The 45199-nt window shown below is 65.9% G+C and carries 41 protein-coding genes, 1 tRNA gene and 4 pseudogenes; 28 read left to right on the forward strand and 18 right to left on the reverse strand.

Annotated elements, in window-relative coordinates:
• The 6 genes and pseudogenes from C7453_RS17850 to C7453_RS17870 form a co-directional block, all read right to left on the reverse strand.
• A pseudogene (locus tag C7453_RS17850) lies at positions 1-463 on the reverse strand (transposase); the annotation flags it as partial.
• 286 nt (positions 464-749) lie between these two features.
• Positions 750-1361 carry a DUF4291 domain-containing protein gene (locus tag C7453_RS17855; protein ID WP_114729534.1) on the reverse strand — a complete coding sequence of 204 codons (612 nt, stop codon included), beginning with the start codon at positions 1359-1361 and terminating at the stop codon, positions 750-752.
• Between the two features lie 9 nt (positions 1362-1370).
• Complete coding sequence (locus C7453_RS18780; RefSeq protein ID WP_141289111.1) at positions 1371-1892, reverse strand: hypothetical protein; 522 nt, start codon at positions 1890-1892, stop codon at positions 1371-1373.
• Between the two features lie 725 nt (positions 1893-2617).
• A complete protein-coding gene (locus tag C7453_RS17860; protein WP_174788003.1) occupies positions 2618-3775 on the reverse strand; it encodes a GNAT family N-acetyltransferase in 1158 nt (385 codons plus the stop codon).
• A gap of 17 nt (positions 3776-3792) precedes the next feature.
• On the reverse strand, positions 3793-4257 hold the full coding sequence (locus C7453_RS17865) for a RidA family protein (RefSeq protein ID WP_114729536.1): 465 nt from the start codon (positions 4255-4257) through the stop codon (positions 3793-3795).
• Positions 4258-4295: 38 nt separating this feature from the next.
• Entirely contained in the window at positions 4296-5864 is a 1569-nt protein-coding gene (locus C7453_RS17870) for a TSCPD domain-containing protein (RefSeq protein WP_170143282.1), read from the reverse strand.
• Positions 5865-6051: 187 nt separating this feature from the next.
• Here C7453_RS17870 and C7453_RS17875 point away from each other — a divergent pair, with 187 nt between their 5' ends.
• The 7 genes from C7453_RS17875 to C7453_RS17905 all read left to right on the forward strand — a co-directional run bounded on the left by C7453_RS17875 (position 6052) and on the right by C7453_RS17905 (position 11032).
• Positions 6052-6420 (forward strand): NADH-ubiquinone oxidoreductase subunit NDUFA12 family protein, encoded by a 369-nt coding sequence (locus C7453_RS17875; RefSeq protein WP_114729541.1) that lies wholly within the window; start codon positions 6052-6054, stop codon positions 6418-6420.
• Positions 6421-6637: 217 nt separating this feature from the next.
• Entirely contained in the window at positions 6638-7219 is a 582-nt protein-coding gene (mlaD, locus tag C7453_RS17880; RefSeq protein ID WP_114729543.1) for an outer membrane lipid asymmetry maintenance protein MlaD, read from the forward strand.
• On the forward strand, positions 7216-7440 hold the full coding sequence (locus C7453_RS17885; protein ID WP_114729545.1) for a hypothetical protein: 225 nt from the start codon (positions 7216-7218) through the stop codon (positions 7438-7440). Before mlaD ends, C7453_RS17885 begins: the two co-directional genes overlap by 4 nt.
• 8 nt (positions 7441-7448) lie before the next feature.
• Complete coding sequence (locus C7453_RS17890) at positions 7449-8330, forward strand: DUF2155 domain-containing protein (RefSeq protein ID WP_245949148.1); 882 nt, start codon at positions 7449-7451, stop codon at positions 8328-8330.
• 82 nt (positions 8331-8412) lie between these two features.
• On the forward strand, positions 8413-9171 hold the full coding sequence (gene otsB, locus C7453_RS17895; protein WP_114729547.1) for a trehalose-phosphatase: 759 nt from the start codon (positions 8413-8415) through the stop codon (positions 9169-9171).
• Positions 9159-10523 carry an alpha,alpha-trehalose-phosphate synthase (UDP-forming) gene (locus C7453_RS17900; RefSeq protein ID WP_114729549.1) on the forward strand — a complete coding sequence of 455 codons (1365 nt, stop codon included), beginning with the start codon at positions 9159-9161 and terminating at the stop codon, positions 10521-10523. The genes otsB and C7453_RS17900 overlap by 13 nt, the downstream gene beginning before the upstream one ends.
• Complete coding sequence (locus C7453_RS17905; RefSeq protein WP_245949149.1) at positions 10520-11032, forward strand: disulfide bond formation protein B; 513 nt, start codon at positions 10520-10522, stop codon at positions 11030-11032. Before C7453_RS17900 ends, C7453_RS17905 begins: the two co-directional genes overlap by 4 nt.
• On the opposite strand, the gene C7453_RS17910 is transcribed toward C7453_RS17905, so the two are convergent.
• Positions 10986-11162, reverse strand: coding sequence for a DUF1328 domain-containing protein (locus tag C7453_RS17910; protein ID WP_114729551.1), 177 nt, complete (start codon positions 11160-11162; stop codon positions 10986-10988). The two genes, C7453_RS17905 and C7453_RS17910, sit on opposite strands and share 47 nt — an antisense overlap.
• 215 nt (positions 11163-11377) lie before the next feature.
• Here C7453_RS17910 and C7453_RS17915 point away from each other — a divergent pair, with 215 nt between their 5' ends.
• Complete coding sequence (locus C7453_RS17915; protein WP_114729553.1) at positions 11378-13420, forward strand: NAD(+) synthase; 2043 nt, start codon at positions 11378-11380, stop codon at positions 13418-13420.
• Positions 13421-13669: 249 nt separating this feature from the next.
• A complete protein-coding gene (locus C7453_RS17920) occupies positions 13670-15562 on the forward strand; it encodes an N-acyl-D-amino-acid deacylase family protein (protein WP_114729555.1) in 1893 nt (630 codons plus the stop codon).
• 24 nt (positions 15563-15586) lie between these two features.
• On the opposite strand, the gene C7453_RS17925 is transcribed toward C7453_RS17920, so the two are convergent.
• Complete coding sequence (locus tag C7453_RS17925) at positions 15587-18409, reverse strand: glycosyltransferase (protein WP_114729557.1); 2823 nt, start codon at positions 18407-18409, stop codon at positions 15587-15589.
• Between the two features lie 199 nt (positions 18410-18608).
• Between C7453_RS17925 and C7453_RS17930 the strand changes: the two genes are divergently transcribed.
• The gene (locus C7453_RS17930; RefSeq protein WP_114729559.1) at positions 18609-19958 is read left to right on the forward strand and encodes a beta strand repeat-containing protein; all 1350 of its coding nucleotides are present in this window, start codon (positions 18609-18611) and stop codon (positions 19956-19958) included.
• Between the two features lie 9 nt (positions 19959-19967).
• On the forward strand, positions 19968-22691 hold the full coding sequence (locus C7453_RS17935) for a glycosyltransferase (RefSeq protein ID WP_245949150.1): 2724 nt from the start codon (positions 19968-19970) through the stop codon (positions 22689-22691).
• Here C7453_RS17935 and C7453_RS17940 read toward each other — a convergent pair.
• On the reverse strand, positions 22600-23520 hold the full coding sequence (locus C7453_RS17940) for a rhamnan synthesis F family protein (protein WP_114729561.1): 921 nt from the start codon (positions 23518-23520) through the stop codon (positions 22600-22602). The two genes, C7453_RS17935 and C7453_RS17940, sit on opposite strands and share 92 nt — an antisense overlap.
• Before the next feature lie 248 nt (positions 23521-23768).
• Between C7453_RS17940 and C7453_RS17945 the strand changes: the two genes are divergently transcribed.
• Complete coding sequence (locus C7453_RS17945; protein ID WP_114729562.1) at positions 23769-24038, forward strand: HU family DNA-binding protein; 270 nt, start codon at positions 23769-23771, stop codon at positions 24036-24038.
• A gap of 434 nt (positions 24039-24472) precedes the next feature.
• Here the strand turns inward: C7453_RS17945 and C7453_RS17950 are convergent.
• The 5 genes and pseudogenes from C7453_RS17950 to C7453_RS17970 all read right to left on the reverse strand — a co-directional run bounded on the left by C7453_RS17950 (position 24473) and on the right by C7453_RS17970 (position 27225).
• Positions 24473-24547: transfer RNA gene (locus tag C7453_RS17950), tRNA-Gln, on the reverse strand.
• A gap of 76 nt (positions 24548-24623) precedes the next feature.
• Positions 24624-25274, reverse strand: coding sequence for a TetR family transcriptional regulator (locus tag C7453_RS17955; protein WP_114729563.1), 651 nt, complete (start codon positions 25272-25274; stop codon positions 24624-24626).
• Between the two features lie 104 nt (positions 25275-25378).
• Positions 25379-26135: pseudogene (proC, locus tag C7453_RS17960) on the reverse strand (pyrroline-5-carboxylate reductase).
• Between the two features lie 71 nt (positions 26136-26206).
• Positions 26207-26710: a type III secretion system chaperone family protein gene (locus tag C7453_RS17965; RefSeq protein WP_114729564.1), complete on the reverse strand. Its 504-nt coding sequence runs from the start codon at positions 26708-26710 to the stop codon at positions 26207-26209.
• A gap of 191 nt (positions 26711-26901) precedes the next feature.
• Positions 26902-27225, reverse strand: coding sequence for an accessory factor UbiK family protein (locus tag C7453_RS17970; protein ID WP_114729565.1), 324 nt, complete (start codon positions 27223-27225; stop codon positions 26902-26904).
• A gap of 271 nt (positions 27226-27496) precedes the next feature.
• On the opposite strand from C7453_RS17970, the gene rfaD reads away from it, so the two are divergent.
• From rfaD to C7453_RS18040, 14 genes and pseudogenes are all read left to right on the forward strand, one after another.
• Positions 27497-28477, forward strand: coding sequence for an ADP-glyceromanno-heptose 6-epimerase (rfaD, locus tag C7453_RS17975; RefSeq protein WP_114729566.1), 981 nt, complete (start codon positions 27497-27499; stop codon positions 28475-28477).
• Between the two features lie 43 nt (positions 28478-28520).
• Positions 28521-29369, forward strand: coding sequence for a prolipoprotein diacylglyceryl transferase (gene lgt / locus C7453_RS17980; protein WP_114729567.1), 849 nt, complete (start codon positions 28521-28523; stop codon positions 29367-29369).
• Positions 29370-29401: 32 nt separating this feature from the next.
• On the forward strand, positions 29402-30424 hold the full coding sequence (locus tag C7453_RS17985; RefSeq protein ID WP_220791301.1) for a class I SAM-dependent methyltransferase: 1023 nt from the start codon (positions 29402-29404) through the stop codon (positions 30422-30424).
• Complete coding sequence (pgeF, locus tag C7453_RS17990) at positions 30414-31238, forward strand: peptidoglycan editing factor PgeF (RefSeq protein ID WP_114729569.1); 825 nt, start codon at positions 30414-30416, stop codon at positions 31236-31238. The genes C7453_RS17985 and pgeF overlap by 11 nt, the downstream gene beginning before the upstream one ends.
• A complete protein-coding gene (locus C7453_RS17995; protein ID WP_114729570.1) occupies positions 31235-32209 on the forward strand; it encodes a hypothetical protein in 975 nt (324 codons plus the stop codon). Before pgeF ends, C7453_RS17995 begins: the two co-directional genes overlap by 4 nt.
• A gap of 119 nt (positions 32210-32328) precedes the next feature.
• Positions 32329-33309 carry a ribose-phosphate pyrophosphokinase gene (locus C7453_RS18000; protein WP_114729571.1) on the forward strand — a complete coding sequence of 327 codons (981 nt, stop codon included), beginning with the start codon at positions 32329-32331 and terminating at the stop codon, positions 33307-33309.
• 85 nt (positions 33310-33394) lie between these two features.
• On the forward strand, positions 33395-33991 hold the full coding sequence (locus C7453_RS18005) for a histidine phosphatase family protein (protein WP_114729572.1): 597 nt from the start codon (positions 33395-33397) through the stop codon (positions 33989-33991).
• A 110-nt stretch (positions 33992-34101) separates the two neighbouring features.
• Entirely contained in the window at positions 34102-34731 is a 630-nt protein-coding gene (locus C7453_RS18010; RefSeq protein WP_114729573.1) for a 50S ribosomal protein L25/general stress protein Ctc, read from the forward strand.
• Between the two features lie 37 nt (positions 34732-34768).
• Positions 34769-35347 (forward strand): aminoacyl-tRNA hydrolase, encoded by a 579-nt coding sequence (pth, locus tag C7453_RS18015; protein ID WP_114729574.1) that lies wholly within the window; start codon positions 34769-34771, stop codon positions 35345-35347.
• Positions 35347-36441: a redox-regulated ATPase YchF gene (gene ychF, locus C7453_RS18020; protein ID WP_114729575.1), complete on the forward strand. Its 1095-nt coding sequence runs from the start codon at positions 35347-35349 to the stop codon at positions 36439-36441. The genes pth and ychF overlap by 1 nt, the downstream gene beginning before the upstream one ends.
• A gap of 237 nt (positions 36442-36678) precedes the next feature.
• Complete coding sequence (locus C7453_RS18025) at positions 36679-37929, forward strand: glutamate-5-semialdehyde dehydrogenase (RefSeq protein ID WP_245949152.1); 1251 nt, start codon at positions 36679-36681, stop codon at positions 37927-37929.
• Positions 37930-37967: 38 nt separating this feature from the next.
• A pseudogene (locus tag C7453_RS18030) lies at positions 37968-38522 on the forward strand (nicotinate-nucleotide adenylyltransferase); the annotation flags it as partial.
• A 156-nt stretch (positions 38523-38678) separates the two neighbouring features.
• Positions 38679-39140 carry a ribosome silencing factor gene (gene rsfS / locus C7453_RS18035; RefSeq protein ID WP_220791300.1) on the forward strand — a complete coding sequence of 154 codons (462 nt, stop codon included), beginning with the start codon at positions 38679-38681 and terminating at the stop codon, positions 39138-39140.
• Between the two features lie 14 nt (positions 39141-39154).
• A pseudogene (locus C7453_RS18040) lies at positions 39155-39611 on the forward strand (23S rRNA (pseudouridine(1915)-N(3))-methyltransferase RlmH).
• Between the two features lie 220 nt (positions 39612-39831).
• Here the strand turns inward: C7453_RS18040 and C7453_RS18045 are convergent.
• From C7453_RS18045 to C7453_RS18060, 4 genes are all read right to left on the reverse strand, one after another.
• Positions 39832-40575 carry a CHAP domain-containing protein gene (locus tag C7453_RS18045; RefSeq protein ID WP_114729577.1) on the reverse strand — a complete coding sequence of 248 codons (744 nt, stop codon included), beginning with the start codon at positions 40573-40575 and terminating at the stop codon, positions 39832-39834.
• A gap of 314 nt (positions 40576-40889) precedes the next feature.
• Positions 40890-41240 (reverse strand): RidA family protein, encoded by a 351-nt coding sequence (locus C7453_RS18050; RefSeq protein ID WP_114729578.1) that lies wholly within the window; start codon positions 41238-41240, stop codon positions 40890-40892.
• A gap of 71 nt (positions 41241-41311) precedes the next feature.
• On the reverse strand, positions 41312-41944 hold the full coding sequence (locus C7453_RS18055; RefSeq protein ID WP_114729579.1) for a nucleotidyltransferase family protein: 633 nt from the start codon (positions 41942-41944) through the stop codon (positions 41312-41314).
• The gene (locus C7453_RS18060) at positions 41941-43017 is read right to left on the reverse strand and encodes an XdhC family protein (protein ID WP_245949151.1); all 1077 of its coding nucleotides are present in this window, start codon (positions 43015-43017) and stop codon (positions 41941-41943) included. The genes C7453_RS18055 and C7453_RS18060 overlap by 4 nt, the downstream gene beginning before the upstream one ends.
• Positions 43018-43188: 171 nt before the next feature.
• On the opposite strand from C7453_RS18060, the gene C7453_RS18065 reads away from it, so the two are divergent.
• Both C7453_RS18065 and C7453_RS18070 read left to right on the forward strand, forming a co-directional pair.
• Positions 43189-43869, forward strand: coding sequence for an MBL fold metallo-hydrolase (locus tag C7453_RS18065; RefSeq protein ID WP_114729580.1), 681 nt, complete (start codon positions 43189-43191; stop codon positions 43867-43869).
• A 32-nt stretch (positions 43870-43901) separates the two neighbouring features.
• On the forward strand, positions 43902-44417 hold the full coding sequence (locus tag C7453_RS18070; protein ID WP_114729587.1) for a DUF192 domain-containing protein: 516 nt from the start codon (positions 43902-43904) through the stop codon (positions 44415-44417).
• Positions 44418-45199 lie beyond the last annotated feature (782 nt).

The following is a 45199-nucleotide window of genomic DNA, read 5'->3' on the forward strand; positions in this document are numbered from 1 at the left end:
GCGTGTGCCCATCGCCCGTTTCCGGCCGCCACGCTTGCGGACCGACAGCCCCTCTTCGCGATAGAGCCGGAACAGCTTCTTGTGGTTCATCGCCACCCCCTCCCGGTCGAGCCGGATCTGCAGTCGCCGGTAGCCAAATCGCCGTCGCTCCTGAGCCAGTTCGCGCAGCCGCCCGCGCACGGCAGCATCATCCGGGCGGCGTGACGCATAGCGCCAAGTCTTCGGGTCCATACCGATCAGCCGGCTGGCCCGTCGCTGCGAATACTCTTTCTCCCGGATCGCCCAGGTCACGGCCTCCCGCCGCAAACCGGGCGTTTGGCCTGCTGCCGTATTTCGACCGCCAGGTGTAGAACGTCGCATCGCTGATCCCGTGCTTGCGGCACAGATCGGCCGCCGACGCACCCGCCTGATGCTCCTTCAGGACCCCAATAATCTGGTCCTGCGTAAAACGTGATCTCTTCATTGTCTGTCTCCGGTTGGACAGACCTGACTCAAAAACGAGGGCATTCCACGGGCTAGGGTCAATATGCACCGAAAACCGGTTCGGTAGAAATGCTCTGGTTTATTATTTTCACGAACATTTTCACTTTTTTGAATGCATGCGTTTAAATGGGATCTGTTCTAGCTAATGTTATAAAAGTTTCTTTCTATTTCGATTTTTTATGAAATGTGGTGATACTGTATTGATATTCTTGGTTACCAGAAGAGCAACGCAGTACTCGGTTGGAGGCCATGGGTGGGCGTAGACATCAACAGGACATATCATGTTTTTTTAAATAAGGGAGTATATTTCCGGAGTAGGGATAGATTTCTTCGATTGGCAACATTTTTTGCGCGAGTCTGAATTCGGAATTCCTGACGAGTTCGTAGGTTGTCTTCGCCATTTCGGTTATGTCGGTAATTTTCTGAATCCATCTGTCAACGTATAGGGCGGCTGCATCTTTGCCTAGACCGACCTGTATTGAGCGATGATTTTGCGGCTCCGAAAGGAGATTTCTTTCAGGATCCCATTGGATTCGAACTGGGGAAGCCGCTTTCAATGCACGCCATTCGTCCTCACTTATCGAGGGTTCTCGATGAGTGCTGCAACTATGCTCCAAAGCCCAATCGAATCCTTCCCGAGTAATGTCGATCGCGAGAATTCGACTTTGGTCTGGATCTTTGAGTCCCCATCCTGCGCGATACATCATCCAAAGAAAAGAAGGCTTTATCCAAGTCATTCTTTCTCGCTTGAACGGCGGCGAGACAAACCTTCCATTAGCGAGGGCGGAGTCTGCGATCTGGTCATTGTATGCTTGGTATATACGTATGGTCAGAGCGTCAAAGCTTGCACGTATCTGATAGGGTGGAATGTCTGTCATTTTGAAAACTTAACTCTTTATGTTGCAATGAGCATCATGCGGGCGGACGAATATCTGAACATCGGATTCCGTCGCGATGACAAAACTGAGATTTGTATCAGAAAACCCATAGGCTCGAATATCGCATACGTTATGTGTGCTTACGCACGCCGCTCTGCCGTCGGGATAAATCAGATCGACGTCTGGTTCGGGCCAAAGTGCATCCCTTTTACACAACGAAAATCCGTCAGATGTCGTGACAGGAAGATGTCCTCCCCAAATGCCGGCTGTGGGAATTATCTCTCCAACCATGCAACCAAAACCGGACATCTTCAGACGACGGTAATGCTCAACACTTACGAACTCGTCTTGTCCGACAGCAAGCCTTTCTCCAGTAATCGTATCGGTCAGAGTCACCTTGCTCGCGGAATGAATGAGTATGATGTCGCGGCCTTTGGCGTAGCCTACCTGGTAGAGTCCTCCCACCAGGACTGTACCCACCTTGAACCAAGGTTCAGGAAGATTCTGTATCAAATTGTTTTCAATCATCAATATGTTGATTTTATCTTTTGTTCTCTACAATTCAAAGCTCCACGGACCATACGATAGCAATCCACTGTCCCGATCGGCTTACTGCGTATGATTTGCGCTTTGTCCCAAAAGGACGCGATTTGTTTTATGGATCTGGACCGGGTTTCGGCTTTTTCATGTTTTCACCGTGTTGATTGGGCCTGCTGTATATGAACCTCTGGTCATTCACTACGGACACATATGTTGGCGTCGAGAACAGGCGAAAGGATACCGATGCGGTTCCTCTGATATCTGACCAGGGCACTCTCTGCCAGAGATTTGAGCATTGCCTTCGCGATCTTGTCATCGGTCGCAGCCAAGGGAAGCAGGATATTCTTCGATGTCTGGTTCCGGCCAGCCTCCTCCCATAATTCATTCGCTTTTTGATACCGGTATTTACTCCGATGCAGGGAGACTGGCCTTCTTCTTATAAGGACCATTCAAGTTGAACTTTGGGTGTTTGCAGGAGTTTCGTGCCCATACGCCTTAAGGATGCCGGCGCGTAATGCGTTATTTTGCATCGTTCCTTGCGTTAACAGGGCTTTTTTCGGTCCATCACGCTGGAACGTAATTCCATTCAGATTTTCACTTGTCGAAGAGCAGGGCAACGTTGATGTATTCTGGATTTTTCCGCCGATGTCATGTGTTGTCTTAAAACGAATAAAAGTCTTTTTGCTTCTTTTTCTTCAAAAAAAGAAGAGACTTCGTCAGTCCTCGCCCGCAGCGCGATAGGGCGATTGTGCGTCCAGTTCCGCCATTTCTTGCAGCATGGCTTCGCGTTCATGAACCACGAATTCGGCAACCGCGCGGTGCAGGCCGGGGTGGGTGATCCAGTGGGCGGAATAGGTTGGGGTGGGGCGGTAGCCGCGCTGGATCTTGTGCTGGCCCTGCGCCCCGGCTTCGACCCGGCGCAGGCCGTGGGCGATGGCGAAATCGATCGCGCGGTAATAGCAGAGTTCGAAATGCAGGAACGGATAGTCGCCGTCGCAGCCCCAGTTGCGGCCGTAGAGCGTGTCGGTGCCCATCAGGTTGAGTGCGCCCGCCACGGGCGTGCCGTCCCGTTCGGCCAGCATCAGCACCACCCGGTCGCCCAGCCGTTGGGACAGCAGGGGGAAGAATTCGGGCGTGAGGTAGGCGCTGCCCCATTTGCGATCGACGGTGGCGGTGTAGAATCGGTAGAAATGCGCCCAGAGATCGGGCGTGATCGCGCGGCCCTGCAAGGTGCGGAAGGTGAGGCCGCACTGATTGGCGTCCCGCCGCTCGCGCTTCAGGACCTTGCGCTTGCGCGAGGCGAGGGTGGCCAGGAAATCGTCGAAGCTGGCGTAGCCGGCATTGTCCCAGTGGAACTGGACGCCCAGCCGTTGCAGCCAGCCGGCTTCGCCCAGCAGCGTATAGTCGTCCTCGGTGCAGAAGGTGACGTGGACCGAGGAGACGCCCAACTCGGTGGCGGCCTGACGCAGGGCGCCGGCGAGTGCCTGGCGCAGGCCGGGCCGGTCCGCCGCGTCGTCGCGCACCAGCAGGCGTGGGCCCGGCACCGGGGAGAAGGGGACCGCGACCTGCAATTTGGGATAGTAGTCGCCGCCAGCCTGTTCGAACGCGCGAGCCCAGCTCTGGTCGAAGACATATTCGCCGTAGGAATGCGACTTGGCGTACATCGGCGCCGCCGCCAGCAGGCGGCCGGTGGGGTCGCGGATGGCGGCGTGCTGCGGCAGCCAGCCGGTGCGCGGGCCGGTCGATCCGCTGTCTTCCAGCGCCGAGAGAAAGGCGTGGCTGACGAACGGATTGTCCGGGCCGGCGCAGGCATCCCACTCCGTCGCCGGGATGTCGGCGATGGCGGGATGCAGGCTCAGGGTCAGGGCGGTCATGATCGGGCCGCCGCCGGTCAGGCGATCTCGAACAGGCCTTCGACCTCGACAGCGGCGTCGAGCGGCAGGGACGGGACGCCGATGGTGGAGCGGGCGTGCCGCCCGGCCTCGCCGAAGATCGCGACCGCGAGATCGGACGCGCCGTTCATGACCGCGGCATGCTGGGTGAAGCTGGGGACGCAGGAGATGAAGCCGCCCAGACGGACCACGCGGCGGACCCGCGAGAGGTCGCCCACTGCGGCGCGGACCTGGGCGATGACGTTGATCATGGCGTAGCGGGCGGCCTCAACCCCGACTTCGACCGCGACGTCGGCGCCGAGCTTGCCGGTGGCGAACAGCTTGCCGTCGAGCAGAGGCAACTGGCCGGAGACGACCAGCAGAGAGCCGCTGAGGACGCTGGCGACATAGGTGGCGACGGGGGCAGGGGGCACGGGCAGGATGATGCCGTGCCGGTCCAGGCGGGTTTCGGGGGTGTCGGTCATGAACGGGGCTCCTTGTCCGAAACGGGCAGGCGCGGCGCTTAGCCGACCAGGCGAAGTTTGCCGCGCCGGGTGGTATTGTCCCCTTTTGTCTCGGGGAAATCCAGCGGCAGCATCGGAGACGGGGTGTCGGTCAGGTCGTCCTGATGCGGTGCGTCGGGTAGCTTGTGGCCCAGATAGGCATCCGACAAGGCCCTGAACGCATAATCCAGCATGGAGGTCGCATAGGAGGCGACCGGATCGCCCTCCACCGTGCCGGCGGGGCCGAAGCGGGTATAGGCGAAGGCGTCCACGTAATCGTTCAGCGGCGCGCCATATTGCAGGCCGATGCTGACGGCCTGGCCCAGCGCGTCGAGCAGGCCGCGCGTCATCGGCCCCTCGCGGGCCGGAGTGATGGTGACCTCGCCCAGCGAGCCGTCTTCATATTCCGCCGTGCGGAGGAACAGGCGGTGGCCGCCGACGCTGGCCTTCTGCGTGAAGCCGCCATGGCGGGCCGGCAGGTGCCGCCTGACGCCGCGATCCAGCGCCAGCCGGGCGCGCAGGGTGGGCATGGACGAAGGATCCGGGCGGGCGGGCATGCGGTCGACGAAGCCGGCCAGCGCGCGGTGCATCGCCTTGTGGGCCTCGATATCCGGCAGGGGCAGGACGCTTTCGCCCGCCAGGGCGGCGGCGAAGGCGGCCTCGGGCGTCAGGCCGCGTGCCGTCAGGCGGGAAAGGGTGCTGGCGGCCAGCCGGCCGTCCGGCCGGAGCGGCGAGAAGATGGGAGCGAGGCCGCAGGCTTCCACCCCCAGCAGGGCGTCGATCGGGCCGGGCGCGGAAAAGCCGGTTTCGATGCGGGGCAGGGGGGTGTCGGTTTCGACCGCCGCGTCACGCCAGACGGCGCGCGCGGTTTCGGCGAGGCCGGGCACCGTGCTGCGCGCGGGGGGGAGCAGCAGGGTGTCCGCCCCGCATCCCGCATGGGCGACCGAGGTGGCCAGCGACGCCAGGCTACAGGCCACGTCGCGGCCGGCGTCGCTGTCGTAATCCAGCCCCAGCGCCGCCAGGCAGGCATCGAGATTGGTCATCAGCAGGTCGCCGGCGATCGGCGGCGGCTCGGGCGGCGGGGCCTCGGGCCGGGCCTTGCGCCCGCGTGGTGCCGGGGGGGGCGGCGCCAGGTCGGGGAAGGGCAGTTCGCCGTTGCGCAGCGCCGCCTTGCGTTCGGTCACGTCGCGCAGGACCTGGCAGAGCAGGCGCAGGGCGGCGACGAAATCCTCGGCCAGGAAGCCGCTGCCGGGCTGCACGAAGGCCGCCAGATTGACGATGAAGCCCGGCCGCCGGTCGTGCTGGCCGGTCCACAGGGACTCGGTCGGGGCCGCCTGGCGCAGCATCAGCAGGCACGAGAGCGAGCGCGCCTGCGTGGCCAGAGAGCCCACGGCCACGTCGTCTACCCAGCGTGCCGCTTCGGTCGCCAGACGGGCGGCCCCCCGGCCGGACGCGAGGCGCGCCAGGGCTGCCGCCGCCTCGTCATCCCAATCGGCGGGGAGGGTGACGGCGCGGAGAGCGTCGTCCGGGTCCGCGGCGGCCTGCGTGGTACGCATGCGCACGCCGTTCCAGTGGCTTCGGGCTGTCATGGCATTCACTCTAGGCCCGCTTCGTGACGGGGCGGAAGCCGTATATGGTGGGTCCCAGACTATACAGACCACTGTATATTGTGGATATGGGGGATAAGTTCGCGGTTTCCGGATCCCGGAGTTGTGATCGGGCGAGTCCCGCCCCGCCGGGTGGACCGGCTGCCGGAAAGAGGGTTATCCTCGGGGCATGGCAAATCTCGGCACCCGCATCTACACCAGATTCAAGGGTCGGCTGGTCGGCAAGGATGCCGATGGCCGGTGCTACTACGAGGCGCGTACCGCGAATCGTACCGGTGGCGGCCTGACGCGGCATGAGCGCTGGGTCATCTATCACAAGGGCGAGGATGCCTCGGTCGTGCCGCCCGAATGGTGGGGATGGCTGCACCATGTCGATGACGCGCCCATGCCCGAGAGCGCGCGCCAGCCGTGGCAGATCCCGTATCCGGGCAACCGGACCGGGACGGTGGATGCCTATCATCCGCCCGGAAGCGATTATCGCGGTGGCCGTCGTGCGGCCTCGACCAGCGATTACGAAGCCTGGATTCCCGAAGGGTGAAACGGCGGGCGGAACCTGTTAAGGTCCGCCCTGATGCTGCCTGAATGCTGTGGATGCTGAGTCGCGCGCGGCTTGGATCGGCAGCGGCCTGCGTGTGTCTTTGGGGATCGGAGCGGCCTTGCGGGCCGTGTGCCGGGGCCTGGAGGCCGGCGGAGGCTTGTCGGCGGTGGCCGTTTTTACGCAGTCTCCGTGCTGTGAATTGGGGAACAGAGTCAGAATGGTCAGTGCGGTTGCAGGCCGGGTGAGCCGGAGTTCGGCCGAACTCGCCGCCGGGTGCGGGGTTCTTGTACTGCTGGGCGGGCTTCTGGCCCTGGCGGTGGTCGACAAGGGGCGGCGGCATGAAACCGGCTATCGGCTGCATGCATCCTTTGCCCATATCGACGGGTTGTCGGTCGGGTCGGATGTGCGGCTGGCCGGGGTGACGGTGGGGCAGGTGGTCGATGAGCGCGTCGATCCGTCCAGCTTCAAGGCGCAGGTGACCTTTACCGTGCGCCCCGATGTGCAGTTGCCGACCGATAGTGCGGCCATCATCACCAGCGACAGCCTGCTGGGCGGCAAATATGTCGCCCTGTCGCCGGGGGCCGACAATGCGATGCTGAAGCCCGGTGGCGCGATTACCGAGACCCAGGGGGCGATCAGCCTGGAGCAGTTGCTCAGCCGCTTCATCTTCTCGGTGACGGATACGATGACCAAGGCCAACCAGCAGCGCGCGAACCAGGGAACGGCGCCCCAGGGAGCGGCGACTCCGGACAATGGACAGGCCCCGGCAGGGCATACCGGGGGCGGCGACCAGCCATGAGCGGGGCCGCGCTTCCGCCGCCGCCCGCGATCTGGCAGCAGTCCGATGGCACGCCGGTTTCGTGCCAGGACAAGGTCCGGGTGCTGAACGAGAATTATGCCGAGCTTTGCGAGGTCATGCGGGACACGTTCGAGGACGCGGTGCTGATCGGTGTTGACGAGGACGGCATGCGGCGGTTGATCGCGGAGGTCGCGGCCGCGCTGCGAAGCCCGAGATCGTGAGGCGGGACGTGTTGCGTCTGCTCCGCCCGGTGTCGCGCCGGGCGGGGGCCTTGCGTGCGGCGTTGGCCACCGTGCCGGCGCTGGTGGCATGGAGTGGCGGGCCTGGGGGCATGGCTGCCCGGGCCCAGCAGATCGTGGCGCCGCCTGCGATCTATCCCGCCGATACCTGGCAGGGGCGCTCCGTCGCGACCGTGCGGGTGCTGGATACGCTGGATTCCAGCGTACAGGTGTTGACCATTCCGGTGGGGCAGGATGCGACGTTCAGGGCGCTGACGATCCATGTCGGCGCCTGCCGCGACCGGCCGGCGACGCTGACGCCCGATGCGGCGGGATGGCTGGCGGTGCGCGACACACGGCAGGACGGCCCCGGCTTCAACGGATGGATGCTGGCGGGCGAACCTTTTCTGGGCGTTTTTCAGGACCCGATCTACGCCGTGCGCCTTGTGGGCTGCGCGGGCGACATGGTGGCGCCCGTTCCGCCGCCGCTGGCGGGTCTGGCGGCGGCTGCGACGCAGCCGGGCGATCAGCCGGTGCCCGGAACGTCGGATCAGGGCACGCCGTCCGTGCCGGGCCCTTCGGGGCCGCAGGTGCTGACGGTTCCGCCAGCGCCGCCGGCCGGGCAGCCCGCCGCGGCATCCGCCCCGGCGGTGCCCGCCGCGCGTTTCGGCGGGGCGCCGCTCTCCCTGTCGCCGCCTGACGAGGATGCGCCGGTGTCGGGTGCTGCTCCAGCCGGTGCCGCCATGCAGCCGGCGGGGAGGCCCATGCCATTGCCTCCGCCGACGCCTTTTGCAACGGGTAACGCTGCGCCGCCCCGGTCGCCGCCTGCATCGTCCGCTCCGCCGGCATCGCAGGCGCAGCCTGGGCAGCCGCAATCCCTCCTGCCCCCCTGACGGGGGCGGGAAGCAACCTGTCCCGCCGGTGTCGGTCCGGGATGAATGACAAGCCTTCGGTCCCAAGGAGTCCAGAATGCCCATGAGCCCGACGGATTATGCCGGCCCGGCCGGCCGGTTCATGCCGCCCCCAGGCGAGGCGGCCCTGCTGCTGGATTTTGACGGTACGCTGGTCGATATCGCGCCCACGCCGGAATCGGTGGTCGTGTCCCCCGGCCTGCCGGACGTGCTGCGGCGGCTGCGGGCGAAATGCGGCGATGCGCTGGCGGTGATTTCGGGCCGCGCGGTGGATCAGATCGACCATTTCCTCGGCGACGTGCCGTTTGCCGTGGCCGGCGAGCACGGGCTGGCGGTGCGGCATCGTCCGGACGGCCCGATCGTGCATGCCGAACTGCCCGCCATGCCGCCGACCTGGCTGCCGGCCGCCGAGGCCCTGGCGGCGCAGCATCCGGGCGTGCGGATCGAGCGCAAGCCCGCCGGTTTCGTGCTGCATTACCGTGCGGCGCCCGAGATGGCGGATGTGCTGCGCGAAGCCGCGGAATCGTGGGTTGCGTCGACGCACGGGCGCTTCCATGTGCAGACGGCCAAGATGGCGTGGGAAATCCGGCCCCATGGCGTGGACAAGGGCCATGCGGTGGCGGCGCTGATGCAGTCGCCGCCCTTCGCCGGGCGGCATCCGGTCTTCGTCGGCGACGACGTGACGGATGAGGACGGCATCCGCGCGGCCGAGGCGCTGGGTGGGGCGGGGTTCCGTATTCCTCGGGATTTTCCCGATCCGGCCGCCTTTCGGGCCTGGCTGGCGACGCTCGCGGGCGGAGGGGATGATTCATGGGGCGTCTGATCATCGTATCCAACCGGGTGCCTTCGCCCCGTGAGCGTCTGCAGCCGGCCGGCGGCCTGACCGTGGGGCTGAAGGACGCGCTGCGGGGCGGGGAGTCGCTGTGGTTCGGCTGGTCGGGCAATCAGTCCGAATTCGAGGGCGACCCCGCCACGGGCATGGATGAGGTCGATGGCGTGACCTACGCCACGATCGACCTGACGGCACGCCAGCACGAGGGATTCTACCAGAATTTCTCGAACGGCATTTTGTGGCCGCTGTTTCATTACCGTGTCGGGCTGATGAATTATTCCCGTCGCGACTGGCAGACCTATCTGGAGGTCAATGCCATGTTCGCGCGCTGCCTGCGCGCGCTGTTGCAGCCGGACGACGTGATCTGGGTCCATGACTATCATCTGTTTCCGCTGGGCCAGGCATTGCGCGACCTGGGCGTGACGGGGCGGATCGGCTTCTTTCTGCATATTCCCGTGCCGCCCTGGAGCCTGGTGCGCTCGATGCCGGGGGCGAAGCTGCTGCTGGAAGACATGCAGGCCTACGACCTGATCGGGGTGCAGACCGAGGAAGATGCGGACAACCTGAACCACGCCTTCCGCCTGAACGGGCTGACCGAACGGGCGGGGGCTTTTCCGATCGGCATCGATCCGCATGAATTCCGCGAACAGGCCGAGGAGAGCGTGCGGCGCGAGGAGGCCGACCGCCTGCGTGCCAGCCTGCGCGGGACGGCGCTAATCCTTGGCGTGGACCGGCTGGATTATTCCAAGGGCCTGCCGGAACGCTTCAGGGGATACGAGGCGTTCATGGCCCGTTATCCCGAACATCGGGGCAAGGTGTCGTTTCTCCAGGTTGCGCCGGTATCGCGCGGCGACGTGGAGGAATATCGCCAGCTTCGGTGCCAGTTGGACGAGCTGACGGGGCGGATCAACGGTGCCTATGCCGAGTTCGACTGGACGCCGATCCGGTATCTGACGCGACCGGTGGCGCGGGACATCCTGGCCGGGTTCTATCGCATGGCCGACGTGGCGCTGATCACGCCGTTGCGCGACGGGATGAACCTGGTGGCGAAGGAATATGTCGCGGCGCAGGACGCGGCCGACCCCGGTGTGCTGGTGCTGTCGCATTTCGCCGGCGCGGCGCCGGAGATGGACGAGGCGGTGCTGGTCAATCCCTATGACGCCGACGAGATCGCCGATGCGCTGCATCAGGCGCTGACCATGGGGCTGGAGGAGCGCCAGCGGCGCTGGAGCCGTCTGGACGAGGATGTGCGCCGGACCACGGCCGGGTTCTGGGCGCGGGACTTCCTGAAGGCGTTGGACGAGGCGCCCCCGGTCGCGACGCCTCCGCTCGGACCATCATGACGCGGCGGGGTACCGGCATGGGCCGGGGGCCTGGTTTCGTGCTGGCGGTTGCCGGGGCGGTGGCGCTGGGGATTGCGGCCTGGGTCGAATACGGGCTGGGGGACGTGCCGTGCGGGCTGTGCCTGTGGGAACGCTGGCCCTGGCGGGTGCTGGTGGGGCTGGGCCTGCTGGCCGCCCTGCTGCGTGGGCAGGGGGCGCGGGCCATGCTGTGGCTGGCTGTTCCGGTGATGCTGGCGGCCTGCGGGCTTTCGGCCGTTCATGTCGGGGTGGAGCAGGGGTGGTGGCCGAGCCCGCTGCCGGAATGTCGCGCGCCGGTCTTTCATCCCGGCACGTTCGCCGAGCGTCTGGCCGCCATGCCTCTGCGCCCGTCGAAGCCGTGCGACGCGCCGACCTATCTGGTCGGCGCGCTGCCGCTGTCCATGGCCGCGATGGACGGGCTGTACGCGGCCGGTGTGCTGGCGGTTATAGCGTACTGCCTCTCCCGCGGCCGAAAAAGAGGCCGACGATGAACAGCACCAGGAAGATGAAGAACAGGATCTTGCCGATATAGGCGAAATCGGCCGCGAAGCCGCCGAAGCCGAGGGCTGCGGAGATCAGGGCCAGGACGAGGAAGATCAGCGTCCAGCGTAAGAGGTCCATCGGGATATCCTCCGATTCATGTGTCTGGACCGGATGGTCCGTTATGGTTTCAATGGCTGGCTGCCCGTATGGTTGCGTTTTCGTATGAGAATTCGCGGGTTGCGGCCTGTCCTGGCGTTTCGGGGATGGGCTGGTGGCCATGCGTGCCCGGCAGGGTGAAGACAATGGCCAGCTCCGTGTGTCCGGTGCGGCCTTCAGCAGGCGGGTGACTGATCGTGCCGGATTTCCGCTCTCTCTATCGTCAGGGTTTCGCGCGGGTGGCGGGGTGTACGCTGCCGGTGGCGCTGGCCGACCCGGCGGCCAATGTCGCGCGGATGGTGGACATGGCCCGCGCCTGCGACGCCCAGGGCGTGGCGCTGGCGGTTTTTCCCGAACTCGGTGTGTCAGGCTACGCGATCGACGATCTGCGCCAGCAGGACGTGCTGCTCGACGCGGTGGGGAGCGCGCTGGCGACCCTGGCGGAGGCGACCGCCGGGCTGATGCCGGTGGTGGTGGCGGGGGCGCCGCTGCGGCATGGCGACGCGTTGTACAATTGCGCGGTAGTGCTGCATCGCGGGACCGTGCTGGGCGTGGTGCCCAAGAGCTACCTGCCGAATTACCGCGAGTTCTACGAAGCCCGGCATTTCGTTGCCGGGGCCGGGCTGCGCGGCCAGACGATCCATGTGGCGGGGCAGACGGCGCCGTTCGGCACCGACCTGCTGTTCGAGGCGGAGGATCTGCCCGGCTTCGTGGTCGGCGTCGAGATCTGCGAGGATGTGTGGGTGCCGGCACCGCCGAGCACGGATGCGGCGCTGGTGGGGGCGACGGTGATCGCCAACCTGTCGGCCAGCGATATCACGGTGGGCAAGGCCGACCAGCGCGACCTGCTGTGTCGCTCGCAATCGATGCGCGCGCTGTGCGCGTATGTCTATGCGGCGGCGGGTGAGGGGGAGTCGACCACCGACCTGGCCTGGGACGGGCAGGTTTCGATTTATGAAAACGGCGCGCTGCTGGCGGAGACGGAGCGTTTTCCGCAGGGGCCGCACCGGGCGGTGGCGGATGTCGACCTGGACCTGTTGCGGCAGGAACGTGCCCGCATGGGGACGTTCGCCGATTGTCGTGCCATGCGGCAGGGTGGAGAGTGGCGCCGGATCGGCTTTGCGCTGGCGCCGCCGCCTGGCGATCTGGGCCTGTTGCGCCGGATCGAGCGGTTTCCCTTCGTGCCCAGCGACCCGGCGCGGCTGGAGCAGGATTGCTTCGAGGCCTGGACGATCCAGGTGTCCGCCCTGAAGCAGCGCCTGCTGGCGACCGGGGCGCGGAAGATGGTGATCGGGGTGTCCGGCGGGCTGGATTCCACCCAGGCGCTGCTGGTGGCGATCCGTGTTGCCGACGAACTGTGCCTGGGGCGCGATGCGGTGCTGGCCTATACCATGCCCGGTTTCGGGACCAGCCCCGGCACGCAGTCCAACGCCATGGCGCTGATGCAGGCGCTGGGCGTGGCGGCGGCGGAACTGGATATCCGCCCGACCGCGCGGGTGATGCTGGAAGAGATGGGCCACCCCTTTGCCCACGGTGTGCCGCAATATGATGTGACCTTCGAGAACGTGCAGGCGGGACTGCGTACCGATTTCCTGTTCCGGCTGGCCAACCAGCATGGGGGCATCGTGATCGGGACCGGCGATCTGTCGGAACTGGCGCTGGGCTGGTGTACCTATGGCGTCGGCGACCAGATGTCGCACTACAACGTCAATGCCGGGTTGCCCAAGACGCTGATCCAGCATCTGATCCGCTGGGTCGTCGCCTCCCGCCGGGTGGAGGTTGACGCGGCGCGGGTGCTGGAGGCGATTCTGGCAACCGAGATTTCGCCCGAACTGATCCCGGCGGGTGCCGACCTGGCCCTGCAAAGCACCGAGGAGAAGATCGGGCCGTATGCCTTGCAGGATTTCACGCTGTACCATGTGCTGCGGCATGGGTTCCGGCCCTCGCGCATTGCGTATATGGCGGAAATCGCGTGGCGCGATGCGGGGGCGGGTACGTGGCCGCCGGGCTTCCCGGCCGATCGGCGGGTGGCCTACGACCTGCCGGCGATCAGGCACTGGCTGTCGGTTTTCCTGAGCCGTTTCTTCGGATTCAGCCAGTTCAAGCGTTCGGCTGTGCCCAATGGGCCGAAAGTGGTGGCCGGTGGCGCGTTGTCGCCGCGTGGCGACTGGCGGGCGCCGTCGGATGGCAATGCGCGGTTGTGGCTGGAGGAACTGGAACGCAACGTTCCGGCGGCATGATCGGCCTTCGCGCGCGGTGAGGCGAAAAGGGTGTCGGGTTACGATCTGTTCCGAAGATATGCATCGGAAAAGAGATTTATTCTATTTTGACAGAAATGGACCTGAAAGCTGATTGAATTGGAGGGGTTCCGGTTGGAACTTCTTTGATCCTGCGTTGTTATGACCAGATAGTCGGAGCGACGGCGCAGGCTTCTTGTCCAGTGATATCGGGGTCTATTATGTGTCCTTGCTTCGCCTCTGGAGAGGCGTATGGCGGATAGTGTTTATCGCAACGGTATTTTTTTCGATGGGTCTGGAAAAGCGCCGGTCATTGCGGATGTGGCCGTAAAAGACGGCAGGATTGCCGCTATCGGGCAGAATCTTGCGGTGGAGGCCGGGGCCGCCGAGATTGATTGCCGTGGATTGTGGGTGATGCCGGGGTTGCTCGACATCCATACGCATCTTGACCTGGAAGTGGAACTCGCGCCCGAACTGCCGGAAGTGGTGCGGCATGGCACCACCACGGTCGTCATGAGCAATTGCTCGATCGGCGTGACCTATGGCCATCAGCGGCGCGACGGCGAAGACCCGATCGTGGATTGCTTCGCGCGGGTCGAGAACATGCCAAAATCGGTTCTGAAGCGCGTTGCGGATGCCTGTACGTGGACGGATTCGCAGGGGTATCTCGACCATCTGGAGGGTCTGCCGCTCGGCCCCAATGTCGTGCCGATGATTCCGCATTCCATGCTGCGGATCGAGGTCATGGGCCTGGAGGGCTCGGTGAGCGGAGTGCCGTCACCGGACGCACTGGCCCGCATGGAGCAGTTGCTGGAGGCCGGCATGGCGCAGGGCTATGCCGGGTTCTCGACCGATGCGCTGCCGTTTCACTTTCTTGCGAATGCGCCGAACAAGAAGAAGCGGATTCCGACGCAATATGCCGGGTTCCGGGAACTGGCGCGGCTGACGGAGATCGTGCGGCGTCATGGCCGGGTGTGGCAGGCGACGCCGGCCAAGGACAATGTTTTTGCTGCCGTGCGCAGTTTCATGCTGACCAGCGGGCGGCTTTACCGTCGGCCGCTCAGGACGACCGTGCTGGCGGCGCTCGATCTGCAGACCAGCCGGTCGGCCATGCATCTTTGCCTGCTGCTTTCTTCGATTCTCAATTCCCGGCTGCTGAAGGGGGCATTGCGTTTCCAGGCCCTGTCTTCGTCTTTCCGGATCTGGAGTGACGGCGCGATCAACCCCCTGGCGGACGAGATCGCGGCGTTTCGGGCGCTCAACGAACTGGAGCTTGATGATCGGCCGGGGCGGGTGCGGATTCTGAACGATCCTGGCTGGGTCGCCTCCTTCCGGAAAATGTGGTTGGCGGGAAAGGGGAAAGGGTGGTCCATGGCGGGGCTGCGGCGGCGCCTGCGCTGTGAAACGGTGGTTCTGAGCCGGCGGCTGGATGACATGGTCGTTGCGGAATGTCCGCTGGCGCATTGGGTGGGGGAAAGCCTGGAGGCGCCTTATCGCAGGCTTCTGGCCTTTCAGGCGGCCAATGGCCGCTTTCCGCGCGCCCGAGACGCGGAGGCCGCGTTTTTCTTGGGTTTTCCCGATCCGATCGGCGATGATGCGGCTTTTCTGCTGCATCTGCTGCGGGTGTGGGATACCGACCTGCGCTGGGAGACGACCATCGCCAACCGGAATCCGGCCACGCTCAGAAAACTGCTCTTCCACGACCAGACATTGCCGGGATTCAACGACAGTGGCGCGCATCTGGCCAATATCGGTTTCTATGACGGAAATCTGCGGACGCTGAAGGTCGCGCAGTGGGAGGGGTTGGCGCAGGTTTCCCGCGCCGTCCATCGGCTGACGGAGCTTCCGGCCGCGTTTTTCGGCCTGAATGCGGGTGTGGCGCGGGTGGGGGCGCAGGCGGATCTGTGCGTGATCGACCCGGTGGCGCTTGAACGGTGGAACCCGGAGAAGACCTATCATTTTCTCCATCGGAGCCAGCTTGGGTGCCGGCAGGTCGTCAACCGTCCGGTGGGCGTCGTGCGGAATGTGATGATCGGCGGGCGGATCGTGTGGGAGGGGGACGGATACGCCGACGGGTTCGGGGAACGCGCGTATGGGCGTGTCATGCGGGCGAAGGATCATCCGCTGGAGCGGCATTGGTCCTGACGGGTTGCTGGTGGGCATGGCAGCCTATGCCCTGCTTCTTGCATCCGGCGCGGTCAGGCGGATCCAGGGATGGCGGGCGCGCAGGAAGGTGACCACGCGCTGCTTGTGCGCTGCCCGTTCGGTGACGTTGTCGGTCATGGCGGCGTCGTGGACCCGGTATTCGGCCAGGATCTCGGGCACATGCGTGCCGGCGATGCCCAGTTCGGCCAGGGTGCACCAGAGATCGTAATCCTCCCACCCCATGGCGTCGCGGCGCACGTAATAGCCGCCGGCCGCCGCCCAGGCCCATTTCGCCACCATCGCCATGGCATCGACGACGTTGCCGCCCACCAGGCGTGCCGGGTGCCACGCGAGGTCGCCCATCACGCCGTCGGCCCGGTCGAACCGGCGGATGATCGGGTAGGCAAACCCGGCATCGTCGCGCTGGATGGCATCCAGCAGGTGCGCGCAGGCGTCGGGCAACAGGCGGTTGTCGGCATCGAGTTGCATGACGTAGGGGGTTTCGGCGGCGGCCATGCCGATATTGCGGGCCCCGCCCAGCCCGGCGTTGCGGCGGGCGCGTAGCAGCAGCAGACGGTTGAAGCGTTTGCCGTGGCGCGCCATCCAGCCGCTGACCAGGGCGGCGGTGTCGTCGGTCGAGGCGTCGTCCACCACGATCAGGTCGAGCGGTGCGAGCGTCTGGTGACGCACCGAGTCCAGGGCCTCGATGACATGATCGGCATATTGGTACGCGGTGATGACGACGGTGACTGCCGCGTCCTGCAACTGGTCGTGGTGCAGGAGTGTCTCGCTGTCGGGGATGGTCGGTATGGCGCGGGCTCGGGCGGGGCCGCGTGCCAGTGCCTGGGCGCCGGTCCGTGCGGTGGTCTGGCCGCCGGTCAGGCCGGCGATCGTCAGCGCCATCAGGCTGGCCTGTCGTTGCGGGCCGTATTCCCACAGGACCGTATGCAGTGCGTCGCGTGCCATGCGGGTGCGCAGGGCGGGATCGTCCACCAGGCGGGTCAGCGTGTCCTCCCATTCCGCGTCGCTGTCCGCCAGCAGGCCGGTGACGCCGTCGCGGATCGCGGCGCGGAAGGGCGCGGTGGGGGAGGCGACGGTGCAGGTGCCGGCCAGTGCGGCCTCGAAGAATTTCAGTTCGCTCTTGGCCTCGCAGAACGGGTTGCCGGTTTCGAGCGGCGCGATCGAGATATCGAGCCGTGCCAGTTCGTCGGGCAGGGCGTCCAGCCCGACCATGTCGCGCCATTCGATCTGCGCCGCGCGGGCGTGCAGGGGGGGGAATTCCTCGGTCAGCAGCAGCGGACGGCCGCCTCCGGGCTCGCGGAACAGGACCAGCCGCACGTCTGGCCGCCGGGCCATGACGGCCAGCAGGCCCGGCAGGGCGCGGGCGAAATCGCGCTGGTGCGTGCGCGAGCCGGTGGCGTAGCCGATCCTTACCAGCCCGTCGGGCGGGGTGGCCGCGCGGCGGCGGGCGGCCTGGCGGGAGCGTTCGAGCGTTGGCTGGTCGTGGATGTTCGGGATGGTGACCGTCAGCGGCGTGAAGGGGCGCATCCGGTCGGCCAGGGTGTCGGTGGTGGCGATGCCGAAATCGCAGCGTCGCAGCGTGCGCTGCATGTCGTCATACATGCGTTCGATCCGCGCCACGGGGGCGGGGCTGACGCGGATGCCGTCGATCAGGTCGCCGCGCGCCAATGCGGGTTCGAACACGAGGTCGTCGGCGTCGAAGGCCAGCAGGGTGCCGCGTGCGCGGGCCATCCCGATCAGCGTATCGACATGGCCGCTATATTCCACACGCCACAGGACGATCAGGTCGGCCCACAGCATGTCGTCCGGGCCGATGGCGGCGCAGGCGCGGCTGCGGGTGGCGTAGCCGGCCTTGCGGCAGGCGGCTTCGTTGCGGTTGACGCGATAGATCGTGCCCGGCGTCGTGGGTTCGCCGGAGACGAACAGCACCGTGCGGACGGGCAGGCGGGCTCGTGCGGGTTCGGAGGGTGGCGCGGCTACGGGAGGGGTGTGCGGGCCTGCCAGTCGGCGGGCCAGGCGGGTCCACAGGGGGGGGGGGGGGGGCGGCGGCGTGTGTGCGGGTGAGGCGGCGGTTGGCGGGTCGGCCGTGGGGGTGTGGTTCCGGTCCAGCCGCAACTCCATGGCGTCCAGCCGGGCGCGGCTGAGGGCCGCGCGGGTTTCCGCCAGTTCCGCCCTGGTATCGGCAAGGGTGCGCCGGGTGGCCCAGTGCGTGCCGATGGCGGCGAAGCGGCTGGCCAGGTTGGCGGCCACGCGATCGCCCTGCGCGCCGTTCAGCGCCGCGCAGAGACCGGCGAGCGGGTGGGTATGTTCGGTGCCGGGGGCTGGCTCCGGCAGGGCCACGGTCAGATTGCCGCCCAGTTTCAGGGTTGCGGTCGGGCGGCCGGCCAGCCAGCGGTCCCATGGGGGAGGGTGGCCGGCTGCGGTATCCGGCCCGTACAGCAGCATTGCGCCGCGCGGCGACAGAAGCGGGGCCAATTGGTCCGGTGCCGGCGTATCCGTGCCTGTGGGGGGCAGGGCGGCCCAGAGCAGGTCGCATGTGCCGGGGCGCAGGTGTGCCGGGACGGTGTGGAGTGTCATAGGCAGGCGCAGGTGGCGAGCCTGTTCGTTAAGGAACAGATGCAGGGCGGGGCGGTCGGGGAACAGGGCGACCGTATGCGGCCGGGCGAGGGCGAGGACCCAGCCCAGGAACGGCAGTACCGTATTGATGGCGGGATCGGGGTCCAGGTCCGGGGGGGAGAGGAAATAGGGATCGAGCGCGTCGCAGCCCAGCAGCGCGGGGTCGTCTGGCTGGGTGCGGGCGAAGGGGTGCCAGTTGTCTGCGTCCATCGGAATGCCGCGCGTCCATCTTACGGTGGTATGTGATTTTTCGATCCTGCACGACAGGATGTTAATATTTTGGGAAGGTCTCTGCGCTTACATGATCCCATTATTCCAGGCGCACATCGTCATGCGATGCGGCTTCGGATCGGTTCGTAATGGCTGATGACGTGTTGTCGTCCGGCCAGGCAATATCGGGGAGCGGGCTGTGGCGATTGTAACCGTGATGGGTGCTACCGGCACCAATGTGAACGTGACGGTCGATGGCGGCGACACGCTTGCCCTGGCCAATGCCTATGCGAAGACTTTGCGAGAGAGCGCCGCGGGCAAGAGTTTTTCCACATTACAGAATGGCTTCAATTCCGCCAGCATCGGCAGCTCGGTCGGTGTGATCACGGTCGGCGGCGCCTATGCGCTGGACGGGGCCTACGTCAACATCGTGGCCGGTGCGCTGTCGGGTGGCGCGTCGGATTCCGTGCTGACGGCGCCGGTGGCGATCGACGCGCATGAGGTTACGACGCCGGTGGATGTCATCTCCGGTACGCTGGGGGGAACGACGTTCCTGGGTGGTGCGGCCGGGGGCAGCTTCCTGGCGACGGCCGGCGACAACGTCTTTATTGGTGGGAGCGGCAATTTTACCATTAACATGGGCGCGGGTAATGACCTGGTCGTGACCGATGGCGGCAATGATACCGTCGATGCCGGTAGTGGCGCGAATCGGATTTTCCTTGGAGATGGATCGAACTCCGTCAATTCGATGGGGACGGATACCATTGTCGGGACGCTCGGTACCCAGTCGGTGACGATCAATGGCGGCAGTTCGCTGGTTCTGCTGGGCGACAATGCGACCGTCGTCGACAATGCGTCCCGCAGCATCGTCTCGGTGGGGGGCGGCAGCACCGTGTCCGGCGGAGCGCAGGACAAGGTGGCGTTCACCGGGTCGTCGGGCACGATCGCGGGCGCGGTCTCCGATACGATTTCCGCGGCTGGGAACCTGCAGGTTTCGGAAGGTGTCGGCAATACGATCAGCGTTACCGGCAGCCTGACTTTCCTGAACGGCACGGGTATGACCAGTGTGGTGGCGGGGCAATCCACCATCTTCGGCGCGGCGGGCCTGACCATGACGCTGGGGGCGTCCGGGCCGACGCTGTTCGTGGCCAATGAAGGAAACGAGACCCTGGACGGTGCGCAGGCGAGCAGCCCGCTGCATGCCTTTGCCGATGGCGGCAACGTGACGTTTGTCGGCGGCTCGGGCAACGATACGCTGGTGGGTGGCACCGGCAGCGCGACCATGACGGGCGGAAGCGGCGACAATCTGTTTGCCTTTACCAACGGGGCCAGCAGCGGGGGAGATAACGTCATTACCGATTTCGGCAGCGCGGCGGGGAACATGGTCGCGCTGTATCAATATGGTTATCAGAACAGCAGTCAGTTGCAGACCATTCTTTCCGCCGCCACCATCGCGGGCGGAAACAGCACCATCCAGTTGACCGACAACACGCGGATTACGTTCGTCGGGATTACGGATCTGAAGACCAGCGACTTCACCCTGAGCTGATCGCGGCGCGTGGACGGCTCCGCTTCCAGCCTGCCTCTTTCCGGCGACCGCGGCGTCGGGCAGGCTGGCGTGCGGCTTCAGGCAGCCCGTGCGGCGGACCTGCGGGCGGAACTCGACCAGTTGCGCCACCTGATGGCAATGCAGGATCGGGCGCTTTCCGGTCGGGTCCTGCGGGTGGCGCGGATGATCCGGGCGGCTACGCGCGGGCGCGATCCGTTCGGCCGCCCGCTGACCGAAGCGATCGTGCGTTTGTGGCGCCGGATCGGGCGTGACGGGGTCGGGCCGGCGCTTGGATATGTCGGGCGTGCTCTTTTTCCGCGCGGGGAGGTCGCGCGGGTGGAGAGGGCGCAGGACGGCGGTGCGGCGTTGCCGGTGGCACCGGTCGCGTGGACGCCCACCATTCTGATCATCGCGGAACTCAGCCTGAGCCAGTGTGCGAAATATCGTGTCTGGCAGAGGGTGGAACAGATGCGACTGCTGGGCTGGGACTGCCGGGTGGTGGATTGGCGGCATACCGCTGATGCGCTGGGTGCGTTGCAGTTCTGTTCCGGCGTGGTGTTCTATCGTGTGCCGGCATTCGCTTCGGTCCAGGTCATGCTGGAGGAGGCGCGGCGTCTGGGTGTTCCCTCCTGGTGGGAAGTCGATGATCTGATCTTCGACCGTGACCTTTATGCTCGCAACGGCAATCTTGCGATGCTGACGAAACAGGAACGCGCGCGGCTGCTGTTTGGGGCGGGACTGTTCCGTGCCTGCATGCTCGGGTGCGGCCAGGGCATTGCCTCCACACCCGTCCTGGCGCAGGCGATGCGGGATGCCGGGGTGCGGGAAGTCGGGGTTATTGATAACGCCCTTGATAGGGAAACGATGGATGCCGCGCGTTCCGCGCGCCTGAGTCTGCCGCCGCGGGCGGAGGAAGAGGATGATGGGCCGGTCGTCGTGATCTACGGGTCGGGCACCCGTACGCATGATGCCGATTTTCTTGCTGCGGCGCCTGGGCTGATGGCGGCGATGGCGGAAAATCCACGGCTGGTGCTATGGATTGTCGGGGAACTGGCTCTGCCGCCCGCCATGCGGGCGATGGGCGCGCGGGTGGTGGTTCTGGTCGGACGGTCCTATGCGGATTATCTGGCGCTGATGGCGCGCGCGGATATCGCCATCGCGCCGCTGGAAGACAGCGTCTTCAACGATGCCAAGAGCAATATCAAATATCTGGAAGCGGCCGTGGTGGGAGTGCCGCTGGTCTGTTCGCCCCGGCGGGCTTTTGCCGATGTGATCGTTGACGGGCAGACCGGCTTGCTGGCCAGGACGGATGCGGAGTGGACGCGCGCGATACTGGCGCTGGCGGCGGATGGGGCATGGCGGCGGGAGGTGGGAGCCCGGGCGCGTGTCGATGTCGGTGCGCGCTATGCCCCCGCGCGCGTGGCGGAGACCCAGTTGCGGGCCGTGTTCGGTGCTCCGCCGCCCGTAGCGCAGGACGGGCGGCTGCGTGTGTTGTGCGTGAATGTCTATTACCCGCCACGGGCTTTCGGCGGGGCCACGCATGTCGCCGTGGAGATGGTCAAGCGGCTGCGGGCCAGTGGCCGCGTCGAATTGTCGGTTTTTACCACGCGGCCGGGAGGCGTGTATGATCCGGACCGTCCGGCGGCGGCGATGCGTTATGACCATGACGGCGTGCCGGTGGTGGCGGTGGATCTGCCGCCCACGGCGGACCCGATCATGATGTTTGATCATCCGGCGGCTGCCGCGCTGTTCGCGCAGCATGTCGCGGCGTTCCGGCCCGATGTGGTCCATTTTCATGCCACCCAGGGGTTGGGCGTGGGGCTGGTCGATGTGTGCCGGGTGCGGGATATTCCTTATGTGATCACGCTTCATGATGCCTGGTGGTTGTGCGACAGGCAGTTCATGGTGCGTGAGGACGGGCGCTTCTGCGGGCAGAAACGGGTCGACCTGCGGGCCTGCCAGCGATGCCGGCCGGATGCGCGTTATCTGGAGGATCGCGCGGTGCTGGCGGGTGCCGCCCTGCGGGATGCTGCCCTTCTGCTCAGTCCGAGTGCCGCGCATCGGGACCTGCATCTGGCCAACGGTGTTGATCCTGCGCGGATCGTCGTGCATCGCAATGGCTTCCGCTGGCCTGTTACGCCCAGGGCGCGGCGGCCGGAGGGGGCTCCGCTGCGGTTCGGGTATGTCGGAGGGGTTGAGGCGGTGAAGGGGTATCCGCTGGTTCGCGCGGCGTTCGAGACCCTGGAGCGTGGAGACTGGGTATTGCGGCTGGTAGACGGCAAGACGGTGCTGGGCATGAATGCCGTCGATGTGGCCGACTGGCGGGTGCGGGGTACCGTCGAGGTGATGCCGGCTTATGACAGTGCGACGATCGACGCTTTTTTCGAATCCATCGACGTGCTGCTGTTTCCGTCATGCTGGCCCGAAAGCTATGGCCTGACGGTGCGTGAGGCGTTGGCCCGCGATGTCTGGGTGATCGCATCGGCACCGGGCGGGCAGGCGGAAGACATCGTTGCCGGCGTGAACGGGACATTGATCGGGCTGACGGCCGATGCGGACGCGCTTGTGGCGGCGGTGACGGAGCTTCTGGACCGGCCGGACCGGCTGGCGGGGCATGTCAATCCCTGCAAGAGCCAACTGGTTACGTGGCAGCAGCAGGCGGTGACGTTGCTGGAACTGTTGCGGACCGCCGCCAACGCATGGCCCGCAGGATTGCCGGCCGATCGCGGCTGATCAGGAGAAACAGCAGACGGATTTTCCAGCCGGCCATGGCAGTGGACGCGGGGCGGCCGCGCAAGGCGTCGTCGATCCAGGCGGCCGGAAAATGATCGCGCGTCGCCAAGAGGTCGCGCCATGCGCCGATCCAGCCGATGCCGCAGGGATTGTCGCGCAGAAGTTCGACCTTGATGAAGGGGGAGTCGGGTGAGCGCGCGATCGACAGCCAGTCGACATGCATCGGATTGACGGGAACGAGGCGGCGCGGACCTCTTGCATCGTCTCTCCAGGCTGCGGTGACGCGCAGGCGCGCCGCGCGGATTGCCGTGCCCAGGCCCAGTTCGCCGTGCAGGATGATTTCTGGTTTGGTCATCTCGGTGAAAGGGAGGGCCAGCACGCGCTGGATCGCCGGATGGGTGAGCGCGTCGGCGCTGAAGCACAGGAACCACGATTGCAGGTGCCAGACGGGATGGCGGGATTCGACCAGACCCCAGACATCGGCGGGGTGTGCCATCATCCGCTCCAGGATAGGTGCCAGAGGATTCAGGGGGCCGAATACGCTGTCATTCGCGAGCAGGACCCTGTCGGCGCCTCTGGCGCAGCCGGCGGACAGAAGATCCTGCCAGGCGCCGAAATCCAGGCCGCGATTGGGCCGTGTATGGGGGGTGATGCCGTGATCCGCGCAGAAACGGGCGATATCCGGCGCGATATGGCGGGCGCCCGAGAGTGCGAGATGCACCGTCATGCCGCAGGCGGCGAGTTCGCCCAGATAATGACGGGTATGGGGGCGCAGCAGGCCTGCAGGATCGTACTGGGCGAACAGGCAGGTGATGCGTGGCCGGGTCATTGGACGAAAAGCGGTGCGCGTCCGTTATCATTCACCGCCTCTTGTCCAGTTTTCCGCGAAATCGGGCAGTTTCGGGAAGGGGTGGCTATTTCGCTGTTCATGTCAGCAAGAATCTCCATGCATTGAAGAATTTTGTGGCATAAGGTTTAACAGCGCGCTAAAAGCCGCGACCGCTGTTTCGGAGCGTCGCAACGGTTTCGGCCCGTCGCGAATGTATTTCCAGGACCTGGCAGGAGAAGAGAGAGCACATGAGCAAAGCCTTTATTGCAGCCGTTATTCAGGATTCGATCGACTGCACCGGTGTCGCCGCCAACCAGGCTGCGTCCGATCTGATGGCTGCCATCGTCAAGGAACTGAAGAAGGAAGGCGGGTTTACCCTGCCGTCTTTCGGGACGTTCACGGTCAAGAAGACCAAGGCGCGCAAGGCGCTGAACCCCCGCACCGGCGAGCCGGTGAAGGTGAAGGCTGGCAAGACCGTTCGTTTCAAGGCCAGTCCGAACCTCAAGAAGGCGGTCTGATCCGCCTGGGCCATGGCTGCCAGCGGCCGTGGCCCGCACCTATGGCGTGGGTGTGACAAAGACCGCTTTCGCCGGTTGATCGGGGAAAGTGTGCCGGTTCTGTTCTTCAGATGTCCGGTAGCGACGCGGTTATGGCGTCGCCCGCACCGGAAGTGGCCGTGATGATGGCCTGCCAGGAACGATCCTGGAAATTCCGAGCCTATGCCGTCCTGATTGTGAAACCAGGACGCGCAGGCTGCTTGCTGCTCTGGTCAGGAACCGGAATGACGGGGTGATGACCTGACCGCGCAGGCGGTATTTCCATATCATGTTTCTTTTCGAAATCAATATGATATGGCTGTATCTCTGGCGTGGAGAGGTTCTGTGCAGAAGTTCCCGTCCGCGTCTTCAAGGGGAAGAGGCCGGCGGGGGACTGGGCTCTCGTATTGTCAGTTTGGCTGGGGCGGGAGGACTCGAACCTCCGAATGGCGGAATCAAAATCCGCTGCCTTACCACTTGGCTACGCCCCATTGGACCGGATCGTGTCGGCCTCGTCCTTCTAGAGGGAAGGATGGGGCCGCGTAAAGAGGGTTCCTGCGTCGGGGTTTACAGTTGGTCCGACAGGGGATCGAGCGGCAGGTCGATCGAGGGGTCGATCGGGTCCATGCTCTGCCCGGTCTCCGCCGTGGCGGCGCCGCGCCGTGTGAGCATGGTGCCCAGGCGGCCGGCGCGGTCCAGTGCCTGGTCAAGGGCGGCCATGGTGCGCGACATGTCTTCGGTGTCGTCGCGCTCCCACGCCCGCATCGTGTAGGCCCAGACGCCGATCAGGCCCTGGAGGCGCAGGACGCCGGCGGGGCCGGAGAGGTCGAGGCCCGCGGCGCCGGCCATCCAGCGCATGCTCTCCGCCGTCGTGGCGCCCAGGAACAGGGCCAGTGCGGGATCGAACGGCAGGGCGCGCATCACGGCGCGTACACCCTCGCGATATTGTTGCAGGACGTCGAAACGGCGCATCAGCACGTCGAACAATTGTTCGCGCACCGTGCCGGTGCTGCCGTCATCGACCAGGGCCGATTCATCGGCCAGCCGGCCGAGTTTCAGCAGGATGGCGGTCTTGACCGGAAAGCGGCGCCGGGCCTCGTCCAGCGGCACGCCGGCGTCGCGCGCGGCGTCGACGACGGTCAGCCGTCCCCAACCGTAAAGTGCGGCACGCTCCATGGCGGCGCGAAGCAGGGCATCGTCGAACTGATCGTTATCCATAAGCTTTCTGACGGTCATCTGGTCTGTGGCCCGATCCGGCCGATCCGGAAGGCTTGGTCTTCATTGCGGTTAAATTACGGCGCAGGGGCGTGCAAGTTCGTCGTTCAGGATGCCAGTTCGTGCGCGCGGTGGGCGGCGGCGGCGATTGCCGCCTCCATTTCCGCCGGCCAGGCCGATGGCGCCATCAGGACATCCAGCGCCTTCTGGGTCGTGCCGCCGGGGCTGGTGACGCGGCGGCGCAGTTCCGCCGCGTCGAGACCCGACTGTTCCATCAGCGCGCCGGCGCCCGAGACGGTGCGCCGGGCGATCTGCCTTGCCAGGCCGGCGGGCAGGCCCTGGGCGATGCCGGCCTGTTCCATCAGTTCGGCCAGCAGGAAGACATAGGCGGGGCCGCTGCCCGAGACGGCGGTGACGGCGTCCATCTGCTGCTCTTCCGCCACCCAGGCGACGTCGCCCACCGCCGAGAGCAGGCGGGTGCAGAGGGCGCGGTCGGCCTCGGTCGCGGCGGGGGGGGGCGAAGCAGACGGTCATGCCCTGGCCGACGGCGCTGGGTGTGTTGGGCATGGCGCGGATGACGGTCGCGCCAGGGGCGCCGGCGGCGGCAAGGGCGGCGGTGAGGCCGCCGACCGTCTTGCCGGCCATGACCGACAGGACCGGCGCGTGGCGGGCGAAACGCGCGATGGACGGCAGGATGTCCGCCGCCTTCTGCGGTTTCGTCGCCAGGATGATCAGGGCGGGGGTGAAATCGTCCGGTAGATCGGAGGCCTGCCGGGCGACCGTGTGCGGGGCGGGAATATCGTCGCGGTGCCGGTCGAGAATGACGGACGGGGCCAGCCCGTCCGCCTGCCAGCCGGCCAGCATCGCCCCGCCCATCTGCCCGCATCCGACGAGCAGCAGCGGGGGAAGCGGGGCGGGCGTGGTCTTCTCGTCGTTCATGCTTCGCCTGCGCAGTCGAGCATGGCGGCTTCCAGCGCCTCGGTGGGGGTTTTGCCGCCCCACAGGACGAACTGGAAGGCTGGGTAGAAGCGCTCGCATTCCGTGATGGCGATGTCGATCATGTCTTCCAGGCTTTCCATCGATGCGCCGGGGGCGCCGCGCAGCAGGACGGCGTGACGAAACAGCGGCATGCCGCTTTCCAGATCCATGCCGAAATGACCGATCCACAACCGCTCGTTGGCCAGTGCCACCAGTTCGAACAGGGCGCGGCGCTGCTGGTGAGGCACCTTGAGATCGAACGTGCAGGTGAAGTGCATCGCGCTGACTTCGCGCGACCAGGAGAAATACAGACCGTAGTCGCACCATTTCCCGGGGGCCTCGGCGGCCATTTCCGAATCGTTGCGGCGTTCGAACGCCCATTCGTATCCGCCGACGATCTGTTCCATCAGATCGAGCGGGTTGGCGTCGTGCTTGGAAGTGGAGATGGAGAGGGCAGGCATGTGGGACTCCCCTAGGCCGTGGAGGGAGGGGGCCGGCGTCGTGCGTCGGACCCCGAACGTCTGCAAACCGGACCATGTGTCATTCCCGCCACGGGTGGGAATGTGGTCACACCCCAACCCTATGGGCGGTCTGGCCATGCTGGCAAGCGCAGGCGCATGCGTGCGGACGATCGAGACAAAAAATTTATTGTTCAGGCGTAATTGCTGAACGATCCGCCCGGCGGCTCGGGAGCCGGAAACGGCTCGTTCGGGGCGATGACGGCTTCCAGCGTGGCGACTCGTGCTTCCAGCGCGGCCAGCCGGGCGTCGGACTCTTCCTGGGCGGCGCGGGCGCGGGCGGCGAGTTCGCGCACAACCTCGAATTCCTCGCGCCGGACGAGGTTCAGCGACGACAGGGCTTCGTCGACCCGCACGCGGACGATGGCGCCGACCTCCTCGCGCACGCCTGCCAGGGCCGAGAGCGCGCCGCCGGCGACACCGGCGAGATCATCAAAAAAGCGTGGCCTGTCGGACATGGCGGGTCCTCCTATGTTCACTGCCGGGTCTGTGCCCGCACCCGCCGGAGGGAGCGCGGACCGAGGGATCGCATGCGCAGCATATAGACAGTCCGGTGCCGCAAGACCATCCGGCAATACGAAAGGCGGGCTTGCGGTGCGGGGTCCGGGGCGGGTTGAGAATGTTCATCGGAGTATCGGAGAGCCTGTCTGCAATCTGCGCTGGTGGCGATCCGAAGCGCAGTCCGGACAGCCTCTTCGAACGTGGCGCGATCTGTTTTATAGAGACGGCATGATCATCATCACCGGTGGAGCCGGTTTCATCGGCTCATGTCTACAGGCGGCGCTTCGGGCGCGGGGCGAGGAGACGGTGATCGTCGACTGGCTGGGAACGGGCGACAAATGGCGCAATGTGGCGCGCCATGCGCCCGACCGGCTGGTGGCCCCCGAGGCGCTGGACGCCTTTCTGGACAGCCGGCCCGACGTGTCCGCCGTGCTGCATATGGGGGCGATCAGCGAGACCACCGCCCGCGACGGCGATCTGGTCTGGCGCACCAATGTCGATCTGTCGACGCGCCTGTGGCAGTGGTGCGCGCGGGAAGGGGTGCGGTTCATCTATGCGTCCTCGGCCGCCACCTATGGCGCGGCCGACCGGCCGGAGCAGTTTTCCGACGATCCGGCGGGGCTGGAGGCGCTGCGGCCGCTGAACCTGTATGGCTGGTCGAAACATGTGTTCGACCGCCATGTGCAGGCGTGGACGGCCGGAAACGAGCCCGCGCCCGCGCAGTGGGCCGGGCTGAAATTCTTCAATGTCTATGGGCCGAACGAATACCACAAAGGTGGCATGGTCTCGGTCGTGAAGGTGAAATACGACGAGCTGATGCGCGGCGGGCCGGCCAGGCTGTTCCGCTCGAACGTGCCCGGCCTGGCGGATGGGGCGCAGGCACGCGACTTCATCTGGGTGGGGGATGTGGTCAACGTCATGCTTTGGCTGCTGGACAATCCGCATGTCAGCGGGCTGTTCAATTGCGGTACCGGGGTGGCGCGCACCTATCTGGATCTGGCCCATGCGGTGTGCGATGCGGCCGGCGTGGCCCGGCAGGTCGAATTCGTGGACATGCCCGAGGCGCTGCGCGGCCATTATCAATCCTATACCTGTGCCGACATGACGCGGCTGCGCGCGGCGGGATACACTAGGCCGTTTACGTCGCTGGAGGACGGGGTCCGCCGCTACGTGCATGATTACCTCGCCACCGCCGACGCCTATCTGTGATGTTCGTCCGGTTCCTGCCCCCCTCGACGTCGAAGGACGCCGCATGCTGCCTGTACTGATCTTTCCGCAATTCGATCCGGTCATGGTGCATGTGGGGCCGCTGGCCATCCGCTGGTACGCCATGGCCTATATCACCGCGCTGCTGGTGGGCTGGCGGCTGGTGCGCCATCTGGTCACGCTGACGCCGCGTGCCGGTACGCCGGAGCAGGTGGATGATTTCCTGACCTGGGCCACGCTGGGCGTCGTGCTGGGGGGGCGGCTGGGCTACATCCTGTTCTATCAGCCGCAGGTCTATCTGGCGCATCCGCTGGCCGCGTTGCAGGTGTGGCATGGCGGGATGTCGTTCCACGGCGGGGCGCTGGGGGTGGTGGCGGCGCTGGCGCTGTTCGCCCGGCGCAATGGGCTCAGTTTTCTGGCCTTTTCCGACCGGGTGACCATCGTGGTGCCGATGGGGCTGGGGTTGGGCCGGGTTGCGAACTTCATCAACGGCGAATTGTGGGGCCGGGCCGCGCCGGCCGATCTGCCGTGGGCGATGATCTTTCCGCAGGCAGGGCCGGAGCCGCGCCACCCTTCGGAACTTTATGAGGCGTTGCTGGAAGGTGCGGTGCTGTTCACCGTCATGTGGCTGGTGGCGCGCAGCGAGCGGATTCGCGAGCGGCCGGGCTTTCTGGCCGGGCTGTTCCTGTTCGGCTATGCGCTGGCGCGCAGTTTCTGCGAGTTTTTCCGCGAGCCTGACGCCTTTATCGGGTTCCTGCCGTTCGGGACCACGATGGGGCAGCTTCTATGCATTCCGATGGCGATTGCCGGTGCGGGGCTGATGGCGCAGGCGATGCTGAAGCCGCCTTGCCCCGTCCTGATGCCGGCCGAGGCCGTGGAAGGCGAGCATCCGTGAGCGGTGCCGCGCCGGAACGGCTGGACCGGTTCATGGCGCGGGCCAATGCGGCCTATTATGCCGGGCGGGACCCGTTTGCGGACTTCATCACCGCGCCCGAGATTTCGCAGATGTTCGGCGAGATTCTCGGGGCGTGGGTGGCGGTGACCTGGCAGGGGATGGGACGGCCCGATCCGTTCATCCTTGCCGAGGCCGGGCCGGGGCGCGGTACGCTGATGGCCGACATGACACGATTGCTGGCGCGGGTGGCGCCCGATTGCCATGGCGCGGCGCGCGTGCATCTGGTCGAGACCTCGCCCCGTCTGCGCGACGTGCAGCGTGCGGCGCTGGCGGGGCGGACGGCGCATCCGGTGGCGTGGCATGAGACGATCGCGGCGCTGCCCGAAGGGCCGATGATCCTGCTGGCCAATGAATTTCTCGATGCCTTGCCGATCCGGCAGTTCGTGCGGACCGAGACGGGTTGGGACGAGCGGTTCGTGGAGGGAGTGGGGTTCGTGACGCTGCCGGCGGTGGACCTGCCGGAAGGGCCGTTCGACCGGCCGGTGCCCGAGGGCGAGATCCTGGAATGTTGCCCCGACGCGCTGGGCGTGGCGCGGGAGGTGGCGGCACGGTTCGTCCGGTCGGCCGGTACGGCTTTGTTCATCGATTACGGGTATGACGGCGCGCTGTGGGGGGACACGTTGCAGGCGCTGCGCGATGGCCAGCCGGCCTGGCCGCTGGCCGATCCGGGACAGGCCGACCTGACGGCGCATGTCGATTTTGCGGCCTTTGCCCGCGCGGCGGTGGGGGCGGCCTGTCATGGCAGCGTGACGCAGGGGGCGCTGCTGGCGGAACTGGGTCTTTTTGCGCGGGCTGGGCAACTGGCGCGCAACCGGCCGCCGGTCGAAGCCCACGCTATTCAGGATGCCGCCCAGCGATTGGCGGCGCCGGACCGGATGGGGCGGCTGTTCAAGGCTCTGGCGGTGACGTCGCCGGGATTGCCGGTGCCGCCGGGTTTTGCCGTCGCGCCGCTGGCGGGGACGCACGGTGAGGAGGGAGGACGCCATGAGCCATGAGGATATCGTGCAGGAGGCCGGGACGATTCCGTCTGCTGCGATCCTGCGGCATGGGCTGCTGGATGGTGTGCCGCATGGGTTCTTTACCCGGCAGGGCGGGATGTCGCAGGGGCCTTATGCCAGCCTGAACTGCTCGACCCGTTCGGGTGACGACCCGGTGGCGCTGGCGGAAAACCGGCGGCGGGTGGCGCAGGCCGTCGGCGTGGCGCCGGCGCATCTGCTGGGCGTGACGCAGGTGCATGGCGATGGGGTGGTGACGGTGACGGCGCCCTGGCCCGTCGGGCAGGGGGCGGCGGCCGATGCGATGGTGACCGATCGGCCTGGGCTGGCGCTGGGCGTGATTACCGCCGATTGCGGGCCGGTGCTGTTTGCCTCGGCGGACGGTCGGGTGGTGGGGGCGGCGCATGCCGGCTGGCGCGGGGCCGTGGGTGGCGTGCTGGAGGCGACGCTGGCGGCCATGGCGGCGCTGGGGGGGGCGGCTGCGCATGTGCGGGCGGTGGTCGGCCCCTGTATCGGGCTGGACAGTTACGAAGTGGGGGCCGACATGCGCGCGCAGGCGCTGGCGGCCGATCCCGGAGCGGAATCGTTCTTTCATGCCGGTCGGCGGGGGGAGCATTTCCAGTTCGATCTGGCGGGTTATTGCGTGGCGCGCCTGCGTGCGGCGGGCATCGGCGAGGCGGTGGCGCTGGGGGTGGATACGCTGGCCGACGAGGCACGGTTCTTCAGCCATCGGCGCCGGACGCTGGCGGGGGGCGGGCCGATCGGGCACCAGATTTCGGTCATCGCGCCGGCTGGTGCTACAGGTCTGGCATGATTTGCGTGCTTCCTGTCCGTCGTCTCGCTGGTCTGGCTGGTGCGGCCAGTCTGCTGCTCCTGTCCGGGTGTCTGGACGTGCCCCATCCGTTTCGCGATCCGGGGCAGGTCGGGCGGTCGCTGGCCCGGAATGCACCGCCCGCGCGGCTGGCGATTCCGCTGCCGGCGGCGGCGTTGCTGACCGATGCGGCGGCGCGGGAGTGGAGCCGCGACATGGCCGCTGCCCTGCTGGAACAGACGGTGCCGGCGATGGCCCAGCCCGTGCGCCCCGGCGACTGGTGGTTGCGGCTGGGCGCGGAGACGCGGGGCGGGATGGTGGTGCCGACCTACAGCATCATGACGCCGGCCGGCGTGGTGCGGAACGCGGGTGAGGGGGTGGGGGTGCCCGCTGCCGCCTGGGCTGCCGGCGACGTGGATGCGCTGCGTGGGTCCGCGCATCAGCTTGCGCTGGCGATCGCGGGGGCGCTGACGGGGATTCAGGCCGACCAGATGGCGCTGGACCCGCACAGCCTGAAGCATCGTGCGGCGCGGGTCTATTTCTCCGGGGTGAAAGGGGCGCCGGGGGACGGAAATGTGGCGCTGGCCCAGGCGTTCGTGGGCTCGCTGCGGGATGCCGAGGATGCGGTGCAGGACAATCCGCGCGATGCCGATTTTACCGTCTCGTGCGTGGTGACGGTCAGTGAGGTCATTCCCGGCGGGTCGGGCCATCCGCAGCAGCATCTGCAACTGGTCTGGCGGGTGGTCGATGCGCAGGGCAAGGAATCGGGGGCGGCCACGCAGCTTCATGATATCGACGCCCATTCGCTGGACGGGCATTGGGGCGAGGTCGCGCTGGCTGCCGCGCAGGAGGCGGCGGGGGGGGTGCGGCAGGTGATCTCGCGCTATTCGGGGCGGGACAACACGCCGTTGCCGCCGCCTGCCGGGACGCAGGCGGGTGCGCCTTCTGTGGCGAAGGGGCAACGGTCGGGCTGATCCCGCGTCTGCGGCATGGCCGGCATGCACGATCGATACGCGAGACGGATGACAGGACGGGGCGCGGTTGCTAGAACCCGCGCGCCAGCCATGAGTGCGCCTTCCGGGAGCGTTGCCAGATGAAGATCGTCGCCTGTAACAGCAATTTGCCCTTGGCCGAGAAGGTGGCGGCGGAATTGCGGATGCCGCTGTGCAATGTGTCGGTCCGGCGTTTCGCGGACATGGAAGTCTTCGTCGAGATCCATGAGAACGTGCGCGGTGAGGATGTGTTCGTCATCCAGAGCACCTGCTCGCCGACCAATGACAACCTGATGGAACTGCTGATCATGCTCGACGCGCTGCGTCGCGGGTCGGCGCGTCGGGTGACGGCGGTGATGCCGTATTTCGGCTACGCGCGGCAGGACCGCAAATCCGGCCCCCGCACGCCGATCAGCGCCAAGCTGGTGGCCAACCTGCTGGTCGAGGCCGGGGCGAACCGTATCCTGACGATGGATCTGCACGCGATGCAGATTCAGGGGTTCTTCGATATTCCGGTGGACAATCTTTACGCTGCGCCGCTGTTTACGCGCGATATCAAGGGGCGGATCGAGCCTGGCTCGCTGCCGTATGAGGCGCCCGCTCTGGATATTCCCGGTGGCTTCGAGAACCTGATGATCGTCTCGCCCGATGTCGGTGGCGTGGTACGGGCGCGGCAGCTGGCGCAGCGGCTGAATGTCGATCTGGCCATCATCGACAAGCGGCGCGAGCGGGCGGGCGTGTCCGAAGTGATGAACGTGATCGGCGATGTGCGCGGTCGCTACTGCATCCTGGTCGACGATATCGTCGATAGCGGGGGGTCGCTGTGCAACGCCGCCGTGGCCCTGATGAACGAGGGTGCGGTGGCGGTCGAGGCCTATGTGACCCACGGTGTGCTGACCGGTAGTGCCGTGTCGCGCATCGCACAGTCGCCGATTCGCATGCTGACGCTGACCGACAGCATCGCCGCGACCGAGGCCGTGGCGAAGGCGGAGAACATTCGCCAGATCAGCACCGCCAACCTGCTGTCGCGCGCCATGCGGGCGGTGTCGGACGAAAGCTCGGTCTCCTCGCTGTTCGATTGAGCGGTTGAGGGGTAGGTCCCCCGGATTGACCGGGGAGACGGGGACGACCTATCGGGGGTGGATGAACCGACAGGAGCTTCCGGATATGACCAAGCTGATCGCCCGGCCTTACTGGTATCTGCGTCATGGCGAGACGGACTGGAACGCCGAGGGGCGGTCGCAGGGGCGGTCGGACATTCCCCTGAATGCGCGGGGCATCGCCCAGGCGGAGGCGGCGGGCGCGCTGCTGGCCCGGGACGAGGCCGCTTATGCGCCGATCGCGCGGATCGTGGCGTCACCGCTGGTCCGCGCCCTGCGTACGGCGCAGATCGTGGCGCAGGCGATGGCCGCGCCGGGTGGGCACCCGTTGTCGGTTGCGGTGGATGACGGGTTGCAGGAGGTCTGTTTCGGCGATCAGGAAGGCCAGCCGATGGGCCATTGGTACGATAGCTGGATTGCCGGCGATTACACGCCGAACGGGGCCGAGCCCTTCGCTGAATTGCGGGCCCGGGCCGTGGCGGCGGTCAATCGCGCGCTGGATGGCGAGGGGACGGTGCTGATCGTCTGCCATGGCGCGATGTTCCGTGCCCTGCGATCGGCGATGGGGCTGCCGGCCAATGTGCGCCTGCCCAATGCCACGCCGCTGTGGGTTCGGCCGCCGGCTGCGGCTGCTGCGGCGTGGAGCCTGGATGTGATGGGCTGATCGCGGCCGCCTGGCGCCGAAATATTTGCTTCGGTCGGGCTTTTCCGTTAAACGCCCCCACGCGCGGGCACCCCTGGAGGCCTGCGTGAACAGGTTTTCAGGAGCAGAACGTGACCCAATTTACGAAACTTGAGGCTTCTTCGCGCGCGAAGGCTGGTAAGGGGGCAGCGCGCGCGACGAGGCGTGCCGGTCAGGTGCCGGCCGTTGTCTATGGTGCGAAGCAGGAACCGACGCTGATCGCCCTCGACCCCCGTCTGGTGCTGCGTGAGATGCACAAGGGCGGCTGGCGTTCGCGCGTGTACGACATTAATGTCGATGGTGCGTCGACCACCGCCCTGATGCGCGAAGTGCAGCTGCACCCGGTGACCGACCAGCCGGTGCATGTCGACTTCCAGCGTCTGGCCGCCGGCGAGCGCGTGCATGTCGAAGTGCGCATCATCTTCACCGGTGAAGAGAAGTCGCCCGGCATCAAGCGCGGTGGCGTGCTGAACATCGTCCGCCACAGCGTGGACGTCAGCGTCGATCCGGCGAACATCCCCGATGCGTTCACCGTGGACCTGTCGCAGCTCGACATCCATGACAACGTGCGTTGGGACGATCTGAAGGGCACGGAGAACGTGACCCCCGTTCTGCAGATCCCGAACTTCGTGATCGCCACCGTCGCGGCGCCGACCGTCGACGACACGGCTCCGGCGGAAGCCGCTGCTGCCCCGGCGGCGAAGGCTCCGGCGAAGAAGTAAGAACGGACCTGACGGCCAGACGACAGGGAAATAGGCGATGCTGCTCTGGACCGGGCTCGGTAATCCTGAGCCGGGAATGAGCCGGCATCGGCACAATGTCGGTTTCATGGCCGTCGACCGCATCGCGCTCCGCCATGGCTTTACGCCATGGCGGAAACGCTTTCGCGGCGAGGTGGCCGAAGGGCGGGTGGGCACGCACAAGGTGCTGCTGCTCAAGCCCATGACTTACATGAACCTTTCAGGCGAGAGCGTTCAGCAGGCGGCGGCCTTCTACAAGATACCAGTCGACTCCATCACTGCCTTTCATGACGAGCTGGATCTGGCGCCCGGTCGGGTGCGGGTGAAGCGCGGGGGCGGCGCGGCGGGGCATAACGGCCTGCGCTCGATGGACAGGATGCTGGGAAGCCAGGACTATTGGCGTGTACGTCTCGGCATTGGGCACCCTGGTGTGCGCGAGCGTGTGACGGGCCATGTTCTGGGTGATTTTTCGAAAAGCGATCAGGACTGGCTGGAGCCGATGCTCGACGGCCTGTCCGACACGGCGCCGGTCCTTGCGGACGGGAAGCCCGAACTGTTCATGACCAAAATGGCGATGCTGGCCGGGGAGAAGGGCTGATGGGGTTCAATTGCGGTATCGTGGGCCTGCCGAATGTCGGCAAGTCGACCCTGTTCAACGCCCTGACCGAGACGGCTTCGGCCCAGGCTGCGAACTACCCGTTCTGCACCATCGAGCCCAATGTGGGCCGGGTGGCGGTGCCTGACCCACGGCTGGAAAAGCTGGCGGAGATCGGCAAGTCGCAGAAGATCCTGCCGACCAGCCTGGAATTCGTCGATATCGCCGGCCTGGTGCGCGGGGCCTCGCGCGGGGAGGGGCTGGGCAACCAGTTCCTGGCCAATATCCGTGAGGTGGATGCGATCATCCACGTGCTGCGCTGTTTCGAGGATGACGACATCACGCATGTCGAAGGCGGGGTCGATCCGATCCGTGATGCCGAGATCATCGAGACCGAGCTGATGCTGGCCGATTTGGACTCGCTGGAAAAGCGGATCGTCGCCCTTCAGAAGAAGGCGAAGGGCAATGACCGCGAGGCCGCGGCCCAGGTCGCGCTGATGGAGCCGCTGATCGCGGCCCTGCGCGAGGGACAGCCGGCGCGTACGGCAATTCCCGCCGGGCAGGAAGAGGCGGTGCGTCGCCTGCAACTGATGACCAGCAAGCCCGTGCTGTATGTCTGCAATGTCGAGGAGGCGTCTGCCGCCACCGGCAATGACTTCTCGAAGAAGGTGCAGGCGCGTGCGGAGGCTGAAGGTGCGGCCGTCGTTGTCGTTTCGGCGGCGATCGAGGCGGAAGTCAGCCAGTTGGGAGCCGAGGACCGCAAGGAGTTCCTTGACGGGCTGGGCCTGGCCGATAGCGGCCTGGATCGGGTGATTGCGGCTGGCTACGGGCTGCTGGGGCTGCGGACCTATTTCACGGTTGGCCCGAAAGAGACCCGCGCCTGGACGATTACGGCCGGCACGCGCGCACCGCAGGCCGCGGCCGTGATCCATAACGATTTCGAGCGGGGGTTCATCGCCTGCGAGACGGTCGCCTATGAGGATTACGTTCGTTACCAGGGCGAGGCTGGTGCCAAGGAAGCCGGCAAGCTGCGGATCGAAGGGCGGGATTATGTGGTGCAGGACGGGGATGTGCTGCTGTTCCGCTTCAATGTGTAAGGGGTTCTTCTTTTTCTGAAGAAAAAGAAGCAAAAAGACTTTTGATCTGTTCAGGCGCGTCGTCTGGCGCAAGCACAAGGCTGCTGAACGGATCAAAGTTTTTTGGTTCTTTTTTTTCAAAAAAGAACGGGAAATGATCGCCCGGCTTTTTCTCCCCTTGCCCTCGCCGGGCGGACGGTTCGAAAATGATCCGTTATCGAGGCAGGGAGGCCGGTCATGAACGCTGTTACGTCCGTCATGGAAGAGTGGGCCCCGGCCATGCCGACGCTGGGTGCGCGGGCGCGTGAGGCGGCCCGGATTCTGGCGCGGAGTTCTACCGAAACCCGGAATGCGGCCCTGAACCATGCCGCCGCCGCCCTGCGTGAGCGGCAGGACGAGATTCTGGCGGCGAATGCGCTTGATCTTGAAGCCTCGACCGCGAGTGCGGCGTTTCGCGACCGGCTGACCCTGACCCCGGCGCGGGTCGAGGCGATGGCGGCGGGGCTGGAGGATGTGGCGAAGCTGCCCGATCCGGTCGGGCGGGTGCTGGCGGAGTGGACCCGGCCCAACGGGTTGCGGATCAGCCGGGTGGCGACGCCGGTTGGCGTGATCGGCATGATTTATGAAAGCCGCCCCAATGTGGGGGCCGATGCGGCGGGCTTGTGCATCAAGTCGGGCAACGCGGTGATCCTGCGCGGTGGGTCGGAAAGCCTGCATAGTGCGCGGGCGATTCATGGGGCGATGGCGGCGGGCTTGCAGGCTGCCGGCCTGCCGGAGGCCGCGGTGCAGATCGCGCCGGATGCCGATCGGCGCCATGTGGCGGATATGCTGGGGGCGGCGGGGCTGATTGATCTGATCATTCCCCGTGGTGGCAAATCGCTGGTCGAGCGCGTGCAGCGCGAAGCGCGGGTGCCGGTGCTCGCACATGCCGAAGGGCTGTGTCACACCTATGTCCACGAAGCCGCCGATCCGGCGATGGCGCGGGGGTTGGTGGTCAATGCCAAGATGCGCCGCACGGGGATCTGCGGGGCGACCGAGACGCTGCTGATCGATGCCTCGGTGGCGTCGGCGCTGTTGCCGGGGATTGTCGCCGATCTGGCGGCGAAGGGGTGCAGCTTCCGGGCGGATGCGCGGGCGCGGGCGATTCTGCCGGATCTGCCGGCGGCCAGTGAGGCTGATTTCGCCACCGAATGGCTGGATGCGATTCTGTCGATCGCGGTGGTCGATGGCGTGGATGACGCGCTGGCGCACATCGCGCGGTTTGGCAGCGCGCATACCGAGGCGATCGTGACCGAGGATGCCGAGGTTGCGGCGCGTTTCCTGAACGGCACAGATAGCGCGGTGGTGATGTGGAACGCCTCGACCCAGTTCTGTGACGGCGGGGAATTTGGCTTCGGTGCGGAAATCGGCATTGCGACCGGGCGCTTCCATGCGCGTGGTCCGGTCGGGTTGGAGCAGTTGACGACCTTCCGCTACGAAGTGGTGGGGACAGGCCAGCAGCGTCCCTGATTGTGACATCGCTTCCGGTTTGGGGAGACGGGCGGCGGATTCGGGTCGGTCTTCTCGGGGGATCGTTCAATCCGGTTCATGTCGGGCATCTGCAACTGGCGCAGCGGGCGTTGCGGCTGTTGCGGCTGGATCAGGTCTGGCTGATGGTCTCGCCTGGGAATCCGCTGAAACCCGCCGAGGGGATGGCGCCGCTCGCGGAGCGGCTGGCCGGGGTAGCGGCGAAGGTCGATGGGCGGCGCATCATCGCGACCGATATCGAGCGGTATCTTGGCACGCGCTATACGGTCGATACGCTGGCGTTGCTGCGGCTGAGGTTTCCCAATGTGGAATTCGTCTGGCTGATGGGGGCGGACGGGCTGGCGGACCTGCCGCGTTGGCGGCGGTGGCGGCGCATCGTCTCGATGGTGCCGTTCGCGGTGTTGCCCCGGCCGCCCTATAATCCGGCGGCGCTTCGGGGACAGGCGGCGCTGGCGCTCGGCCGTTGGCGGCGGCCGGCGCGGGAGGCGCCGATCCTGGCCGATTGCGCGCCGTGCGCCTGGGCCTTTCTTCCTGCCCCGCAGATCGGTATATCAGCAACGGAATTGCGTGCCACCGCGTTGGAGCGTGCGTTGGCGCCTCAAGGTGATCCCGCACAGAAAGCATCAGGAGTAAGAGTCATCGCCAGGAAGCCTCCGGCCGATACGGGTACCACTCGTCGCACGGCACCCAAGAAGACAGCCGGCACGACCGGCAGAAAGACAACGGCCGGACTGGCCGCAGTGCCGGGTGCCGCGCGGGCGCCGGGTACGCCGCGCAAGAAGGCGGCCGTTGCCGGCCCCGGCAAGGCGGTGAACCGTGAACCGGCGGAAATCAGCAAGCTGGAAAAATATCTCTCGGTCATCACCGAGAGCCTGGCCGACGACAAGGGCGAGGATATCGTGGTGCTGGACCTGACGGGGCGTGCGTCGTTCGCCGACCGGATGGTGATTGCTACCGGTATCGCCGATCGGCAGATTTCCGCCATGGCGGCGCATCTTGAGCGCAAGCTGGGTGAGGCGGGGCTGAAGCGGGTGCTGATCGAGGGGGCGAACGGTTCCGACTGGGTGCTGATCGATGCCGGCGACATCGTCGTGCATCTGTTCAAGACCGAGGCGCGGGCCCAGTACGGCCTGGAGCGCATGTGGGGGGCCGATCTCGACGTGCCGCCCGGCGGAGCACCGGACGCCGAGTAGGACGCGGTCCGATGATGCGACTGATCGCTGTCGGGCGCATGAAGGACCGTGTGGATCGCGACCTGTTCCAGCGTTACGCCGAACGGCTGACGCCGAAGCTGGAGATGGTCGAGGTTGCGGAAGGCAGGGGGGCTGCCGCGGAAATCAAGCGGCGCGAAGGACAGGCCCTGCTGTCCGCACTGCCCGATCGGGCATTCGTCATTGCGATGGACGAGGGCGGGCGGGCGCATGCCAGCCTGGATTTCGCCCGGCATGTCGAGCGGTGGCTGGGCCTGTCGCGGCCGGTCTGCTTTCTGATCGGGGGGGGCGGAAGGGCTGGACGGGCCGGTTCTGGCGCGGGCTGACGATACGCTTTCGCTCGGGCCTATGACGTGGCCGCATATGCTGGTGCGCGGACTATTGGCCGAACAGCTTTATCGGGCGCGGGCGATCGCCTCGGGACATCCCTACCACCGCGCCGGACGCCCCTGAAAATCCTGCCTGGAAATGCGCGCTGGTGGCGATCCGGCGCGTGTTTCCTGCGCGTCGGTGCTCACGGCCATTGAGGCCGCTCCGCTCCGATGCTCGGAAACACACGACGGGCGCGCCGCTATGCGGCGCTCTCGCTCACCAGCCCACATTTCCAGGCAGGATTTTTGTGTGTGCGTTGGCTCAGGGAGTGTTTGAAGAAGGCTTTTGGCTGCCGCAGGGCTTAGCGAATGGAGCGGTTCGGGGCGTCTTCGCGGAAGGCGTGGCCGTAGGTGACGCGGGGCAGGCTCTCGGGAGCTTCAGCCACTTCGGTCGTCCGCATCGGATGACGCAGGTCGCTCGGGACGCTGTTGATGGTCTGCGGCACCGCACGCTCGCTGCTGGCCGTCATGATGCGGCCGCTGCTGTCCGGGCGGGAATAGATGAAGCCGTAGGTGGGATAGATGCTGCCGTAGGCCCCGTTATGGGCCAGGGCGACGCGAACCGCTGTCCAGTCATTGTTGGGCGAAACGTCGATCACCGACACGTTGCGGCTGATGCCGCGCTGCGCCCAGTGCGACTGGTCGATCACGATGGTGCGGCTGTCGACAACCTGGCGGACGACCGCGACATGGCCCAGCGGCATGCGTCGGTTGGCACGGAAATTCAGGATGCTGCCGGATTCCGGGGCCGCGCCACGGGCATAGACGCCAGCAGCGTTGTACCACCAGTTGGCCGCGTTTCCGTGAAGCATGACATCGGACGCCGACTTGGCGAAAGCCACGCACTGGATGACATGACCGGTTTCGTGGTGCCTGCCACGACGGAACGCCACATGGTGGCCGTGCTGCACGGCATGTACCGCGTGCACGGCATGCGTGGCATGATGAACCGATCGGCGGGCATCTGCGTTGGCAGAGAAGACGAGGCCCAGGGACGCCGCTGCTACAGAAAAGAGGAACGCACGTCCCAAACCACCTGCCCGCATCCTACAAGACCTCACACGCACTGTCGTTGCCCAACAGGGGTAGCAATGACGCTGCAACCCTGACAAGACGGCGCCGCATTTCTCATGCGGCATTGATGACATTTTCAGAAAACGGGCTGCCTGAATTCAGAAAATAGGAATATATTCCTCATCGAAAAATGCAGACCACGGTTATTCAATGGAAAATGGACATTGTGGGGATTTGGGGAACGGAGGGGCCGGAGCCTCGGATGGAGAATCGGAATCGGGACCCGTTGCATAAAAGCGACATCCGGTGTGGCCGGCGGGCCCCGTTTCCGGGTGAATCGAAAGGCTTACTTGGTGCAGATCAGCATGATCTCGACCAGGACGTCCGGGCTGGCCATCGTGGCCTGGACGCAGGCGCGGGCCGGAGCGCCGTCCTTCGGCAGCCAGGCGGACCACAGGACGTTCAGGGCGTCGCGGTCGGCGATGTCCTTCAGCCAGATCTGAGCCTGGAGCAGGCGGGTCTTGTCGGTGCCGTGCAGTTCCAGCGCTTCGTCGATCTGCTCCAGAATATCGCGGGTCTGGGCGGAGACGTCGCCCTTCAGGTCGCGCGCGACGAAACCCTGGGTGAACAGGAAGCCGTGATATTCCACGACCTTGGACAGGATCGCGTTCGGTTCCGTGCGGATGATCTTGCTCATTGGGGCCAGTCCTTCATGTTGGCGGCCACCGGGGCCGCGCATGCCCTTCTCCGATACCGGGTCGGGGCCAGTCAACCGCCCTGCGGTGGTCTCGATGCGGCGAACCGTTCGAGCCGGGCGGGGGTGTCGAAATCCTCATGGATCGTCTCGTCGGCCGGCACGATGGCTGTCTGTGCGCCGAGTGCGCGGATCAGCGCGCCGGCGCCCCGGTCGCCCTCCAGGGTCATCAGCCGCGGGATCATCGTCCGGTCCCACAGGACGGGGTGACCTTGCCGTCCGTCGTGACAGGGAATCGTCACGGGCGGGTTGTCGTGCCGATGGCGGGCGATCAACCGGTTGATCAACTCCGGGCGGAGGGTCGGCATGTCACCCAGGCAGATCAGCACGGCTTCGGGCGGGGGCTCCGCGATCGCTTGCAGTCCCGCGCGCAGGCTGGCGGACAGACCTGTTGCATGGTCGGGGGCGATGATCGTGCTCAGGGGGCGGGCATAGGGCGCGTGGGCGGTGATCGCGTTCCGCAGATCTGCCGCGCGGTGACCCAGCACGACGACGACCCGGTCGACCGTGCTAGCGCATATGGCGTGGAGCGTGCGGGCGATCATCGGCGTGCCGGTGGCATCGACGGTCAGGAGTTTGTGGTGTGGGGCCGACCGTGACGATCGGCCGGCGGCCAGGACCAGAGCGATGACGGGGGCTGCGGTCATGTCCAGCCGGGCTGGCGGCCCAGCGCTGCGTCGCGGCGCACGGCCACGATCTCGGCCAGGATCGACAGGGCGATCTCGGGGGCGCCGATCGCGCCGATCGCCAGTCCGACCGGGCCGTGGATGCGGGCTGTCCGCTCGGGGGCGATCCCGTCTTCCGTCAGCCGCTTCAGTCGTGAGGTCTGCGTTTTGCGCGACCCGAGCGCACCTATATAGAAGGCGGGGCTCTCCAGGGCCGTGCGCAGGGTCGGATCGTCGAGCTTGGCGTCGTGGGTCAGGGTGACGATCGCGGTGTGAGTGTCGATGGCAAGAGACTCCAGGGCCTCGTCCGGCCACTCGGTGACCAGTGTGATGCCTGGGAAGCGTTCGGGGGTGGCGAGTTGAGTGCGGGGATCGATGACGGTCACCGCGAAGCCCATCGTCGTCGCCAGTGGTGCCAGGATCTGGGCGATATGGACCGCGCCGACGATCAGCAGCCGGTAGGGCGCCGTCAACAGATGCAGGAACCAGGATTCGTCGGCCGCGCCGGTGACGCGGCGGCTGCGGCCATCGCGAAATGCCTGCTCCAGCGCCGGGAGCAGGTGCGGATCGATCGATCCGCCGACGGTGCTGGTCAACTCGCCCGTGGTTGTGCGGGTGACCAGCGCATGGCGCATGTCGGAGAGGCGTGTCGCCAGTAATGCGGGTTTCCGCTGGTGTCGTAGATCGACCGCCGCGCGCAATAGGGGCATGGGCAGGGTGCCGCCTGGACCGACTGCTTCCACCAGTACGTCCAGTTCACCGCCGCAGGCCAGACCGACCGACCATGCCTGTTCCGATGTCACGCCATAAGACAGCAGATTGGGGCGGCCATCCTGCATCGCGGTCATGGCCGCATCGAAGACGGAGGCCTCGACGCAGCCGCCGCTGACCGATCCTTCTATGCGTCCGTCGCTGTTGACTGCCATCATGCTGCCGGACGGTCGGGGGGAACTGCCCCATGCGGCGATGACGGTGGCCAGTGCTGCCGACTGTCCGTTCTCGGCCCAGGCGATGGCCAGGTCCAGCGGGTCATGAAGGAGGGACTGCGACATCATGCGCGTCACTCTATCAGCGTGAATATAGACAGGCCAGCAGCCGTGCCGCAGGGCGGTCTTGCTCCGTCGGCCGTCGGCTCGTACACAACGGAAACCTCCGGCGTCTGGCTCGGGGCAGGGGTTGGAGAGCGGCCCTGGCCCCCGCCGCGCGTAAGGCTAGGAGTCGCCATTATGTCGTTGTCTTCCACTCCTGATCTGGCCGGGCTGGAACTGGCTGTCGTGCCGGTCACGGCCTTCGGGCAGAATTGTTCGATCCTGTGGGACCCTGCCACGCGCCATGCGGTGGTGGTCGATCCGGGTGGGGATGTTCCGGTTCTGCTGCATGCCCTCGCGGCGCGTGATCTGACGGTGGATTGCATCCTGCTGACGCATGGTCATCTGGACCATGCGGGTGGGGCGGATGCGCTGCGCAATGAACTGGTCCGGCTTCAGGGTGGAACGGTGCCGATCATCGGGCCGGATGAGCGGGATGCGTTCCTGCTGTCCGATATCGCGGCACAGGCGGCTCGATACGGGCTGACCGGCATGGGCAATGTGACGGTGGATCGCTATGTGACCGATGGCGAAAGTCTGCCGGTATTGGGGCGGTCGCTCGCGGTGCTGCATGTTCCCGGCCATACGCCTGGCCATGTGGTGTTCCATGACCCCAAGGCTGGTTTTGCCTTCGTGGGGGATACCCTGTTTCGCGGTTCGGTCGGACGCACCGATTTTCCTTATGGCAATGGTCCGCAGCTCATTCAGGCCATCACGGACCGTCTGCTGCCGCTGGGCGATGCTGTGACGATACTGCCCGGCCATGGCGATATGACCACGATCGGTGCCGAACGGCGCAGCAACCCGTTCCTGCGGTGATGTCGCCGACAAACAGAAGAGAGCAATGGATGATGTGGGATTTGCGCATGTGCGCCGCGGCGTGCGGCTTGGTTGTGGCGCTGGGTGGAGGGCAACTGATCGGGACCGCGCATGCCCAGGTCGGGGATGATGCGCCGACGAAAGCGCAGGCGGAACTGCCGCGTGAGAACCTGACGATCACGGGCGCGAACGGGACGAAGCACGTCTTCTCTGTCGAACTGGCTACGACCCCGCGCCAGCAGCGGGTTGGCGAGATGTTCCGTACGGTGGTGCCCGCCGATCGCGGTATGCTGTTCGTCTGGCCCTATCCGCAGCAGAGCGACATGTGGATGGAAAATACACTGGTGTCGTTGGATATCGTCTTTATTGGCGAGGATGGGCGGATCTCGGCGATTGCCGAGAACGCCGTGCCGCAGAGTCTGGCGCGGATCAGCAGTCATGGGCCGGCACGCGCGACGCTGGAATTGCAGGGCGGCGTGACCGAGAAGCTTGGTCTTGTTGTCGGCGACAAGGTGGAGAGCAAGGCGCTTACAGCCCCAGCGGGCTGAGAGAGAGTCTACAAAGCCGTTCCGCTGGGAGCGGCATACGTCTCCTGAGCTTCGGCGTGTCGGGTCATTAAAGCCGTGCCTGCGCCGGGGCCTGGGGGCGCACAGGGACGTTGCCGTCGTGCGAGACGGCAGGTTTTCAAGTGGTCCCTACGGCATGTTTGCCCGGATCAATGATCGCGATGCGGCGAATTGAGTGATCACGTCATGAGGCGAGGGGGTGATTGCCGTCCGTGGGCATTGGGTCCAGCAAGCGGCAAACGGGTGCTCTTGCGCGTTAGGCAGTCTTCCAACAGGTGTTGCTGCGATCGGTTGGAGTCGATTCCGCGATTTTGGGGATAGTCCTGATTCGGATTGATTGGTGACGTGATGTTTCGCGACCTCAGAGCCGGTGTCTTTGCTTCGTGCCGTATTGGGGTGGCGGCCCTTGCGGCGGCCGAGGTGCGCGTTTCCATGATCGATCATCGACGGATTGGGGGAGGTGACGGCGGAGCTGATGCTTTGACACGCGGCTTTTCTCGGATGTGAGTCGGGCATCAAGGCGACCTGGGACGACGCATGGATGGGAAGTCCCGGAGTTCTGAGTCATTGACGTCAATTTTTTTAATCGGGAAAAATCCCTGTTTTCTGCGCCTTGCGGCGGGTTCTAACGGACGGGGACGAATTTTTTGTAGCTTCTGGCGAAAGTCGGCTGTTGACGGTGGTTTGGGTGGGGTGTAGATCGCTCTTCACCGCCGGGGCTGAGGTTCTTGACCTGGCGGTTCGGACCTGCTAGTTTCCTTGGC

This window comes from Gluconacetobacter liquefaciens (genome assembly GCF_003350405.1).
Lineage (GTDB): Bacteria > Pseudomonadota > Alphaproteobacteria > Acetobacterales > Acetobacteraceae > Gluconacetobacter > Gluconacetobacter liquefaciens.

Excerpts from the sequence above, each read along its gene's own strand:
- C7453_RS17855 (WP_114729534.1), bottom strand. The coding sequence starts at position 1,361 with ATGACAGACATTCCACCCTATCAGATACGTGCAAGCTTTGACGCTCTG.
- C7453_RS17860 (WP_174788003.1), bottom strand. The coding sequence starts at position 3,775 with ATGACCGCCCTGACCCTGAGCCTGCATCCCGCCATCGCCGACATCCCG.
- C7453_RS17865 (WP_114729536.1), bottom strand. The coding sequence starts at position 4,257 with ATGACCGACACCCCCGAAACCCGCCTGGACCGGCACGGCATCATCCTG.
- C7453_RS17870 (WP_170143282.1), bottom strand. The coding sequence starts at position 5,864 with ATGACAGCCCGAAGCCACTGGAACGGCGTGCGCATGCGTACCACGCAG.
- C7453_RS17875 (WP_114729541.1), top strand. The coding sequence starts at position 6,052 with ATGGCAAATCTCGGCACCCGCATCTACACCAGATTCAAGGGTCGGCTG.
- mlaD (WP_114729543.1), top strand. The coding sequence starts at position 6,638 with ATGGTCAGTGCGGTTGCAGGCCGGGTGAGCCGGAGTTCGGCCGAACTC.
- C7453_RS17885 (WP_114729545.1), top strand. The coding sequence starts at position 7,216 with ATGAGCGGGGCCGCGCTTCCGCCGCCGCCCGCGATCTGGCAGCAGTCC.
- otsB (WP_114729547.1), top strand. The coding sequence starts at position 8,413 with ATGAGCCCGACGGATTATGCCGGCCCGGCCGGCCGGTTCATGCCGCCC.
- C7453_RS17900 (WP_114729549.1), top strand. The coding sequence starts at position 9,159 with ATGGGGCGTCTGATCATCGTATCCAACCGGGTGCCTTCGCCCCGTGAG.
- C7453_RS17905 (WP_245949149.1), top strand. The coding sequence starts at position 10,520 with ATGACGCGGCGGGGTACCGGCATGGGCCGGGGGCCTGGTTTCGTGCTG.
- C7453_RS17910 (WP_114729551.1), bottom strand. The coding sequence starts at position 11,162 with ATGGACCTCTTACGCTGGACGCTGATCTTCCTCGTCCTGGCCCTGATC.
- C7453_RS17920 (WP_114729555.1), top strand. The coding sequence starts at position 13,670 with ATGGCGGATAGTGTTTATCGCAACGGTATTTTTTTCGATGGGTCTGGA.
- C7453_RS17925 (WP_114729557.1), bottom strand. The coding sequence starts at position 18,409 with ATGGACGCAGACAACTGGCACCCCTTCGCCCGCACCCAGCCAGACGAC.
- C7453_RS17940 (WP_114729561.1), bottom strand. The coding sequence starts at position 23,520 with ATGACCCGGCCACGCATCACCTGCCTGTTCGCCCAGTACGATCCTGCA.
- C7453_RS17945 (WP_114729562.1), top strand. The coding sequence starts at position 23,769 with ATGAGCAAAGCCTTTATTGCAGCCGTTATTCAGGATTCGATCGACTGC.
- C7453_RS17955 (WP_114729563.1), bottom strand. The coding sequence starts at position 25,274 with ATGGATAACGATCAGTTCGACGATGCCCTGCTTCGCGCCGCCATGGAG.
- C7453_RS17965 (WP_114729564.1), bottom strand. The coding sequence starts at position 26,710 with ATGCCTGCCCTCTCCATCTCCACTTCCAAGCACGACGCCAACCCGCTC.
- C7453_RS17970 (WP_114729565.1), bottom strand. The coding sequence starts at position 27,225 with ATGTCCGACAGGCCACGCTTTTTTGATGATCTCGCCGGTGTCGCCGGC.
- rfaD (WP_114729566.1), top strand. The coding sequence starts at position 27,497 with ATGATCATCATCACCGGTGGAGCCGGTTTCATCGGCTCATGTCTACAG.
- lgt (WP_114729567.1), top strand. The coding sequence starts at position 28,521 with ATGCTGCCTGTACTGATCTTTCCGCAATTCGATCCGGTCATGGTGCAT.
- C7453_RS17985 (WP_220791301.1), top strand. The coding sequence starts at position 29,402 with ATGGCGCGGGCCAATGCGGCCTATTATGCCGGGCGGGACCCGTTTGCG.
- pgeF (WP_114729569.1), top strand. The coding sequence starts at position 30,414 with ATGAGCCATGAGGATATCGTGCAGGAGGCCGGGACGATTCCGTCTGCT.
- C7453_RS17995 (WP_114729570.1), top strand. The coding sequence starts at position 31,235 with ATGATTTGCGTGCTTCCTGTCCGTCGTCTCGCTGGTCTGGCTGGTGCG.
- C7453_RS18000 (WP_114729571.1), top strand. The coding sequence starts at position 32,329 with ATGAAGATCGTCGCCTGTAACAGCAATTTGCCCTTGGCCGAGAAGGTG.
- C7453_RS18005 (WP_114729572.1), top strand. The coding sequence starts at position 33,395 with ATGACCAAGCTGATCGCCCGGCCTTACTGGTATCTGCGTCATGGCGAG.
- pth (WP_114729574.1), top strand. The coding sequence starts at position 34,769 with ATGCTGCTCTGGACCGGGCTCGGTAATCCTGAGCCGGGAATGAGCCGG.
- ychF (WP_114729575.1), top strand. The coding sequence starts at position 35,347 with ATGGGGTTCAATTGCGGTATCGTGGGCCTGCCGAATGTCGGCAAGTCG.
- C7453_RS18025 (WP_245949152.1), top strand. The coding sequence starts at position 36,679 with ATGGAAGAGTGGGCCCCGGCCATGCCGACGCTGGGTGCGCGGGCGCGT.
- C7453_RS18045 (WP_114729577.1), bottom strand. The coding sequence starts at position 40,575 with ATGCGGGCAGGTGGTTTGGGACGTGCGTTCCTCTTTTCTGTAGCAGCG.
- C7453_RS18050 (WP_114729578.1), bottom strand. The coding sequence starts at position 41,240 with ATGAGCAAGATCATCCGCACGGAACCGAACGCGATCCTGTCCAAGGTC.
- C7453_RS18055 (WP_114729579.1), bottom strand. The coding sequence starts at position 41,944 with ATGACCGCAGCCCCCGTCATCGCTCTGGTCCTGGCCGCCGGCCGATCG.
- C7453_RS18060 (WP_245949151.1), bottom strand. The coding sequence starts at position 43,017 with ATGATGTCGCAGTCCCTCCTTCATGACCCGCTGGACCTGGCCATCGCC.
- C7453_RS18065 (WP_114729580.1), top strand. The coding sequence starts at position 43,189 with ATGTCGTTGTCTTCCACTCCTGATCTGGCCGGGCTGGAACTGGCTGTC.
- C7453_RS18070 (WP_114729587.1), top strand. The coding sequence starts at position 43,902 with ATGTGGGATTTGCGCATGTGCGCCGCGGCGTGCGGCTTGGTTGTGGCG.